Annotated in this window: 56 protein-coding genes and 4 pseudogenes (2 of these 60 running past the window's edge); 33 read left to right on the top strand and 27 right to left on the bottom strand. The window is 66.0% G+C overall.

Annotation, left to right across the window (positions count from 1 at the left end):
• Positions 1–368: the end of an amino acid permease gene (locus tag JWS14_RS02540; protein ID WP_241031234.1), read on the top strand. The gene continues 1,048 nt to the left of window position 1, outside the view; the window shows 368 of its 1,416 coding nt (coding positions 1,049–1,416); its start codon lies beyond the left edge, outside the window; the stop codon is at positions 366–368.
• Between the two features lie 78 nt (positions 369–446).
• Here the strand turns inward: JWS14_RS02540 and JWS14_RS02535 are convergent, their stop codons facing one another.
• A complete protein-coding gene (locus JWS14_RS02535; protein ID WP_206012417.1) occupies positions 447–1,358 on the bottom strand; it encodes a MurR/RpiR family transcriptional regulator in 912 nt (303 codons plus the stop codon).
• Between the two features lie 247 nt (positions 1,359–1,605).
• Between JWS14_RS02535 and JWS14_RS49870 the strand changes: the two genes are divergently transcribed.
• The gene (locus JWS14_RS49870; protein WP_338051131.1) at positions 1,606–2,226 is read left to right on the top strand and encodes an Lsr2 family DNA-binding protein; all 621 of its coding nucleotides are present in this window, start codon (positions 1,606–1,608) and stop codon (positions 2,224–2,226) included.
• On the opposite strand, the pseudogene JWS14_RS02525 reads toward JWS14_RS49870, so the two are convergent.
• The 3 genes and pseudogenes from JWS14_RS02525 to JWS14_RS49865 all read right to left on the bottom strand — a co-directional run.
• Positions 2,223–2,729: pseudogene (locus tag JWS14_RS02525) on the bottom strand (dioxygenase family protein); the annotation flags it as partial. The gene JWS14_RS49870 and the pseudogene JWS14_RS02525 sit on opposite strands and share 4 nt — an antisense overlap.
• Positions 2,723–3,128 (bottom strand): annotated as a pseudogene (locus JWS14_RS02520) (iron-containing alcohol dehydrogenase); the annotation flags it as partial. The pseudogenes JWS14_RS02520 and JWS14_RS02525, both read right to left, overlap by 7 nt.
• Positions 3,118–5,823 carry a bifunctional 3-(3-hydroxy-phenyl)propionate/3-hydroxycinnamic acid hydroxylase gene (locus JWS14_RS49865; RefSeq protein ID WP_241031233.1) on the bottom strand — a complete coding sequence of 902 codons (2,706 nt, stop codon included), beginning with the start codon at positions 5,821–5,823 and terminating at the stop codon, positions 3,118–3,120. The gene JWS14_RS49865 and the pseudogene JWS14_RS02520, both read right to left, overlap by 11 nt.
• 202 nt (positions 5,824–6,025) lie before the next feature.
• On the opposite strand from JWS14_RS49865, the gene JWS14_RS02505 reads away from it, so the two are divergent.
• The 6 genes from JWS14_RS02505 (at position 6,026) to JWS14_RS02480 (ending at position 10,825) form a co-directional block, all read left to right on the top strand.
• Positions 6,026–7,048, top strand: coding sequence for a helix-turn-helix transcriptional regulator (locus tag JWS14_RS02505; protein WP_095864048.1), 1,023 nt, complete (start codon positions 6,026–6,028; stop codon positions 7,046–7,048).
• Positions 7,049–7,587: 539 nt separating this feature from the next.
• A complete protein-coding gene (locus JWS14_RS02500) occupies positions 7,588–7,728 on the top strand; it encodes a hypothetical protein (RefSeq protein WP_167372227.1) in 141 nt (46 codons plus the stop codon).
• Positions 7,729–7,898: 170 nt separating this feature from the next.
• Positions 7,899–8,177 carry a hypothetical protein gene (locus JWS14_RS02495; RefSeq protein WP_206012416.1) on the top strand — a complete coding sequence of 93 codons (279 nt, stop codon included), beginning with the start codon at positions 7,899–7,901 and terminating at the stop codon, positions 8,175–8,177.
• Positions 8,178–8,570: 393 nt separating this feature from the next.
• Entirely contained in the window at positions 8,571–8,912 is a 342-nt protein-coding gene (locus tag JWS14_RS02490; RefSeq protein ID WP_072943269.1) for an ArsR/SmtB family transcription factor, read from the top strand.
• 3 nt (positions 8,913–8,915) lie between these two features.
• Entirely contained in the window at positions 8,916–9,401 is a 486-nt protein-coding gene (locus JWS14_RS02485) for an SRPBCC family protein (RefSeq protein WP_072943271.1), read from the top strand.
• Between the two features lie 122 nt (positions 9,402–9,523).
• Positions 9,524–10,825, top strand: a complete 1,302-nt coding sequence (locus JWS14_RS02480; protein ID WP_206012415.1) for an alpha/beta hydrolase family protein — start codon at positions 9,524–9,526, stop codon at positions 10,823–10,825.
• 22 nt (positions 10,826–10,847) lie between these two features.
• Here the strand turns inward: JWS14_RS02480 and JWS14_RS02475 are convergent.
• The 4 genes and pseudogenes from JWS14_RS02475 to JWS14_RS02460 form a co-directional block, all read right to left on the bottom strand.
• Positions 10,848–11,479: pseudogene (locus JWS14_RS02475) on the bottom strand (TetR/AcrR family transcriptional regulator).
• An 8-nt stretch (positions 11,480–11,487) separates the two neighbouring features.
• Entirely contained in the window at positions 11,488–12,963 is a 1,476-nt protein-coding gene (locus JWS14_RS02470; RefSeq protein ID WP_072943277.1) for an MFS transporter, read from the bottom strand.
• Between the two features lie 169 nt (positions 12,964–13,132).
• Positions 13,133–13,513: a hypothetical protein gene (locus JWS14_RS02465; RefSeq protein ID WP_095863975.1), complete on the bottom strand. Its 381-nt coding sequence runs from the start codon at positions 13,511–13,513 to the stop codon at positions 13,133–13,135.
• A gap of 164 nt (positions 13,514–13,677) precedes the next feature.
• The gene (locus JWS14_RS02460) at positions 13,678–14,931 is read right to left on the bottom strand and encodes an MFS transporter (RefSeq protein WP_338051130.1); all 1,254 of its coding nucleotides are present in this window, start codon (positions 14,929–14,931) and stop codon (positions 13,678–13,680) included.
• 530 nt (positions 14,932–15,461) lie between these two features.
• On the opposite strand from JWS14_RS02460, the gene JWS14_RS02455 reads away from it, so the two are divergent.
• Positions 15,462–15,974: a DoxX family protein gene (locus tag JWS14_RS02455; protein WP_072943280.1), complete on the top strand. Its 513-nt coding sequence runs from the start codon at positions 15,462–15,464 to the stop codon at positions 15,972–15,974.
• A 51-nt stretch (positions 15,975–16,025) separates the two neighbouring features.
• Here the strand turns inward: JWS14_RS02455 and JWS14_RS02450 are convergent, their stop codons facing one another.
• Both JWS14_RS02450 and JWS14_RS02445 read right to left on the bottom strand, forming a co-directional pair.
• Entirely contained in the window at positions 16,026–16,775 is a 750-nt protein-coding gene (locus tag JWS14_RS02450) for a nitroreductase (RefSeq protein ID WP_083395868.1), read from the bottom strand.
• Positions 16,776–16,798: 23 nt separating this feature from the next.
• The gene (locus tag JWS14_RS02445) at positions 16,799–17,311 is read right to left on the bottom strand and encodes a DUF4863 family protein (protein ID WP_072943282.1); all 513 of its coding nucleotides are present in this window, start codon (positions 17,309–17,311) and stop codon (positions 16,799–16,801) included.
• Positions 17,312–17,499: 188 nt separating this feature from the next.
• On the opposite strand from JWS14_RS02445, the gene JWS14_RS02440 reads away from it, so the two are divergent.
• Positions 17,500–18,150, top strand: coding sequence for a TetR/AcrR family transcriptional regulator (locus JWS14_RS02440; protein WP_206012413.1), 651 nt, complete (start codon positions 17,500–17,502; stop codon positions 18,148–18,150).
• A gap of 48 nt (positions 18,151–18,198) precedes the next feature.
• On the opposite strand, the gene JWS14_RS02435 is transcribed toward JWS14_RS02440, so the two are convergent.
• Positions 18,199–19,179 (bottom strand): GlxA family transcriptional regulator, encoded by a 981-nt coding sequence (locus JWS14_RS02435; protein ID WP_241031231.1) that lies wholly within the window; start codon positions 19,177–19,179, stop codon positions 18,199–18,201.
• A 130-nt stretch (positions 19,180–19,309) separates the two neighbouring features.
• Here JWS14_RS02435 and JWS14_RS02430 point away from each other — a divergent pair, with 130 nt between their 5' ends.
• The gene (locus JWS14_RS02430; RefSeq protein ID WP_206012412.1) at positions 19,310–19,948 is read left to right on the top strand and encodes an HD domain-containing protein; all 639 of its coding nucleotides are present in this window, start codon (positions 19,310–19,312) and stop codon (positions 19,946–19,948) included.
• A gap of 32 nt (positions 19,949–19,980) precedes the next feature.
• Positions 19,981–20,418 (top strand): carboxymuconolactone decarboxylase family protein, encoded by a 438-nt coding sequence (locus JWS14_RS02425; protein WP_072943351.1) that lies wholly within the window; start codon positions 19,981–19,983, stop codon positions 20,416–20,418.
• On the opposite strand, the gene JWS14_RS02420 is transcribed toward JWS14_RS02425, so the two are convergent.
• On the bottom strand, positions 20,400–20,561 hold the full coding sequence (locus JWS14_RS02420) for a hypothetical protein (protein WP_170063575.1): 162 nt from the start codon (positions 20,559–20,561) through the stop codon (positions 20,400–20,402). The genes JWS14_RS02425 and JWS14_RS02420 overlap by 19 nt on opposite strands.
• Before the next feature lie 279 nt (positions 20,562–20,840).
• Positions 20,841–21,542 carry an MspA family porin gene (locus JWS14_RS02415; protein WP_072943288.1) on the bottom strand — a complete coding sequence of 234 codons (702 nt, stop codon included), beginning with the start codon at positions 21,540–21,542 and terminating at the stop codon, positions 20,841–20,843.
• A gap of 173 nt (positions 21,543–21,715) precedes the next feature.
• On the opposite strand from JWS14_RS02415, the gene JWS14_RS02410 reads away from it, so the two are divergent.
• A complete protein-coding gene (locus tag JWS14_RS02410) occupies positions 21,716–22,543 on the top strand; it encodes an LLM class flavin-dependent oxidoreductase (RefSeq protein WP_206012411.1) in 828 nt (275 codons plus the stop codon).
• A 68-nt stretch (positions 22,544–22,611) separates the two neighbouring features.
• Here the strand turns inward: JWS14_RS02410 and JWS14_RS02405 are convergent, their stop codons facing one another.
• Positions 22,612–23,511, bottom strand: coding sequence for a helix-turn-helix transcriptional regulator (locus JWS14_RS02405; RefSeq protein ID WP_206012410.1), 900 nt, complete (start codon positions 23,509–23,511; stop codon positions 22,612–22,614).
• A 101-nt stretch (positions 23,512–23,612) separates the two neighbouring features.
• Here JWS14_RS02405 and JWS14_RS02400 point away from each other — a divergent pair, with 101 nt between their 5' ends.
• The 9 genes and pseudogenes from JWS14_RS02400 to JWS14_RS02360 all read left to right on the top strand — a co-directional run bounded on the left by JWS14_RS02400 (position 23,613) and on the right by JWS14_RS02360 (position 30,591).
• A complete protein-coding gene (locus JWS14_RS02400) occupies positions 23,613–24,662 on the top strand; it encodes an alcohol dehydrogenase catalytic domain-containing protein (protein ID WP_206012409.1) in 1,050 nt (349 codons plus the stop codon).
• 15 nt (positions 24,663–24,677) lie between these two features.
• Positions 24,678–25,136, top strand: a pseudogene (locus tag JWS14_RS49860) (MFS transporter); the annotation flags it as partial.
• A 223-nt stretch (positions 25,137–25,359) separates the two neighbouring features.
• Positions 25,360–26,502, top strand: coding sequence for an RNA-guided endonuclease InsQ/TnpB family protein (locus JWS14_RS02390; protein ID WP_206012408.1), 1,143 nt, complete (start codon positions 25,360–25,362; stop codon positions 26,500–26,502).
• Positions 26,503–26,777: 275 nt separating this feature from the next.
• Complete coding sequence (locus JWS14_RS02385) at positions 26,778–27,209, top strand: MFS transporter (RefSeq protein WP_241031230.1); 432 nt, start codon at positions 26,778–26,780, stop codon at positions 27,207–27,209.
• Positions 27,206–28,090 (top strand): aldo/keto reductase, encoded by an 885-nt coding sequence (locus JWS14_RS02380; protein WP_206012407.1) that lies wholly within the window; start codon positions 27,206–27,208, stop codon positions 28,088–28,090. Before JWS14_RS02385 ends, JWS14_RS02380 begins: the two co-directional genes overlap by 4 nt.
• Positions 28,091–28,146: 56 nt before the next feature.
• Positions 28,147–28,905 (top strand): arsenate reductase/protein-tyrosine-phosphatase family protein, encoded by a 759-nt coding sequence (locus tag JWS14_RS02375; protein WP_206012406.1) that lies wholly within the window; start codon positions 28,147–28,149, stop codon positions 28,903–28,905.
• A 13-nt stretch (positions 28,906–28,918) separates the two neighbouring features.
• Positions 28,919–29,302: a VOC family protein gene (locus JWS14_RS02370; RefSeq protein WP_206012405.1), complete on the top strand. Its 384-nt coding sequence runs from the start codon at positions 28,919–28,921 to the stop codon at positions 29,300–29,302.
• Positions 29,303–29,413: 111 nt separating this feature from the next.
• The gene (locus JWS14_RS02365; protein ID WP_206012404.1) at positions 29,414–30,145 is read left to right on the top strand and encodes a thioesterase II family protein; all 732 of its coding nucleotides are present in this window, start codon (positions 29,414–29,416) and stop codon (positions 30,143–30,145) included.
• A gap of 116 nt (positions 30,146–30,261) precedes the next feature.
• On the top strand, positions 30,262–30,591 hold the full coding sequence (locus JWS14_RS02360; RefSeq protein ID WP_072943302.1) for a VOC family protein: 330 nt from the start codon (positions 30,262–30,264) through the stop codon (positions 30,589–30,591).
• A 146-nt stretch (positions 30,592–30,737) separates the two neighbouring features.
• Here JWS14_RS02360 and JWS14_RS02355 read toward each other — a convergent pair whose 3' ends face one another.
• From JWS14_RS02355 to JWS14_RS02345, 3 genes are all read right to left on the bottom strand, one after another.
• Positions 30,738–31,928 carry an acyl-CoA dehydrogenase family protein gene (locus JWS14_RS02355; protein ID WP_206012403.1) on the bottom strand — a complete coding sequence of 397 codons (1,191 nt, stop codon included), beginning with the start codon at positions 31,926–31,928 and terminating at the stop codon, positions 30,738–30,740.
• A gap of 221 nt (positions 31,929–32,149) precedes the next feature.
• Positions 32,150–32,803: a DUF305 domain-containing protein gene (locus tag JWS14_RS02350; protein ID WP_206012402.1), complete on the bottom strand. Its 654-nt coding sequence runs from the start codon at positions 32,801–32,803 to the stop codon at positions 32,150–32,152.
• The gene (locus tag JWS14_RS02345) at positions 32,793–34,352 is read right to left on the bottom strand and encodes an LVIVD repeat-containing protein (protein ID WP_206012401.1); all 1,560 of its coding nucleotides are present in this window, start codon (positions 34,350–34,352) and stop codon (positions 32,793–32,795) included. Before JWS14_RS02345 ends, JWS14_RS02350 begins: the two co-directional genes overlap by 11 nt.
• A gap of 158 nt (positions 34,353–34,510) precedes the next feature.
• On the opposite strand from JWS14_RS02345, the gene JWS14_RS02340 reads away from it, so the two are divergent.
• Positions 34,511–35,425, top strand: a complete 915-nt coding sequence (locus tag JWS14_RS02340) for an exodeoxyribonuclease III (protein WP_206012400.1) — start codon at positions 34,511–34,513, stop codon at positions 35,423–35,425.
• Between the two features lie 38 nt (positions 35,426–35,463).
• Here the strand turns inward: JWS14_RS02340 and JWS14_RS02335 are convergent, their stop codons facing one another.
• Both JWS14_RS02335 and JWS14_RS02330 read right to left on the bottom strand, forming a co-directional pair.
• Positions 35,464–35,781 (bottom strand): hypothetical protein, encoded by a 318-nt coding sequence (locus JWS14_RS02335; RefSeq protein WP_206012399.1) that lies wholly within the window; start codon positions 35,779–35,781, stop codon positions 35,464–35,466.
• A gap of 129 nt (positions 35,782–35,910) precedes the next feature.
• The gene (locus JWS14_RS02330; protein WP_206012398.1) at positions 35,911–36,825 is read right to left on the bottom strand and encodes a hypothetical protein; all 915 of its coding nucleotides are present in this window, start codon (positions 36,823–36,825) and stop codon (positions 35,911–35,913) included.
• 247 nt (positions 36,826–37,072) lie between these two features.
• Here JWS14_RS02330 and JWS14_RS02325 point away from each other — a divergent pair, with 247 nt between their 5' ends.
• The gene (locus tag JWS14_RS02325; RefSeq protein ID WP_206012397.1) at positions 37,073–38,350 is read left to right on the top strand and encodes a sensor histidine kinase; all 1,278 of its coding nucleotides are present in this window, start codon (positions 37,073–37,075) and stop codon (positions 38,348–38,350) included.
• A gap of 4 nt (positions 38,351–38,354) precedes the next feature.
• Here JWS14_RS02325 and JWS14_RS02320 read toward each other — a convergent pair whose 3' ends face one another.
• Both JWS14_RS02320 and JWS14_RS02315 read right to left on the bottom strand, forming a co-directional pair.
• Complete coding sequence (locus tag JWS14_RS02320) at positions 38,355–38,567, bottom strand: TOBE domain-containing protein (protein WP_072943314.1); 213 nt, start codon at positions 38,565–38,567, stop codon at positions 38,355–38,357.
• A 77-nt stretch (positions 38,568–38,644) separates the two neighbouring features.
• Complete coding sequence (locus tag JWS14_RS02315; protein ID WP_072943316.1) at positions 38,645–39,127, bottom strand: hypothetical protein; 483 nt, start codon at positions 39,125–39,127, stop codon at positions 38,645–38,647.
• A gap of 187 nt (positions 39,128–39,314) precedes the next feature.
• On the opposite strand from JWS14_RS02315, the gene JWS14_RS02310 reads away from it, so the two are divergent.
• The 5 genes from JWS14_RS02310 (at position 39,315) to JWS14_RS02290 (ending at position 46,651) form a co-directional block, all read left to right on the top strand.
• Complete coding sequence (locus JWS14_RS02310) at positions 39,315–40,721, top strand: sensor domain-containing diguanylate cyclase (protein ID WP_206012396.1); 1,407 nt, start codon at positions 39,315–39,317, stop codon at positions 40,719–40,721.
• 250 nt (positions 40,722–40,971) lie between these two features.
• Complete coding sequence (locus tag JWS14_RS02305; RefSeq protein WP_206012395.1) at positions 40,972–44,052, top strand: serine/threonine-protein kinase; 3,081 nt, start codon at positions 40,972–40,974, stop codon at positions 44,050–44,052.
• A gap of 134 nt (positions 44,053–44,186) precedes the next feature.
• The gene (locus JWS14_RS02300) at positions 44,187–44,576 is read left to right on the top strand and encodes a hypothetical protein (RefSeq protein WP_072943318.1); all 390 of its coding nucleotides are present in this window, start codon (positions 44,187–44,189) and stop codon (positions 44,574–44,576) included.
• Positions 44,577–44,746: 170 nt separating this feature from the next.
• Positions 44,747–45,241: a hypothetical protein gene (locus JWS14_RS02295; RefSeq protein ID WP_072943320.1), complete on the top strand. Its 495-nt coding sequence runs from the start codon at positions 44,747–44,749 to the stop codon at positions 45,239–45,241.
• A gap of 132 nt (positions 45,242–45,373) precedes the next feature.
• The gene (locus JWS14_RS02290; RefSeq protein ID WP_206012394.1) at positions 45,374–46,651 is read left to right on the top strand and encodes a protein kinase; all 1,278 of its coding nucleotides are present in this window, start codon (positions 45,374–45,376) and stop codon (positions 46,649–46,651) included.
• A gap of 42 nt (positions 46,652–46,693) precedes the next feature.
• On the opposite strand, the gene JWS14_RS02285 is transcribed toward JWS14_RS02290, so the two are convergent.
• The gene (locus JWS14_RS02285; RefSeq protein ID WP_241031228.1) at positions 46,694–47,335 is read right to left on the bottom strand and encodes a poly-gamma-glutamate hydrolase family protein; all 642 of its coding nucleotides are present in this window, start codon (positions 47,333–47,335) and stop codon (positions 46,694–46,696) included.
• Positions 47,336–47,708: 373 nt separating this feature from the next.
• On the opposite strand from JWS14_RS02285, the gene JWS14_RS02280 reads away from it, so the two are divergent.
• On the top strand, positions 47,709–48,074 hold the full coding sequence (locus JWS14_RS02280) for a DsrE family protein (protein ID WP_095863990.1): 366 nt from the start codon (positions 47,709–47,711) through the stop codon (positions 48,072–48,074).
• Between the two features lie 95 nt (positions 48,075–48,169).
• Positions 48,170–49,135 (top strand): nucleoside hydrolase, encoded by a 966-nt coding sequence (locus JWS14_RS02275; RefSeq protein WP_206012392.1) that lies wholly within the window; start codon positions 48,170–48,172, stop codon positions 49,133–49,135.
• Between the two features lie 218 nt (positions 49,136–49,353).
• Here JWS14_RS02275 and JWS14_RS02270 read toward each other — a convergent pair whose 3' ends face one another.
• The 3 genes from JWS14_RS02270 to JWS14_RS02260 all read right to left on the bottom strand — a co-directional run bounded on the left by JWS14_RS02270 (position 49,354) and on the right by JWS14_RS02260 (position 51,871).
• Positions 49,354–50,076, bottom strand: a complete 723-nt coding sequence (locus JWS14_RS02270; protein WP_072943326.1) for a DUF3105 domain-containing protein — start codon at positions 50,074–50,076, stop codon at positions 49,354–49,356.
• Positions 50,077–50,180: 104 nt separating this feature from the next.
• Positions 50,181–50,510 carry an FCD domain-containing protein gene (locus tag JWS14_RS49855; RefSeq protein WP_241031227.1) on the bottom strand — a complete coding sequence of 110 codons (330 nt, stop codon included), beginning with the start codon at positions 50,508–50,510 and terminating at the stop codon, positions 50,181–50,183.
• A 164-nt stretch (positions 50,511–50,674) separates the two neighbouring features.
• Positions 50,675–51,871 carry a hypothetical protein gene (locus JWS14_RS02260; RefSeq protein ID WP_206012391.1) on the bottom strand — a complete coding sequence of 399 codons (1,197 nt, stop codon included), beginning with the start codon at positions 51,869–51,871 and terminating at the stop codon, positions 50,675–50,677.
• A gap of 733 nt (positions 51,872–52,604) precedes the next feature.
• Here JWS14_RS02260 and JWS14_RS02255 point away from each other — a divergent pair.
• Positions 52,605–53,477 carry an alpha/beta hydrolase gene (locus JWS14_RS02255; protein WP_259375752.1) on the top strand — a complete coding sequence of 291 codons (873 nt, stop codon included), beginning with the start codon at positions 52,605–52,607 and terminating at the stop codon, positions 53,475–53,477.
• Positions 53,478–53,607: 130 nt separating this feature from the next.
• Positions 53,608–54,798: an adenine nucleotide alpha hydrolase family protein gene (locus tag JWS14_RS02250; RefSeq protein ID WP_206012390.1), complete on the top strand. Its 1,191-nt coding sequence runs from the start codon at positions 53,608–53,610 to the stop codon at positions 54,796–54,798.
• A gap of 24 nt (positions 54,799–54,822) precedes the next feature.
• Here JWS14_RS02250 and JWS14_RS02245 read toward each other — a convergent pair whose 3' ends face one another.
• Together JWS14_RS02245 and JWS14_RS02240 are read right to left on the bottom strand one after the other, a co-directional pair.
• A complete protein-coding gene (locus tag JWS14_RS02245; protein WP_206012389.1) occupies positions 54,823–55,002 on the bottom strand; it encodes a hypothetical protein in 180 nt (59 codons plus the stop codon).
• A gap of 52 nt (positions 55,003–55,054) precedes the next feature.
• Positions 55,055–55,360, bottom strand: the end of a protein-coding gene (locus tag JWS14_RS02240) for a GntR family transcriptional regulator (RefSeq protein ID WP_095864325.1). Its footprint extends 318 nt past the window's final position; the window shows 306 of its 624 coding nt (coding positions 319–624); its start codon lies beyond the right edge, outside the window; it ends in the stop codon at positions 55,055–55,057.

Below are 55,360 nucleotides of genomic sequence, written 5' to 3'. Positions count from 1 at the left end.
TCGCGAACTACTTCCTGCCCACCGGCGCCGTGTTCACCTTCCTGCTCAGCTCGTCCGGCGCCGTCGCCGTGGTGGTCTATCTGTGCATCTGTGGCACCCAGATCGTCGGTCGCCGCAAGAAGACGGCGGAAGAGAAGGCTGCGCTACCGGTCAAGATGTGGGGCTTCCCGTACCTGTCGTACGTGGTGGGTGTCGTCCTGCTCGCCATCGTCGCCGGTATGGCCTTCACCTCCGCCACCCGGACGCCCTTGGTGCTGACCGCGATCGTCACCGCGCTGGCCGTCGCTGCGGGCCTGATTCATCAGCGACGCACCACCGTTCCCGCCGAAAACAGCAACACCAGACTGGCCGAATCCCGTCAGCAGTAGCCCTCGCGCACAATGAGCGTGGGGTGCACCCGATCGGGTGCACCCCACGCTCCTGTGTGCGGACCGGGCGTGGATCGGCTAGTGGTGCTTGCCTGTCGCGGCATCGGTGACGTACACGCTGAAGCTGCTCAAGAGCTTCTCCTCCTCCAGGAGGGTTTCGCGCACCCGGTGTCCGAGAAGCTGTGCGACGCCGCCGGACATGGCCTGAGCGAGCGAGGTGAATGCTGTCATCGACCGCAACACCGAGGCGCTCGACGCGTCGATGTAGAAGGTGTCGTGCGCCGACGCGGCAAGCGGAGAGCTGGCATTGTCGGTGAACGCGATGACGTGTGCGCCACTGTGCCGCGCCCACTCGGCGGCCCGGACGGTGTCGACGCTGTAGCGGTGGATGGACATCGCCACGAAGCAGTCGCCCTCGCGGACCCGACGCAGGTCGTCGGTCAGCGAACCGACGCTGGCGTTGACCGTCTCCACGTCCTCGCGCAGCATGCGCAGCAGGTATCCGAGCAAGTACGCCGGCGCGTGGCACTTGCGCAACCCCATGACGTGCACACGCGGCGCGCGGGCGAGGTGCTCGACCGCTGAATCCCAGGTGGGATCCTCGATCCGGGCGAATGTGCGGGCAATGTTGGCCTGATCGAGCGCGACGGCCTGTTCCAGCAGTCCGGCTCCCTCCGCAGCCATGTGCTCGAGGTTGTCGAAACGACGCAGCAGCTGCGCCTGCTCCTGGAGGCGTTCGCGGCACAGGCGCGTCAGCCCGGGGTATCCCTTGAGTCCCAGCCCCGTCGCGAACCGTACGACGGTGGCCTCGTTGACGCCGACCGCGGCCGCGAGCTCCGAGATGGTCATGAACGCCACCGCCTCGGGGTCGGACATCACCCGTTCGGCGAGCTTCTTGTGCGACGGCGACAACTTGCCCTCGCGCTGACGAATCTCGGTGAGCAATTCCTCGAAGGTCGCAGGACCCGCCGACTTGAACTTCGTGGCCATGCGCGCCCTCTTCTCCTCGAAAATCTGTGGTCGATCACTGACGAGCTAACGCCATCGTAGTAGTTGGGAACTTGCTTCTAGACGTGCTACTGCAATTGCCGTTGCACTCTTCGGGTGTTCGTTTCGAAGCGGCTCGTATGCGTCTGCCGTGATGCCTGCACGACCGCTCACGGGCGATTGAGTGCAGGCGGTCCAGGGTAGTCGCCTCAGTAGGCCGCACGGTCAAGTCCATCCGTGGGAGTCGACGATGATGATCAGAATGCAGGTCGCGATCGCGGTGATCGTGGGATATTGGCTGGGCCGAGCCCGCCACACGAAGCTTGCCGCGGCGGGTGCCGGACGCCTCGCCGGCAGCCCGCAGGAGATGGTCGACCACGCTGCCACGCTGTTGGAGGCATCGCCCGAGTTCGCCGCCCTCGACGAATCGGTGCGTGGTCAACTCCTCGACGCAGTAAAGGTGGCGGCCGTGACCGCAGGCACCACCCGGAGCGACGTCGACATCGACCGTTTGCTCCCACACAGCGGTGACGAGATCCTCCGGACCGCCCAAGACCTGGCCGTGGGCGCCGTGGACCAGGTCGACGATCTCCCCGCCGATGACGTGGAGACCGACAGAGACGACGACACCGACGACGAGGAACCGGTCGCCGACGCGTCCGTCGCCGACGCGTCCGTCGCCGACGCGTCCGTCGCCGACGCGTCCGTCGCCGACGCTTCTACCGCAGATGAGGGGAGTGCTGCGGCGCCTTCACCGTCCACTGCCGAGGTTCGAGCCTGGGCCCGCGAACACGGCTTCCCCGTCTCCGACCGCGGACGACTACGCGCCGAAGTCTGGGAGGCCTACACCGACGCGCACCCCGAGCGTTAGGCCCGAGTCTCGGGAGCCAGCACGATGTCGAAATTGGTTCTGGCCCAGCTACGGTCATTCAGTTCGCGTCCATCCGGGGTGGGTGTGCCGGCGGGTTGCTACTCGAAGTGGGTGACCAGCGTCCGCTGGTGCGGTGCGGAGACCATGAAGTGCAGGTGCGCTGCCCGCACAGGGGAGCGGCCGGTGGCCTCGAGCATCCGGCCGACCGGACCGTCGTGCGGGACCGGTGTCAGCCCCCAGAATCGGTACCTTCCGTTGTCGTCGGAATACCGGTGGGCCCGGCCGGCGATCCGGTGATCGTCGTACTGGACGTCGTAGTAGCCGTCCTCGTCGCATTCCCACACCTCGATGCGGGCGTGGGGGACGGGACGGCCGTCGGTGTCGGTGACGCTGCCCTCGATCCAGCACGGTTGTCCGGTCGCACCGCCGGCGATGTCACCACCGCAGGATATTTCGGGTGCGTCGTCGACGATGAACGGACCGAACACGGTCGCCTCTTGCGCGATGTCTCGGTCAGCCCCCACACGTTCGTCCTTCCGAGCCGGCGTAGGTGGTCGGGACCGCCACGATCGGCAGCCCCGTGGTCAACGCCACCGCTTTCGCGAGCCCGGTGGCCGACCCGCCACCGACGCAGACCACGACGTCGACGTCGACGTCGACGTAATGGCCGCTGTCCGGGCCCGCTCGGCCACCCCCACCGGCACGTGCATCACCACCTTGTCGTGGCGATGCACGACCGGCAGGTCGGTGACGACCTGTTCGGCGCGCCCGGCCTCGGCCGCCGAGGCGATCACCATAACCCGGGACGCGTCCAGCCGGGGTACCTCGCCGGCGAGCATCGCCCGCGCCTCACCCGTGGCGAAACAGACACGCTGCGGCAAGGTTTCGTGTTCAAAACGCATGGTGCGTGTTCTCTTCGCTCAGTGAGAGCCGGTCGGCGAACCAGTCGGCGACGACGTCGTTACGTTCGTCGGCGTGGTTGTAGAGGGTGTGTTCACCGTCGTGCCACACCCGCAGGACCACGTCGCCGCCTGTCGCTCCGTCGAGGAACGGTTGCTGATCCTCCATGGTCACGAGGGGGTCGGCGCCTCCGTGCAGCACCATCAGCGGGCACCGGATCGACTCCTTGTCCGGGTCGAAGCGTAGGCGGGCGAAGTTCGCGGTGATCGCGGCCTCGTCGGCGGTGCCCAACATGGCGGCGGCCTGCTCGGTGAAGGCGCGGAACGGGAGCAACCGGGGCGCGGCGAACGAACCGTTGACACAGCATGCGCGGACGGCGGGATTGCGGGCGGCAGTCAGTGCCGCGAACAGTCCACCGACACTGTTGCCCCACACCCCGACCGGGCCACCGGACTGCTCGGTCGCGTAGCGAACGAAGTGGCCGTACGCGGCGGCCACGTCGACGTCCAGGTAGATTCGGTGCCGCAGCCGCGTCTCGCCCTGCCCGGGGCCCTCGGCCAGTATGGTCGCCACTCCACGTTCGGCGAGCGCGTCGGCATAGCGCAGGTACGTCGCACCCCACCCGCTCTGGCCGCCGAACACCACCACCGTGCCCACCGGAGTGCCTGTCGGCTTGACATGCCAGCCGACCAACGAGCTACGTGCGTAGGGCAATTCGACCTTCTTCATCGACGACGGAACCACCGCGGCTGCCGCGGCGACTGCGGCGCCGAATCTGTCGTACAGCTCCCGTTTGCGGTCGGTGTCCGAATTGATCGCCATCTGCGCGAATACGAAGGCGGCGGCCGCGGCCCGGAACTGGCGCCGGGCGGTCACCGCGTGTCCGGACCCCAGCGCGCACTCGGCCAACTCCAACCGGTGCTCACCCAGGCGCTCGGCGGCCACATCCCAGCGGTCACCGGCGACGATCGCCTGCTCGAGCAGGATGACGTCGGCGTGGAGCATGCCGCCGTCGAGCAACCGGGTCGCCGGCATCGCGCGACGGTGCGCCGCATTCTCCGCCGAGAGCCCTGTCTCGATGACGGTGTCGGTCACAGTGCGGCTCCCTCGGGTCGGCGGGTCGGCACTCCTACAGTTCCCAACGCGGCACGCAGGCCATCGACGAGTCCAGGAAGCTCGTGCATCGTTCCCGCGCCGTAGAGATGGAAATCGGGGCGCGAGGAACGCCTCGATTCCGTGCGCGGCCAGGTAGTCGGTGTAGGTCCCGTCGACGTCGGTGATCGAATGCGCGCTGCCCGGCTCGGTGGTTGCGAGGACGGCGCCGAGCGAATTCAGGAAGGCCAGGTGGTCGGCATCGAGCACCGCGCGGGGATCGGTTGTCGTGACAACGACGAAGCCCCACCCGAATACATCGTCGAATCGGCCCACTCGGTCTCCGACCGCGATGACGCCTTGCGGTGACAACGTCCCTGCCAACGACTGCGGAGTCCCGTCCTCCCGGGTGGCGATGACCCCGGTCGTGACGATGGGAAACGGTGGCATCGGCGGAATGTCGCCGCGCCGGAACGCGGCATCGCGGGCGGCCGCAGCCTCGGGATCCTTCAGATTCGCGACCCGGCCGAGTTCGACCGCGCACCGCTGGATGACCTCGACGTGGGGACGGCGTTCGGTCTCGTAGGTATCGAGCAGACCGTGGCCCGCACGCCCGGACAAGACCAGATCCAATTTCCATGCCAGCGCGATCCCGTCTCGCATCCCGGAGCACGCGCCCTGGCCCATGTACGGCGGCATCGTGTGCGCGGCATCGCCGGCGAGCAGTACCCGGCCGCTGCGCCACCTGTCGGCGGTGCGGGCAGAGAAGGTGTAGATGATCTGCCGCAAGATCCGGATGTCGTCCGGTCCCAGGCCGTGCCGCTCACGGAACCACGACCACGCGAATTCCGTGGACTCCATCTTCTCGGGATCGTCGCCCGGCAACACCGCGACCTCGAACCGCTGTCGGCTGCGTCCGATCGGCATGAACATGTTCGGGTGCGCCGGATCGCAATACTGCCGAGTGACCTCGAACTCGGGGCCGAGCGGACGGAGACACTCGGTGTCGATGTTCAACCAGCGGTCCTCGACGTGTAAATCCGAGCGTTCGACGCCCAGCGCGTTGCGCACGAAGCTGTTGGCACCGTCCGCGCCCACCACATACCGCGCTGTCACGGTCCGGTCCTCGGATCCGCTGGCCCACTGCTCGTCCCGGTCCCGCTTCCACGGCCGCACCACGAGCGTCACCTGGTCGGGCTCCTGCTCGACGGCGACGACACCGACTCCCTGGTTGACTTCGACATTCGGGTACGACCGGATGCGCTGATCGATCGCCGACTCGATATCCGGCTGGTACATCGAGTAATGGGCCTCGAACCCACTGGACCGCCCGGACCAGTCCACTTCGAGCAACAATTCGCCGTCGCATCCGCGCCATTCGTACACCTGTTTCGGGGAGGCATCACGCAGCGCGAACTCGATATCGCCGGCGGCCTGAACGATCCGCGCGGTCTCGCCGTCGATGTGAGTCAGGCGCGGAAGACCGTACAGATCCGGCCACCGCTCGAACACCACCACTCGGTGGCCCGCGCGACCGAGAAGCGACGAGAGCACAAGACCGGTCGGCCCGTATCCGACCACCGCGACATCGAAATCTGCAGACACCACAACTCCTTGCTACCTGGGGCTTTCTGCCCGATGCGATGAAGCTACGAGGGTGTGATCCAGGTCGCTATCCGCAACGCGCCAGAGGTAGCCGCATCACGCCACGAACTTCCGGCGGCGGTCCCGGTGCCCGCCGGGGATACCATCGGGATGACCGGGCGCTCGATCGGACGAGGTTGACGTGGGCATTCACCAATTCGATATGCACGATCCAGGACACGCCTCCGCGTTGCCGGGCCCACTGGCGCGCCACGACACACTCGCCACCGCCAGCGTCGACGAGTTCCGCCACCAGGCCTCCAGCCTGCTCAGCGAACACCGCATCCGTCGCATCGACGCGGTCGACACGGCGCCGTTCCGGGGCCGGGTGCGCGCGGCGTCGCTCGGCGATCTGCAACTGGTCTATCTGGAACAAGGCATCGGTATCGACGTCGACATCCTCGAACACCTCGACTACTACGACCTGATGCTCGCAGTGGAGGGCACCAACCAGATCACCTGCAACGACGCTCGCACACACGTCGGGCCTGCCCACGCCGCACTGCTGTCGCCGAGGATGCGCGCCCGGATGCAGATGGACGCGTCCTACCGGCAGATGCATCTGCGCATCGAACAACACGCCCTCGACCGTCGACTGGAGTGCCTGATCGGACGGTCCGCTCCCGGGCCGGTGATCTTCGATCTGTCCGTGGATCTGACGACGCCCCAACTGTCCACCTGGATGTCGTCACTGCAGGTAGTGATCCGCGACCTCGACGCGGAGAGTGGACTCACCGCCCACCCCCTCGCGGCTGCGAGCGTGCAGGACATGCTGCTCACCGGTCTACTCCTCGCACAGCCACACACCTACTCGGCAGTCCTCCACGACCACGATCAGCCTCGGCTCGCCCCCCGCGCACTCGCCCGCGCCGTGGAGTACTACGAACAACACCTCACCGAGTCGATGACGATCGGTGACGTCGCCCAGCACGTCGGTGTCAGCGTGCGGTCGCTGCAACGCGCGTTCCAGGAGGATCTGGGCACGTCACCGAGTCGCTATCTCGAGTCGCTTCGACTGGCCCGGGTCCGGGAGGATCTTCTCGCACCGAACGGGCCGGACACGGGGTCGGTGACAGACATCGCCTACCGGTGGGGCTTCGTTCACCTTTCCCGATTTGCGGCCGCATACCGGCGGCGGTACGGCGAAACCCCCTCTGCCACAAGGCTCCGAGCGAATCACCATTGATGCGTGGATCAGTGGATGTAGGCTTCTCGTGATGCCGGGGTGAATTGTGCTGCAATGCAAGGCTGTACGGTCCGCACTGAGGCGACGTGGGAGTTGTGCGGGTTCGTGGTGCAGCCAGGCGCAGCCCCCGCCAACGATGGGAATCAGCTGGCAGGGGCGCTACACGGACAGCCTGCACGTCGTGACGAGCGGCGTATCAGTGATTTTCGTGAGACGCAGCGTGGAAGTCCATAGAGTGTGACCTATGCCATTGCATAGTTTTCCGACTGCCTGAATTACCGACCGGTAGGTGCAATTCCGAAGTCCGTTATCCGGCAACCAAGGCGAAACGCGAACATGTGACATGAAACACACGTAATTCTGCGGAGAAGTCCGACGTTCGGGAGCGAGTTGTGGTGCTGTCTCTTCTCGAGGCCCGACAGGGGTATGGGTGTAGGTATATCGGCCGTTGTGCCGGTGGCGAACTCGGGTGAGTGTATGTGGTGCACCGTCACCGACGTGGCAGTCAGAACCCCTGCATGTGAAAGAAAGAGTTTGTCATGGCACGGATCAGCAAGAAATCGGGGGCCGATCTATTGGATGCGTTGCGTGTCAGTGTCGTTGGCACCGTCGTGTGCGCCGGACTGGTCATGGGCGTGATCGTCGTGGCGATGTGGAATTTCCCGGTGCCGGGCGTGTAGGCCGGCGGTGACTCTTGTCCTTCGCTAGTTCCGGCGGTCCGAGGGTGCAACATCGGGCGGCCGTGTGGCGATATAGCTGACGGGGATTGGTTGTGCCCGTGGGTGCGGGTGGGCGGTGACAGACGTGCGGCACCTGTGGCGGGCGTCGTGTGGTGTGGAAGGAATTGAGAATGTTCGGGACGGGTTTGGGCGCGATGGTGGGCCTGCTGGTGGTTGCGCTGCTGGTGGTTCCCGTGTCGTTCGGTGTGGCGGCACGTGCGGATGCGAAGGCCCGCCGTCTGTCGGGGCCACCTGCGTCCGATGCGAATGAGGGGCGATCGGTCGCGGTCGCGGAAATGACCGGCCGGTGCAATCAGTGGCGGCAACTCGCCACCCAGGCGTGGCTGATCTGCGGCGGCGCCTCGCTGGTCGCGGTGGTGGTCGTGGGTGTGCTGATCTGCGTCGGGTGAGGACGGCGGGCGCCGATCCGTCTGTGAATGCGGTGATCGGTCGGGTGAACCGAAGCGGCCCGGTCGGAGTGGATTTCCGCTCTGACCGGGCCTCGCCGTGACGTATGGAAAGACACCGCTTCGGTCCCCGCCGCGCTCGTGCGGTCGGTGGATCGCAGCGCAACGGACTGCTTCAATCACCCTCGGCCGGTATGGATTTGGCGGGCGAAGAGTGCATCGGCGCGGTGCACTGGGTGTGTACCGTCGCGAGGAAATGGTAGATCCACCGGCGGGCCGCATCGCAGAGGTGTGATCTATGCCACACAGGTATTTCCGTGTCGGGCGATGGGCTCCTTCGGGGATCGGGGGAGTTTCGGTCTTGCACATACAACCGATTGGTTGTATGTTTTGGGTGTGTCAGAGACAGATGAGGACCGGGCCGATGCCCTGTTCCACGCGCTTTCCGACCGAACGCGGCGCGACATCATGCGTCGCGTGCTGGCCGGAGAACATTCCGTCTCGGCACTGGCAGCGAAGTACGATATGAGTTTCGCTGCCGTCCAGAAGCACGTCGCCGTCCTCCAGAAGTCCGGCTTACTCGTCAAACGACGCAGCGGCCGTGAACAACTCGCCACGGGCGATGTGGAAGCAGTGCGCGCGGTGTCGTCCATGCTCGCCGAGTTGGAACAGGTTTGGCGTGGACGGATCGCCCGCATCGACGAACTGATCGCAACGGAACCGCAATGGAAGGAATGAACGATGCCTGTCACCAATGTCAGCCAGGACACCGATGCATTGACCCTGACCATCACCGCCGAGTTCGCCGCACCCCGAGCACGGATCTGGCAGATCTATGCCGATCCCCGCCAGCTCGAGAAGATCTGGGGCCCGCCGACGTACCCGGCGACGGTCGTCGACCACGAGTTCGCCCCCGGCGGTCGGGTCACGTACTACATGACCGGCCCCGAGGGTGACAAGCATGCGGGCTACTGGAACATCGTCTCCGTCGACGAACCGACCGGCTTCACCTTCACCGACGGATTCGCCGATGCGGATTACACTCCGATCGAATCGATGCCGGTGTCCACCAACGAGTTCTCCTTCGAGGACAAAGGCGGCAGCACCGTTGCCACCTACGTCAGTACCTATGCGACCGCCGAAGGTCTCCAGCAGGTGCTCGACATGGGCGTAGTCGAGGGTTCCTCGCAGGCGATCGGCCAGATCGACGATCTCATCAGGGGTTGAGCGTACCGGTTCACTGTCGCCGCCTCGCCGTCCGTGTGCGAGGCGGCGCCTCCAATCCGATGCGGGATGCGGTCACACAGTGATGAGATCGTCATGGGGCAGCACCGACGGGAGGGCGTCCGATGGCCGAGATCAGCGTGAGCGCGAGCGAGGTACGTCTCGCATTGTCCAGGTTCGAACAATTCGCCGGATTGCACGGCGACGTCGCCGTCCCCATGCCGCTGATTCGAGGCGCCGAGGTGATCGCCGACCCGTTCGCGAACATCCGGGGTGTGCGGGCACCGGGTCTGGGAATTCCGCGGCGTCTGTGCATCGGGACCTGGCGCGGCAGGGGAGTGCGCTCCTTCGTCGCGGCGCGGTCGGGTGTCCCGGCGATTCGCGTGCGCACCCTCGGACGGGGCTCGGGAGCGGAGTTCGACGAACTGATCGTGACCGTGCCCGATGCCGTTCGCGTCGCGGCGCAGATCCGCGACGTGCTCGATGTCGAACGAGTGGGAGTATCCGAACGCGAGGTGAGGTTCCGGTCCGGCGACGGCACCGTACTGACCGGCACTGTGACGGTTCCGGCGGGTGCCGAGGGCGGGCCGGCGGCGGTGATCCTCACCGGGTCCGGCCGACTCGATCGCGACGGCGACCACGCAAAGCTCCCGATCGGTGTGAGCCGTGCCCTCGCGGACGCGTTGGCTGAGAAAGGTGTCGCCTCGCTGCGATACGACAAGCGCGGGGTCGCGCACTCGGGCGGCAACTACCTGTCGGCTGGCCTGTCGGACAACATCGCGGACGCCGCTGCCGCCGTCGACTGGTTGGGCACGACAGGGGGATTCGGACGCAATTCGATCGCGGTCATCGGGCACAGCGAGGGCGCCTGCCTCGCAGTGGCGCTGGGAGCAGATCGGGGGGTCGACCCGGCGGCAGTGGTGCTTCTCGCGTGTCCGGCGGTGACGGGGCGGCAGGTGCTGCAATGGCAGTCGGGCAAGGCCGTCGACGGCCTGCCCGCTCCGGTGCGGGCGGTCCTGCGGGCACTGCGCATCGATGTGAAGGAAAGGCAACGCGCGGCGCTCGAGAAGCTGTCCCGGAGCACCACCGACACCGCGCGGATGGGTGGTCGCCGGGTGAATGCGCGCTGGTTCCGAGAGTTTCTCGACTTCGACCCGAAACCGCTGTTGCGGGAGAACCCCGCGCCGGTCCTTGCGATCACCGGAGCCAAGGACGTGCAGGTGGACCCGGCTGATCTCACGGCGATCGCCGAACTCGTGCCCGGCCAGGTCGACACCGTCCGGGTTCCGGACCTGACGCATCTGATCCGACGTGACACGGCCCCGCCGTCGCTGCGCGCCTATCGGCGACTCGTGCGCGACGCCGTGGATCCGGAGGTGCTGTCGCTGGTGGCCGACTGGACCGCCGGCCACCTGCGGCGTGCTTGAAGCAGTAGGGATCCGCCGTACGCTATCGGGCCGACAGGTTGTCGATGATCTGTGCGACGTGCTGGGCGCTCATCGGGCTCTCGTCGAGGGTGTCCGCGCCGGGCCGCAGTCCCGCGATCATGTCGCCATGGTCCGGCGCCACCCTGTGTCGGTGACGCCGCGGGTTGTCGCGACGACGCCGCGCACGGACCAGAAGATGAGATCCAGGTCGGCGTCGGCGGCATCCTCGCGGATGCGCCCGTGTTGCTTGGCTCGCGCCAGGAGTTCGAACAGGATCCGTCGGTACTCGTCCCGCAGAATCGTGGTCTCGTCGTCGTTCCACATACGGGACAAACATCCTCGGTTCGACGCCAGGATGGCACCGGTACCATACAGAACCTGCTCGAGGCCTTCGCCGTCCGGCGCGGACAGGGCTTCGTCGGCAAGGGCCAGGAAGTCGTCGTATACCTGGCGAACGAGCTCACTGACCAATGCATCCTTGGTGGGGAACCGGCGGTAGAGGGTGCCGATTCCGACGCCGGCGACCCGGGCGATCTCGTCGACTCCCACATCCAGGCCGCGCTCGCTGAACACGGTCGCTGCCGCGTCGAGTAGCCGCTGCCGATTCTCCGCGGCGTCGCGGCGCAGCGCCCTTTCGCTTCCCCGAATCCTCATGTCGGACTTCATTCGGATTCGTCGCCCACCAGAGTGCCTCCCGCGACCATCGCGAGTTCCGGGTGCCGCAGTGCGGCCGACTCCTCGAGACGCGTGGTCTTGTCCCGCTTCATCGCCGGGATGAACATGGCCGCAACGGCGCCGAGGCCCACTGCTGTGCCCAGCATGACGAATCCATGGGTGTAACCGGATTCCGGCGGAACTCCCGCGGACGACGCCCCCGCGGTGACAATGCTGGCCATGAGTGCAGCGCCCACAGAGCCGCCGATCGTGCGGATGTTCGCGTTCATACCGCTGGCGACACCGGTCTGTTCGGGTGGTACCGCTGCGACGACGACATTCGACATCGCCGAGAAGGCCAGTCCGAAGCCGATCCCGATCAATGACGTGGCGAGGTAGATGTCGATCTCGGTGTCATGCGCGAACGCCACCACGAAGTAGCCGATCGCACCCACGATCGACCCTGCGATGAGCAGGACTTTCGAACCCAGTCGAGCCGCCAGGCGGCCGGAGGCGAGTCCGAGCAGGAACATTCCCACACTCAGGGGCAGCAGCATCAGACCCGACTCGGTGACCGAAGCGCCGAAGCCGTATCCGGCGGACGTGGGTGTCTGCAGGAACTGCGGCAGGAAGCCGAATGCGGCATACATGCCGACGCCCATCAGCAGAGCCAGCAGGTTGGCCGCCCAGACGCTGCGGACCCGCATCATCCGCATGTCGATCAGCGGGTTGGCGGATCGCGCTTCGGCGACCACCCACGTCACGACGACGACCGCGGCGGCCACCAGAAGCCCGACGACGATCGGTGAGCCCCAACCCCACGTGGGCGCCTGACTCACACCGAGTAGTAGCGCGACCAGCCACCCGGACAGCAGCAGCGCGGTGAGCCAGTTGATCTTGCCGGCAGTGTGCACGGGGGAGTCGGGGATCAGGATGTGCGCGGCCACCCCCGCGAGGACGACCATGATCAGCGGAATCCAGAACAGCCAGTGGTAACTCAGCACCGTCACGATGGGACCGGCGAGGACGATGCCGAGACCTGCACCGACAGCGGTGAGTGCGGCGATGATGCCGACTGCTCCCGCCACCTTCTCCTCGGGGAACTCGTCGCGGATGATGCCGAACGCCAAAGGCAGCACACCGCCACCGATGCCCTGGATCACCCGAGCCGCGATCATCACCGGCAGGGACGTGGCGAGGGCGGCGAGCAGGGACCCCACCGCCAGTGCGGTGAGTGCAACGACGAACACGCGCTTCTTCCCGTGCATGTCGCCGAGGCGTCCCATGACCGGGGTGGAGATCGACGCCGACAACAGGTAGGCGGTCAACACCCACGTGACGTCGGCCTGAGTCGTGCCCAGCGCCGACTCGAGGGTCGGCAGCACCGGAATCACCAGCGACTGCAGAAGGGCAAAGGCGCCGACACCGATAGTGAGAACGGCAAATGTCAATTGATAGTGCGTCCGCGGCGAAGCGGTTTTCATGAATACTCCCAACAAAGCGGAGCGTTCACTCCGCATATCGGGAATCTATCATTCGACGCGATGCGTGTGCGTGATCCCGGTCAGTTGGGACCTTTGCGTCCGACGAGGTGGATTCATGGCCGGCCAGACTTTCCCAGCTGCCCTCGCCCACCACTCCGCGATGTTGGGTTCACATCCAGGGCATGTCGGGATCGAGCGGGTGGGAGATCACGCCGTCGTCGGGCTCGAGGGGGTAGTTCGCCGGGTGGAACTGGGCGCTCGAGGATCCGAAGAGGTCGGTGCCGCCCGGCTGGGTCAGCGTGGTGCCGGGCTCGACCAAGGTGACCTGCGGGGGCCGGTCCTCGTCGGGGGCGTCGCAGGAGACCATGGGCCAGGCGTCGGCGCATCCGATGCGGTCTCGTACCTGGACGGTGTACGGGGAAACCGCGTGTGGAGCGACCCCGTCGGCGGGTGCGGCGCCAGCGGTGGCACCTTGCGCCATCAACACCCCCAGTCCTACGGCGACGCCTGCGGCGGCTGCGACGGCGGTGCGGGTCTTGATCGAGGTCATCGTGTTACTCCTGCCTGGTGGGTGAAGTCCGCGTCTTGCGAACGACACCAACTCTGCTCCGGGAGCGGGCCGGTGGTAACACCGACAGGGTGGTCATCCCGCCACCCTGTACGGGGTCGAAATCCACCCCTCGGGGTGGTTCCTCGGAGGACAGCGGTTCGGTGCTACGGCTGTCGAACAGCCTGCACGCGCCGTTCGAGGGCCAGCACGCAGAAGCCGGCGACGACGAGGACAATCGCCATCGCGAAGAAGACCTCGCGGGGCGCAATGCCGGCGCTCAGCGCGGCACCGACGATCAGAGGGGCGGCGATTCCGCCGAGTCGGCCGATTCCGAGTGCCCACCCCACTCCGGTCGAGCGCATGTCGGTCGGATAGAGGACTGTCGCCAGGGCAATCACGCTCATCTGACCGCCGGTGACGCATGTCCCCGTGAGAAACGCCGCGACCAGAAGGGCCACGGTGCTGCCACCGCCGAGCACCCATCCGAGCAGGGCCACGAATCCGGCGCCGACGAGATAGACCGTTCCGAGTGTGCGAAAAGGACTGGTGCGGTCCATGGCAGGGCCGATGAACATGGCCGCGGCGATGCCACCCACAGTAGTGAGAACAGTGCAAGCGATGACGACGCGTGACGATTCACCCAGAGAGCCGACGATTGTCGGAAGCCAGCTCTGGATGGCATAGAACGCCGCCAGATTCGCGCCGAAGGCAAGCCAGAGCAGAAGGGTGTTCAGCAACCACCGACCTCGTACGAAGTCGAGAATCATCGAGGCTTTCCCTTTTCCCGCGGGGTGGCTGTTGTCTGTTGCGTCTGTCAGGACGATGGCGTTGGAGGGCAAGGCGGGATCGAGCCGGCGCAGGGTGGCATTTGCGCGATCGCCGGCGCCGCGTAGGAGCAGGTATCGGGGGGACTCCGGAAAGTAACGCAGCAAGAACATCAACAGCACCAAAGGTACGGTGCCCCCGACGATGAACATCGCGCGCCATCCCCACAGCGGAATGACGAATCCGGAGACGACCCCGGCTGCGACGAATCCTAAGGCGTACCAGCAATAGATGAACATCACGAAGGACGAGCGTCGCCGTGCCGGTGTGAACTCACTGACAATTCCGACGAGACTGGGAATGGTAGCGCCGAGTCCAGCCCCTGTGAGGAATCGCAGTGCGATCAATTGAAGCGGCGATTCTGCGAATGCGCACAGCAGAGTCAAAATACCGAACATCGCGGTGCAGACGATGACCGCGCGTCGCTGTCCGGATCGATGAGCGAGCGGTGCCAGGCACAGGTAGCCGACCATGAGGCCGACGATGGCCGCGGAAAAGATTGGCCCGAGGGAGGAAACGGGCAGCCCCCACTCGCGTGCGATGGCCGGGGCCGCGAAGCTGATCGACTGGGTGTCGAAGCCGTCGAGAAACATGACTGCGCCTGCGAGAGCGAGGAGGAGGTAGTGGAAGCGGCCCACGGGCCGCCCGTCGATGAGTTCACCGACGCGGACCCCGGTGACGGATGCATGCGAACTGGAGAGTTCAGAGGCCATTGCGACTTCACTTTCGCTCAGGTGCGAGTTGAGTTGATTGTTGGTTCAGAGGCCCTCGTCACGCGTTGTCAGCTGTTCTGGGTGCGGACGGTGGATCGGGGCCGGTGATGAGAACCATAGAGACGTCTTTCGTTACAGTCAATAGCTGTAACGAAACACCAATTACGTTACGCATCTTGACTGTAACGATACGTGAATCTAGGCTTCGACCGCTGGAGATCGGCGTGAACTCGGTGCGGGGCACTCGATGCCGCCGCGGCCGATCTACCCAACATCCCGAAGGAGAAATCATTGAGCACGGAAGATGCGGTCGCAGAGGCGATTCGCGTGGTACATCGTCTGTCGTCGACACGGGTGATCGGAGAAGTCGAAGCCGTCTCTGTGGGGCCGGTCGCTGGGAGGTTGCAGCGATGAACTCGTTCGATCTCGCCATGCTGCTGCTGCGCGTCACACTCGGCCTGACAATGGCTGCTCATGGATGCCACAAGATCTTTCTCGGTGGCCGAATTTCAGGTAACGCCAAGTGGTTCGAAAGCTTGGGTATGCGTCCAGGCATGCTGCATGCTCGGGTGGCTGCCGGGACGGAGATCGTCGCGGGTCTCGGCCTGGCGGCGGGCCTTTTCACCACCGCTGCGGCGGCAGTGGTGGTGGCGCTGATGCTGGTTGCCGCGTGGACGGTGCACCGCACCAAGGGCTTCTATGTCATGGGCTCAGGTTGGGAATACACTTTTGTCATAGCGGTATCGGCGGTGTGTGTTGCGGTGCTCGGTGCAGGACGAGTCAGTCTCGAGCAGTGGGTGTTCGGTGGCAATCCAGTCGATGGATGGGCCGGTCTCGTCATTGCGGCCGGTGCGGGAATTCTCGGCGGAGTAGGACAATTGGCGCTGTTCTATCGGCCCTCGAAGGTCACGGTGGGCGCATAGGAATGTGAAACCGGTTGTGGCCCCCACGCGAAACGCGTGGGGGCCACCGTCCTATGGGGAGTCTTCGTAGAAGGTGGTGAATGAGGCGACGGCTTCTCGGGGAGTGTGGTGCCGGCTGAGCCGGTGTTCGTTGTCTGCGTAACCCAGTGCAAGTCCACAGACGATCAGCTGGTCGTCGGGGATGTCGAGGTGCCGGCGCAAAACCGGGTAGAAGTCGATGAACGATGCCTGAGGGCAAGTGTCGAGCCCGGCGCCGCGGGCAGCGAGCATCAATGCCTGCAGGAAGAGGCCTGCATCTACGAGCGCACCGTCGAGCGGATTCCGACTGACCGTCAGGATGATTCCGACGGGAGCGCCGAAGAAGTCGTAATTGCGGCGATGGTGGGCCAGCCTGGCTGCCGAGTCGGTTGCCGCGATGCCTAAGGCGTTGCCGTACAGGCTCTCACCGAATCGACGTCGACGAGTACGAAACGGCTCCGCCCATTCGTTCGGCTTGGGCTGGTAGTTGTACTCCCGCGTACTTACACGGTCCTCGCAGTCGTGGGCGGCGAGAAGTTCTGATGTCAGGCGCGTCTTCACTGAGCCGGTTACGACATGAACCTGCCACGGCTGGCAGTTCGAATTGCTGGCCGACCGTGCGGCCAACTCGAGTAAGTGTTCGATGTCGTCGCGGGGTACCGGTGTCGGCAGGAAGGCGCGAACACTTCGCCTGCTCAGTAACGCCTGCTCGACTGTCATGTGTTCGATCGCACGGCGTACGGCGCGGGACGTTCGCGGGGCGGTGGTGGTCACATCACTCATGGAGCATGCGCCCCTTTCATTGATCAGACGGTGGCGGCGGGCGTGATGTCGTAGGAGATCCGCCCAGCCGGTAGGTAGAACAGAGCGATCAGGGCACCGCCTCGGACCTCGGGGTAGTGGTGGCTCCCCGGCCCGGGTGCGGTCCAGCCTGCGCCGCACCATCCGCGCGGACCGGCCAACTCGGCGCCGGGATCAAGGGGCACTACCAGGTTGAGTTCGCCATACGGATGCTGGTGGTACTGGCCCCGGTACCGGGAAATGCTGTTCATGTAGACCGCGGTGACGCTGAAATAGTGGAGTTCCTCGCTCGGCGATGCGATTCGGCTGCGGCGATACCTCGGTCCGTCGAGCTCCACATTCGCCGCCCACCCGTCGTCGACGCCTTCGGTGATCATCCGAGCCAGGTCGTCGTACAACTCCGTCCCGGGCCCGTAGTTGGTGTTGAGCCACCCCTCCAACTCTCCGCCCGCGGTCCGGTTCTTGACCTCGTCGAGAAACGGGATGCTGCGATCGATCAGGGCCTGACTGGGATTCATGACGCGCTCCTGGATGAGACTTCCGCCACGTCTGTGGCTACAGCCAGACTATGACGCAGTTAAGTTACAGTCAAGAGGTGTAACGTAACTGCGAACGGCGGCTCGATCGAGATGACAGCGCGATCCCGAAGCGGGGGGCAGGCTCGGTTACGATTATCGACCGTAACGGAACGAGCGAAGGGGTGGTCATGGCGGAAAAGGGAGTCGGCACGGATTCGCAGGAGGGTGCCGACGCAGAGGCCGCCGCCCGCGGGGGCCGGCCCCGCAATCCATCCCTTGACGACGCCATCATCCAGGCGACTCGGCGACGGTTGGTCGTCGACGGGTACTCGAGAATGACGTTGGGCGACATCGCATCCGATGCAGGCGTCACCCGCCCCACTCTCTACCGGCGGTGGCCGGGAAAGTTCGAACTCGTCGTCGACGCCCTCGACTTCGGCTTCCGCGCGCAACGTGCGACCTACCCGAACCTGGAACTCGCGAAATTGCGACCGTTCGAAGCCTTCACCGAGGCCATCCGGCGGGTCGACCCGTGCTACTTCAATCCGGACGCCATGATTCTCATGGGCAACTTCATGGGCGAGGCCTTCCGCACGCCCGAACTGCTCGAGATCGTGCGCGAACACGCAGTGGAACCACGGGTAGATCTGGTCGAACGCGTGCTCGACGATCTCCAAAGTCGCGGCGAAGTACGCGAGGACATCGACACCCACACCCTGGCCACCATCTGCTTCGGCAGCTATTACGCCGCCTTTCTCCGAGGTGACAGCGATCGCGAGGATCTGGCCGAGAAGGTTGCGGCGACCCTGTGGCCGGGAATTGCGGTCGTGCAAACGTAGCCACGACAGTCCCGTGCCCGGCTGCAACCACCTCACGCCTGCGTCGAGTTACTCCGCGTCGGCGCGGTGTGCGGTGCCGAAGCGGCGTTGGTAGACGGTCGGTGACATCGACAGCTCTCGCACGAAGACTCGTCGGAGACTTTCGTAACTGGGGAATCCGGCGAGTGATGCTGCCTGTGTTGCGTTGTGTCCCTGGTCGAGGAGGGCCTTTGCCAGGTCGAAGCGGATCAGTTCGACGTAGCGGGCCGGGGTGGTGGACAGTTCGGTTCGGAACAGGCGTGTGAGGTGTCGGGCACTGACGTTGAGGTGTGTGGCGAGTTCGGTGAGGGAGTGGTTCCCGGCGGGGTCCGCTGTCACCAGGTCCACGATGCGGCGCAGGGCCGGTGTTCGTGGTGGCGGGCCCTGGAGTGGGGCGGAGAATTGTGATTGTCCGCCGGCGCGCTGCAGGTAGACCACCAGGTGTCGGGCTACGTCGCGGGTCAGCTCGGGGCCGTGGTCTTCCTCGACCAGTGCCAGTGCCAGGTCGATGCCGGCGCTGACACCGGCGGAGGTGTAGGTGGTGCCGTCGCGAACGTAGATCGAATCGGGTTCGACGTGCGTCGTGGGGTGCCGGGCCGCGAGTTGGTGTGCGACTTTCCAGTGTGTTGTGGCGCGTTTGCCGTCCAGCAGTCCGGCCGCGGCGAGGACGAACGCCCCGGTGCAGATGGACCCGACCCGGGCGGCTCGCGTGGCGAGAGTGTTCGTGGCGTCGATCAGGTCGCGGGCGATGGCGGTTCGGGGGTAGATGTCGCCGCCGGCGACGAGGAAGGTGCCGGGGGCGGGTTCCGATTCGGCGTCGCCGTCGACGGAGAGGTGGATGCCGATCGACGACGCCACGTCGGCGCCGGTCGGTGACAGCAGCACGATCCGGTAGTCGGCGCCGCAGCGATTCGCTTCAGCGAACACCTCGGCGGGGCCGGCGACGTCGAGCAGTTTCACGCCGTCGTAGACGAGGATCGCGACCCGATGCGGGTGGGGGCTGGTGTCCACGCTTACCGCCTGTCCGGATTCGGGTGCTTCATGGCCGGGTCTGGGCGGCGCCGGCCCGGGATGTTCGGCATCGTAAGGGGACGGGCACACCGTCCGTTCTACAACATCGACATCTGGAAGGGCAGGGCCCATGTCCGAGATCATCGCAGGAGTGGAAATTCCCGAGACGCCGGCGGCGGCGGAGGCGACACGCCTCATCCGGGAGACGACGAACCCGCTGATCTTCCATCACTCGCGGCGGGTGTTCCTCTTCAGCACGCTCCGAGGCCGTGAGCTCGGCCTGCGGCCGGACCCGGAGCTGCTGTACCTGTCTGCGCTGTTTCATGACACGGGTCTGCTGCGTCCGTTCTCGGATGTCGAGCAGCGGTTCGAGCTCGACGGAGCCGATCACGCTCGCCAGTTCCTGCTCGAGCGGGGATTCTCGGGTGCTGCTGCCGAGGTGGTCTGGACGGCGATCGCGTTGCACACCACGCCGGGGATTCCGGGCCGGATGGGGGATGAGGTCGCTGCCACCAACTTCGGTGTCCTCACCGATGTGGTCGGGTTGGGTCTGGACGGTCTGGATCCGGGGCAGGTGGAGGAGATCACCGCTGTTCATCCGCGCGGCGATTTCAAGAACGAGTTTCTGCGTGCCTTCGTCGACGGGCTCAGTTACCGGCCGGACACGACTTACGGCACCGTCAATGCCGACGTGCTCGAACATTTCGTCCCGGGTTTCCGCCGCGTGAGCATGGTGGAGCGGATCATGGACTCGGCCTGGTCTGCATGACCGGCACGCACCGCCTACTCGAAGGGAACATCATGACCGGCGTGAATCTCAGCAAGCAACACCCGTCCGTATACAAGAGTCTGATGAAGCTGGACGCGGATGTGAAGGCTGCCCTGGAAACGGCGGGAGTGGACCCGCTCCTGGTGGAGTTGGTGAAGATTCGCGTCTCCCAACTCAACGGCTGTGCCTTCTGCCTTCGCATGCACACCCGCGACGCCCTGGCCAAGGGAGAGACGACCGATCGACTCGCGGTCGTCGCGGCGTGGTGGGAGGCGCAGTACTTCAGCGACCAGGAGCGTGCCGCGCTCGCTCTCGCCGAACAGGTCACCGCTCTCGCCGTTCCGGAACGGCGCACCTGGGATGACGGCTCGCTCACTGACGAGCAGGTGTCCGCGATCAGCTGGCTCGCGACGGTGATGAACGCCTGGAACCGGGTCGCGGTCAGCAGCCACTACCCGGTTGCGCCGTAGAGTCGCACGATACTGTCCGGCGACGGGTCGGTGTTCGTCGGCTCGGGCAACTCTCGTTGTGGATCTTCACGGGTCTGCTGCTCCTCTTCGTGATCCTGTGCATCCTGGTCGCCGTCGCGGTCATCACCCATGGGGGCGGCCATCACGGCATGATGCACTACCGATACGGTTAGGGGCAGTACGCGCGACGCGCCCCCGCCACCGCTTTTGGGGCAGTGAGCGGGGGCCGACATGCCGCTGGATCGGTTGCATCGAACTTGCAGCACACACTGAATGTTACTCGCATTCAGCGGCCGAACAGCGACGAATTCTGTTCTTTCCGAACATGTCTCAGTAATGCACTGTGCGGACTGTCCGCGCAACGACAGGCCGACGCGACTGGGTCGCGTCGGCCTGCACATCGTCGTTTGTGCCGGTGGACTTTAGTTGAGCTTCTGCGGCACACCGTAAGTCATGACCGTGTCACCGTCCGCGGTGACTGCCATGGCGTACGGACGGATCGTGACCGCACCGAGAGCGCCGGAGATGGAGCCATGAACTCCCTGCATCCTCACCGAGGCCGCCGGTCCGTCGAACTCCTGGCCCTCCAGGATCGGGACGGTGGTGATTCCGCCCGGCTCGAGGTCGATGTCGAGTTCCTGCGACGGAATGATGTCGCCGGCGAGTGTTGCGCTGGTGCCCGCGTTCAGCCCCAGCGTGAGGTCCGGGACGAGCCCGAGATCGATGCCGTTGCTCGAGCCGATAGCAAACCCGAGACCGGGTGTGTTCAGGACGATCGTTGCGCCTGCCAACGCGATCGGGTAACCGATCTGGTAACCGACGGTGAGTTGTGTGCCCTCGAAGGACGCCGCGTCCGGTCCGGTGATGTTGACCCCGGCATAGCCGTTGTGGAAGAACTCCACGCTGGTGGGCACGCCGTCGAGTGGCGGTACCACCTGGTACGAGGTGTCGCCCTGCAAGACCTCGATCCGGTTACCGGCGGCGTCGACGACCGAGCTGGAATTGTCCACGCCGGCCGACGCCGTGCCATTGCCCATGACCATAGCGAGCGCTGCGATGCCCGCGACCGCGACAGCGCGAGTGAAGCTCTTGTACCCAACGCGAGATGTGCTGATGTCCGTCATGCCGACCCCATTCAGAGTGCTTCAAATCAGAAGTGAAGAAATATGCGAAGCGTAGCCACGGGGGCGCACAGAATCTCGGTATTGATCAGAAGTTCACGACGAAGTTCCTGCGTCCGAGGGCTGCACGCTCGGCGGCCCGTGCGATTGGAGCATCGTCTCGGTAGGTTGACTTCATGCGTTATGGAGTGACGCTGCCACCGTTCATGGAGTGGTCAGACCCGTTGACGGTTGTCGAGATGGCCGCCGAGGCCGATGAGGCGGGCTGGGATGGCTTCTTCCTGTGGGATCACGTGACGTGGAACCCTGCCTGGGGTGGCACGCCGCCCATCGCTGACGCGTGGACGTGCCTGGCCGCCGCGGCGACCGCGACCTCGCACGTGTTGCTGGGGACGGTGGTGACGCCGCTCGCGCGTCGTCGGCCGCAGATCGTGGCTCGTCAGGTCCTCACCGTCGACCACCTCTCGGGTGGACGCGCGCTCCTGGGTGTTGGTTTGGGCGCCGACTACGACTTCGAGGTCTTCGGGGAGCGGCTGACTGCTCGCGGTGAGGTCCTCGACGAGTCGTTGGCCGTCCTGACGGCATTGTTCACTCGTGGGCCGGTCGACTTCGACGGCACGTATTACCACGTGCATTGTCCGCCGATGCTCCCGACGCCAGTGAACGGCGCGATCCCGATCTGGGTCGGAGGTCACTGGCCGAACCGGGCGCCGTTCGATCGGGCGGCTCGCTTCGACGGCGTCGTTCCCCGCAAGGCCGACGACGAAACGGGGCTGGTCACCACCGATGACCTCCGTGCGATCCGGGTCGCGATCGGGCGGGCGGACGATTTCGCATACGTGGCCAGTGGCTCGACATCCGGTCCCGATGATGTTGCCGCGGTATCGGAGTGGGTGGGGGCAGGTGCGACGTGGTGGCTGGAGAGTATGTACCCGTTCGGTGGGCGCGCCGGGCAGATGCGGGACCGTCTGCGGGCCGGCCCACCTCGCGTCCCGGGTCGGTAGAGACCTTGGGCAGGGGGTCTTCGATGCGCGTGTGTCGATGTCGGCGATCGTCACCCGGTGTTTCGGGGTCACCGGGGACGGTGTGAAGTGTCTTGCTCGGTGTCGAGTACTTCCTGGCTGGCGGCCCAGGACGCGAGGAGCTTGAGGGCGTCGGCGGTGGGTGTGCCGGCGGCGGCGGTGTAGATGTTGAGTTGGAGGCCCGGTTCGGAGGGCAGATCGAGTGCTTCGAAATCGAGGTCGAGTTGACCGACGGCAGGGTGGCGCAGTCGTTTTCGACCGCTGCGGTGGAAGCGCACGTCTTGTGATGCCCAGCGTTGCCGGAACAGTTCGCTCTGGGTGGACAGTTCCCCGACCAGAGCGATGAGCGCTTTGTCGTGGGGGTTGCGACCCGCTTCGAGTCGGAGCATGGCGGCGGCGTCCTTGGCGATCGTGTCGTAGTCGACGAAGAACACTTCGGCTTGCCGGGGATGGAGGTAGACGAATCGGGTGGTGTTGGCCGGACGGCGAGGGTCTGCGAGCACGGGGGAGTACAGGGCCCGGGCGAGGTCGTTCATCGCGAGGATGTCGTGGCGGCCGTTGCGGATCCACGCAGGTGCGTCGGTGGTGGCGTCGAGTATTTGCTGGATCGCCGGGCGAACCGTCATCGACTGGGTGCGGGGGCGACGGGTGCTGCTTACTCGCGATTGGCGGGCGAGGGCGAGGAGGTGGTCGCGTTCGGCGTCGTCGAGTTGCAGGGCGCCGGCGAGGGAATCCAGAACGCTGTCGGAAGCACCGGATAGGTTGCCGCGTTCCATGCGGACGTAGTAGTCGACCGAGACACCGGCGAGCATGGCTACCTCTTCGCGGCGCAGGCCTTTGACTCGGCGGTTACCTCCGTAGACGGGGAGTCCGCTCTGCTCGGGGGTGATGCGTGCGCGCCGCGTGCTGAGGAATTCGCGGATTTCGGTGCGCAGGTCGATCGAGCTCATGAGTCCACGGTAGGTAGTAACCGCTGGGTGTGGGAGGTACTGGCAGTACCCGGAACGTCCGTGACTCCCCGGACGACCCGAATAGAGGTCGACTGGAAGGCATGAAAGCGACGTACATGTTCGGAGCGGGCGATGTCCGCGTCATCGATGTCCCTGATCACACCATCCAATCGTCCACCGACGCTCTCGTACGGATCGTGCGGGCCTGCGTCTGTGGCAGTGACCTGCATCCCTACCACTCCATGGGTGTCGACCCTGCGGGCACGTCGATGGGGCACGAGTTCATCGGTGTCGTCGAAGCGGTCGGTTCGGACGTGCGGACGGTGCGGGTCGGTGACTTCGTCATCGCGCCGTTCGCGGTGTCGTGTGGCACCTGTGTGTTCTGTGCCCAGGGTCTGCAGACCTCATGCGTGCGCGGCGGGTTCTGGAACGACGCCGCGCTGGGTACGGCGGGTGGTCAGGCCGAAGCAGTCCGCGTGCCGCTGGCCGACGGAACGCTGGTCACGGCGCCGGTCTGCGAGGACGACGACGATGCGCTGCTCGACTCCTTGTTGACGTTGTCGGATGTGTACGGCACCGGCTGGCATGCTGCGGTCCGCGGAGGCGTCGGCGAGGGCAGTGTCGTGACCGTGATCGGTGACGGGGCGGTGGGATTGCTGGCGGTGCTGTCGGCTCGCCAACTCGGCGCCGAGCAGATCGTGTTGATGGGTCGGCACCAGGTGCGGACCGATCTCGGTCGCGAGTTCGGTGCAACCGATGTGGTCGCCGAGCGCGGCGAGGAGGGCATCGCGAGGGTTCGCGAGCTGACCGGCGGACTGGGCAGCGCGATCGTCCTCGAGGCGGTCGGTCACCGGCCCGCCTACGACCAGGCGGTGGGCGTCGTCCGCGCGGGCGGAGTGATCAGTCGGGTGGGGGTGCCTCAGTACGAGGACGCACCGGTCGGGTTCGGGAGCCTGTTCGGACCGAACGTCACGCTGACCGGTGGTCCGGCGCCGGTGCGCGCGTATATCGAGCGCCTACTTCCGGCGGTCCTGGAGGGCACCGTGCAGCCGGGGAGGGTGTTCGACCGGACCGTCGGCCTGGATCAGACGCCGCTGGGTTACGCCGCGATGGATTCCAGGGAAGCGCTCAAGGTCGCGGTCCGGCCGTGACGACCGGGGTTTCCGGTCGGGCTCCCGCTTTTCGGTGCCGCTCCCTTGCTCGTCGGGCTGGCGCCGACGGGATGGTGGATGATCGCCTCCCGTGCGGTGCAGGGAATCGGTGCGGCGATCGTCGCACCGACCTCGTTGGCGTTGATCACGACCTATTTCGACGGCGAGGCCCGCAATCGGGCGATCGCCTGGTACGCCGCAACCGCCGGTATCGGTGCCAGCCTCGGTCTCCTCGTCGGGGGTGCGCTCACCGAGTGGGTCTCCTGGCGAGCGGCGTTCCTGGTCAACGTCCCGATCGCGGTCGCGTTGATAGCGTGGTCCGGCACGGTGCTCGTGGAAACGCCACGTCGAACGGGGCAGTTCGATGTGATCGGTGCGCTCGCTGCCACACTGGGCATGGGCGCCGTCATCTTCGGGATCATCGAATCCGCCGACGCTGGATGGGGATCGGCCCGGGTGCAGGCTGCTCTGGTCGTCGGGGTGGTCCTGCTGGTTGCGCTGATCGTCCACGAGGGCCGGGTGCGGCAGCCGATCCTGCCCCTGCGGTTGTTCTACAGTCGCGAACGCAGCGGCGCCTACACCGCTCGGCTGCTCTACCTCGGGGCGATGATCCTTGAGTCTATCGGCGCAAACCCGGTCCTTCAGGTCATGGATAGCCGATCTGGATCTGTCGGACTGTGGGGCTGGTGTCTAGGTCATGGCGGGGAGGGTGGTGAAGCGGGCGTTCAAGTACCGTTTCTATCCGACTGCGGTGCAGGCGGAACAGCTTGCCCGAACGTTCGGGTGCACCCGGTATGTCTACAACCGGGCGTTGGCCGAGCGGACGCGGGCCTGGTCGCAGGAGCAGCGACGGGTCACCTATGCGGACACCTCGAAGATGCTCACCGGATGGAAGCGGGACACCGAGACGGAGTGGTTGTCGGAGCCGTCGAAGGGGCCGCTGCAGGAATCGCTGCGGCAGTTGCAGGGCGCGTTCGACAGGTTCTGGCGCACGCAGACCGGATACCCGCAATTCAAGAAGAAGGGCCAGTCGAAGGATTCGGCGACCTACTTCTCGAACTGCTTCACCTACCGCGGCGGGCAGATCCGGTTGGCCAAGCAGTCCGAACCGCTGGATATTCGGTGGTCGAGGCCGTTGCCGGAGGGGGCCGTGCCGTCGCAGGTGACGGTGTCGCGTAATGCTCGTGGTCAGTACCATATTTCGATTCTCGTCGAGGACACGATTCCCGAACTCGAGCCGGTCGATCGGGTGGTCGGGCTCGATGCCGGGATCACCAGCCTGTACACGCTCTCGACGGGGGAGAAGATCACCAACCCGCGCCATGAGCGTAGGGACCGTGAGCGGCTGGCGAAGGCGCAGCGGATGCTGGCCAAGAAGGAGAAAGGATCGCGTAACCGGGCGAAGGCCCGATTGAAGGTCGCGAAGATTCATGGTCGGATCGCCGATCGGCGTCGCGATTATCTGCACACACTTTCCACTCGTTTGGTGCGCGAAAATCAAGTGACCGCCATCGAGGATCTGAGTGTGCGGAATATGGTGAAGAATCGGTCGTTGTCTCGGGTGATCTCGGATGCGGGGTGGTTCGAGTTCCGGTCGATGCTCGAGTACAAGGCCGACTGGTACGGGCGGCGGGTGGTGGCGGTCGATCGGTTCTGTCCGTTGTCGAAGACCTGCTCGGTGTGCGGGGAGGTCGCCTCGGCGATGCCGCTGACTGTGCGGGAGTGGACGTGCCGGTGCGGCGTCGTCCATGATCGGGATGTGAATGCGGCGAGGAATATTTTGGCCGTCGGACTGACGGTGGCAGCCTGCGGAGAGGGTGTGAGACCCCCTCGCACCTAAGGTGCGGGGCGGCGACGTCGGTGAAACAGGAACCTCGAGGCGCGAGTCTGGAGGGGAATCTCGGTCGTTCACGGCCGAGAGGAAGTCAGCGGGTTCTTCTACTTCACCACCCAATTGCTCCAGGACGGGTTCGGTTTCTCCCCACTGCAAGCCGGCCTCGGGTTTCTGCCGATGACCCTCGTCAACTTCGCCGTCGCACTCGCGGTGCCCCGGCTGAGCGCCCGGCTGTCGAACGGGATTCTGCTCGCCACCGGACCGCGCTGACCCTGGCCGGCATGGCATGGCTGAGCCGCATCGGCGCACTCGATGCATATCTCGCAGACGTTGCACTGCCGATGATCCTGGTGGGCGCTGGGCAGGGCCTGGCGTTCGGGCCGCTGACGAACGCAGGAGTCGCCGGTGTGGACTCGGCGGACGCCGGCGCGGCCTCCGGACTGGTCAACACGGCCCACCAACTCGGGATGGCACTCGGTCTGGGCATCCTCGTCGCACTCTCGGCGAACGCAGGCGGCGCCCTCGACCGGCCGGCAGCGGTGACCGACCACGTCGGCGCCGCCCTCACCGGCAGCGCCATTCTGCTCGTGCTCGCGTTGGCCGTCGTGCTCACGGTGATCGTGCCCGCCGCACGACACCGCACTGCGGGTCCGGGCACCTCGTCCGACAAACACACTCAGCACCCTGTGACCGACCCCAAGGTTGAAGCATGACCATCCCACTACTGACACTGAACAATGAAACAACCATGCCGGCACTGGGTTTCGGTGTGTTCCAGACGCCGCCCGATGCCACGATTACCGCGGTCGAGGCGGCGCTGCAAACCGGATACCAGCACATCGACACCGCTGCTGCCTATCAGAACGAACGCGAGGTCGGCGAAGCCATACGCCGCTCGGGCGTCGATCGCGCGGACGTCTTCATCGAGACCAAGATCTGGATTACCGATTACGGCTACGACGCGACCCTGCACGCCTTCGGCAAGAGCGCCCGCAAACTCGGAGTCGGCCAAATCGACCTGCTGATACTGCACCAGGCGCTACCCGGCGAATTCACCCTCACCATCGAGGCCTACAAGGCACTCGAGACGCTGCTCGCGGACGTCCGCGTCCGCGCCATCGGTGTCAGCAACTTCATGCCCGACCACCTCACGCGACTGCGTGACGAAACATCCGTGGTGCCGGCGATCAACCAAATCGAGGTGCACCCGTACTTCCGGCAATCCGACGTGCTCACCGCCAACGCCGAACACGGAATCGTGTCCCAGGCATGGTCGCCGATCGGTGGTATCACCTTCTACCGCGACGGTTCCCACGGCTCCACTCTCGACGACCCCACCATCAAGAGCATCGCAGCGGCGCACGGCAAGTCGCCGGCCCAGGCGATGCTGCGGTGGCACCTGCAGCAGGGCCGCCAGGTGATCCCGAAGTCGGTCACCCCGTCGCGTATCACCGAGAACTTCGACGTCTTCGACTTCGATCTCACCGAGGACCAACTTGCCGCGATCGACGCTCTCGACACCGGTGTGCGCGGCGGTCCGGAGCCCGACCACATCACCCGCGAGACATTCGGTCTCGAAATTTCCGAAGCCTGAGGAATCTCATCGGATACATCAAACTCATTTGATGTATCTGGTGGTAGTCTGGTGTTGTGGTGTTGGTGCGTCAACCAGTCCCGTCGTTCGTGCAGCTGGCTGCTCATCCGTTGCGGTGGCAGCTGATGGCAGCGCTGTCCGGCGGCGATTACCGGGTCCGGGAGATGGTGACTCTGCTGGGTGAGTCGCAGAACCTCATCTCCTACCACCTGCGCCTGCTGCGGGACGGCGGGCTGGTGAGGGCTACCCGCAGCAGCTTCGACGGCCGCGACAGCTACTACCACCTGGATCTGGACTGCTGTGCCGAGATGCTGACCGGTGCGGGCGCCGCGCTGCACCCGGCGCTCGGGTTGATTCCTACTGCCCCGCAGTTCGATTCGCAGGCACCTGCGTCGGTGCTGTTCGTGTGTACCGGTAACAGTGCCCGTTCCGTGATCGCGGAAGCTCTGCTGCGGCAGCGCACCAACAGCCGGGTCGAAGCACGCAGTGCCGGCACCCGCCCTAAACCGATAATGCACCCGAATGCGGTGCGGGTGCTGCGAGAAGAGTTCGGGATCGACATCTCCGGCCAGAATCCCCGGCGCCTGGACGCACTCGCAGACCACCGGTTCGACACGGTAATCACCCTGTGCGACAAGGCTCGTGAAGTCTGTCCGGAGTTCGGTGAGGGCACGCGCTGGATCCACTGGAGCATCCCCGACCCGTCGGAGGCAGGCGGCACCGACGAGGACACCTACCCGGCCTTCCACGCGACCGCCGCCGACATCGACACCCGCATCCGGTACCTGGTGCCGAACCTCACCACCGAAACGTGAAAAGGAGCTTGTGATGACGACCCCACGCGACGACTACGTCAGCGTCCGCTACCTGGTCGACGATGTGCCCGCAGCCATCGACTTCTACACCCGCCACCTCGGCTTCACCCTGCACACAAATCCTGCCCCGGCCTTCGCCGACGTGATCCGCGGCTCGCTGAGGCTCCTGCTGTCGGGGCCGGCCAGTTCGGGGGCTCGCGCAACCCCGGCCGACAATGCCGGTGCGGGGAGGAACCGCATTCACCTCATCGTCGGCGACCTCGACGCCGAAGTCACCCGCCTGCGTGATGCCGGTGTCGCGTTTCGCAGCGATGTGGTCGCCGGTCCGGGCGGGCGTCAGATCCTGATCGCCGACCCGGCAGGCAACCTGATCGAACTGTTCCAGCCCGTCGCCTGAGGAGCCGGCGACATCGGCTGCCCGGCTACGTCTCGCCGATCGCGCACGAGGCGACGCGCTACCGTGAACGCCGTCCACCGTGATCTCGACAACGGGGAGTGGTGAGCGAAGATGTGGATCAGGTGTTTCCAAGAATCCCCGAACGCATCCGGGGTGCTGCTGTGCTTTCCGCATGGTGGTGGTACGGCGAGCGCCTATCGACAGTTGGCCGAGGCACTGTTCCCGCGGATCGAGTTGCTGGCGGTGCAGTATCCGGGTCGGCAGGATCGCCTCAGCGACGAGATGATGTCCGACGTCGGCGCTATCGCGGAGCAGGTTGTGCGCGAGTCGACTCCGCCCGCGGGTAGGCACCTCGGAGTGTTCGGTCACAGCATGGGTGCAACGATTGCGTTCGAGGCGGCGCGGCGTTTCGAGCAGCGAGGTCAGGCGCTCGCAGCATTGTTCGTCTCTGGTCGAACAGCACCGAGTGTCGTCCAGCCGACGGCGTTGCACTTGGCAAGCAATCAGGCCTTGCTCGACGACATGCGCCGGCTCGGGGGTGCGGACTCCAATGTGGTGCAGATACTGGTCGAGAACCCCGACCTTGCAGAGCTGGTGCTACCGAGCGTGCGTAACGACTACAAGGCCGTGGAGACCTACAGGTACAAATCCGGGCCGGACGTGTCATGTCCGATCATTGCCCTTCGCGGCGACGCCGACCCATCGGTGACCGACGCCGACATCCGGCTCTGGAGCGAATTCACGACCGGGACCTTCGACACCTGCGAATTCTCCGGCGGCCATTTCTATATCGATGACCACGCGAACGAGATCGCTTCCCTGGTCGGCTCGCGGTTCAACTGAGCCGGACGAACAGGCAGCAGACCGATCAGGAATAAAGAAGCGCCGGTCCCAGGACTGCCCTTAGCGTGGACACCGAGCGGTCGCCGACGCGGCCGCCGGACCCTGAGGAGACGAGTATGAGTGCCACGATCCGCAGCCTGGTGATTCCGGTGTCCGACCTGGACGCCGCGAAGGCGGTCTACACCGCGCTGCTCGGCGAACCGCACACCGACCAGCCCTATTATGTCGGATACAACGTCGACGGCTTCGAGGTCGCTCTGAATCCAGGCGAGGAAGGCGGGGGACCGGTGGCCTTCGCCGACGTCGAGGATCTCGATGCGAGCCGCGCGACCCTGCTCGCGGCAGGTGCGACCGAGCGGAGCGCCCCGCGCCAGATCGCCCCGGAGGCGCGAGTGTGCGTGCTTGCCGACGCTGACGGAAACCCGATCGGTCTGCGCGGCAAGTAGCAGTCGCCGTGGCCGGGACCGCCACCGTATTCGGCGGTCCCGGCCGTTATCGCTGGATCATGGGTGACGCCCGAATCGGCTGGTGGACACGGCGTTCGCTCAGTCGACGCCGATACATCGAGAGGGCACCAGATCCAGCACCACGATTACCTTGCGGCGCCCAGCAGTTCGTCGGAGATGATCCGCATCTGGATCTCGCTGGTGCCCTCGAAGATCTTCGTCAACCGGGCATCGCGCCAGTGCCGTTCCACCTGGAAGTCGGTGGTGTACCCGGCACCGCCGTGAATCTGCACGGCCTCACTGGTCACCCGCTCGGCCATCTCCGTCGCCACCAGCTTGCACATCGACGCCTCCAACGAGCACCGACGGCCGGTGTCGATATCGGTGGCCACCGCATACATCAACTGCCGGGCGGCCTCGATGTCGGCGGCCATCGTCGCGATCTTGAACCGCAGATGCTGGAAGTCGGCCAACTCGTGCCCGAACTGACGGCGGGTGTGCAGGTACGCGATCGAATCCTCCAACGCACCCCGAGCCAGACCGATCGCCCGGGCCGCGGTGTGCGCCCGCCCGACCTCGAGACCGGAGACCGCCAGGTAGAAACCCCTGCCCTCCTCGCCGAGCATCGCGGACGCGGGCACCCGGAAGCCGTCGAACGACAACTCCCACGTGCTCCACCCGAAATACCCGATCTTGCGGATCTTCGTCCCGCTGATCCCTTCGGGGAAGCCTCCGCGCTGCTTGTCGATCAGGAACGCGCTGATCCCGCGGTGCGGTTTCGCCGGATCCTTGGTCGGGTCGGTGCGCGCGAACAACACCAGGTAGTCGGCCTCGTCGGCGTAGGTGCACCACATCTTCGTGCCACTGATCACCCAGTCGTCGCCGTCGCGGGTCGCGCGGCAGGAGATGTTCGCGACGTCCGAGCCGGCCTCGGCCTCGGACAGGGCGTACGCGCCGAGGTACTCACCGCGGGCCACCTTCGGCAGCAACGCCGCCTCCTGCTCCGCGGTGAAGCCGCCGCCCATCCCGTTGCCGCGGGCCAGCAGCCCGGACACACTCATCCACGCCCGCGACAACTCCTCCGCGACCAGGCAGTACTCGAACACACCGAGGCCGAGACCGCCGTGCTCCTCGGGGATCATGATCCCGAAGAACCCGACCTCGGCCATCGCCTTCTTCAACGTGTCCGGGATCGTGCCCTGCACCGGATCCAACTCGTTCGCGACCGGCAGCACCTGCGTCATCGCGAACTCGCGAGCCAGGTCCCGGATCGCCAGGCGGTCCTCGGTGAGATACCGCGGTGAATCTGTCCGCGGCTGCGACGGCCGATGCGTCATGAAGGCTCCTTCGGTTTTGCACAAGGCTACATCTATTTGTGCGGCCAAATCTAGACCCCATCGGCGATACTGTCATTCCCTCTACTGCAAGCAAGGTCGCGCATCTGAGAAGGCTGCGATTGACATGAACGCTACTCGTGAGGGAATGTGGCCGTACAAAACCTTCGACAGGCCCTCCGCCGACCTGCCGCCACGATCGAGTGGATCGGCCTAGGGGCGGCCTAGGGGTGGGGGAGTGGATTCGCGTCCCTGGCGCCGAGTAGTGCTGTCATCACAGCGATCTCGTTGCTCTGATCGCGGATCATCCCGCGTGCGACGCGGCGGATCGGTTCCGAGGCGACCGCGTGGATGGCTGCCTCAGCCATCTCGACGCCTCCCTGGTGGTGCCGGATCATGAGTTGCAGGAAGAGTGACTCCGCGTCTGCTCCGTGCAGGCCGGCAAGGCGGGTGATCTCGCTGGTGCTTGCAGTTCCCGGCATTGGTGCGCCGCCCTGTTCGCTCATGACGTGATCGGAACCGTGCATCCACTGCATCGGCCGCGCTGTGGTGAAGGGTTCGTCGAAGAGATTGAGCCAGCCGCGCATCGTCGCGATCTCGGAAGTCTGCGCGGCGACGATCTGGTCGGCGATGACCCGGATCTGCGGGTCGACGTCCCGCGGCAGTGTCTGGGCGATCAGCACCGCTTGCTCGTGGTGCACCGACATGTCCTGTGCGAAACCGACGTCGACCGGGGACAGCTGAACCCCGACGACGCCGGTGTCGCGCGCCGACTGCAGCCACATTCCGGCTGCAATCCCGCCGGCACCGAGCAGCACGGCGCACAGCAATAGAATGATGGGACGGCGGAATGGCGACCGCCGCATGTCACTGCCCATAGGTCGGAGCCTGATTCGCCGGTGCTTGATAGACGGAGTTGTCCAACTGCAGCGCCATGAAACCGTTGTCGCTGCACGAGGTCCAGATCTGGTTGCCGTGGAATTCCGGTGGCGAGAAGCACCAATCCGCGGACAGGTCGCCGAACGCCACCATTCCTGCGCGTGGGCCGAACGCGATCCGCGGATCCGTCTTGCCCTCGAAGACGGCGTGGGCGAGCGGAACGAAATCGAAGAGGGACACACCGATCAGCGACGACAGAGCGTGTGGTGAATTGGTCAGCTGGAGATTCTTGCCGGTCTGCGCCGGCGGGTTGTAGTAGGCGACCTCCCGGATGTGGCCGAGGTCGCGGATGTCGAACACACGGATCCCGGACGACTCCCAGGAACACGCGAGTGCGGTCGGGTCCGCGGGGCGGTCGACCACGCAGTAGTGCGGATCGTAGGAGAAGACCGAGCCGCCTTGCGAGGACCGAAGGTTCGCGGCGGTGTTGGCGGGAAGCTGGATCTCGAGCTTGATCTTCTGCACGATGTCGGCGTGCGCCGGGTCGGCGACGTCGAAGACCTTGATTCCACCGCCGCCCGTTTCGTCGACGGTGAAGATGTAGGGCTTTCCGTCGTACGTGACCGGAATGCTGTGCTGGTTGAAGAACCCGTCGGTCCACAGGTACGTGGCGAGTTGCGGGACGGTGGGATACGGTTCGCCGCGTTGGACAGCGCTGATGTCGAGGACGGTGATCCCACCGAGGTTGGACAGGTACATCCGGTTCCCGTCGGGGGTGATGCCGAAACCGTGCCCGCCGAGTCCGTGCAATCCCTGCCAGATGATCCGTGGCTCGGCCGGGTTTCGGATGTCGATGGCGCTGAGGAACCCCGGGGCGGGTCCGGACACCCAGTAGGTGTTGCCGTCGGGGGAGAAGCCGCCTTCATGCGAGATGAACGGCAGCGGCATGGTGACATCGGTCCCGGCACCTCGGTTCAGCAACCGGGGGTGGGCGCAGTCGGAAATGTCGTAGACGGAGAAGTAGCCGGTGCCTGCGGCGGCCGGGACCGCGGTGGCTGCGAGCAACTTGCGTGCCTTGTTGACCTTCAAACTCTCCCAGGTGCCACCCAGCATCGCGGGTTCGTTCAGGGTCGTGGACAGCACCGGCTGCGCGGGGTTCGACACGTCGAGTACCTGCACGCCGGGTGTGTCGGGGTCGAGCAGGTTCCCGGGGAAGAACGTGCTGGTGTAGGAGCAGTGGTCGTAGGTCACCGACAGCAGGCCACCACCGCGATCCTGCAGGCCCCCGAGCAGCGACATGTTGCATCGATAACCCTGGGTGCTTCGTCCGCTGTTGCGGTCTTCGGCCGGAACGTCGCCCTGCATACCCGTCTCCGGCAGCGAACCGGGACCGCAGTCGGCCCGCGGGACGGCCGTCGACCCGACGTCGTTGAAGAAGAACGTCTCGGCCGACGCGACGGCGGGTGCGGGGCTCGTCGCGACCCCGAGGACGACCGACACGGCAAGGGCTGAGGTAGCCACACCTCGCCGCATTCTGGCGATCCGCATCACCAACTCCCCCCGACGGTGGGCTCGACTACGCGAACGCTAGCAATCAGTACTCCAGTTCACACACAAATCGGCCAACTCCGCGAAACCCGTGTGCGGGCGGGCGACTGTCCCGCCGGAGTGGGGGCGGAGTGGGACGGATCCCTACACTGTGTCCCGTGCGAATCGCGACCTTCAACATCAACGGGATCCGCGCGGCGCAGCGGCGCGGCTTCGAGGACTGGCTCGGCGAGCGTGAACCCGACGTCGTCGCGCTGCAGGAGGTCCGCGCTCGTGCCGCCGCCATCCCGCCGGGGGTGTTCGGCCGGTATCACCTCGCATACGACGAGGGCGAGTTCGCCGGCCGCAACGGTGTCGCGATCCTCACTCGATGCGCACCCGTCGCGGTTCGAACGTGGAGCGGCACGGCGTTGGTGCAGGCACCGGGTGAAACGCACATCGAGAGAGTCGAACTGGAGCCGGAGCCGTTGGCTCGGGGTCTGGGGGAGTTCGCGAACCATGGTCGGTACATCGAGGTCGACCTCGCCGAGTCGCCGATCACCGTCGTCTCGATGTATCTGCCGAAGGGCGGCCTGCCTGCCCATCTCCAGAAGCCCGGGCGGATGCGGGAGGCCCCCGACGGGGGCGTCCGCTACGACCGCAAGATGCGCTTTCTCTCCGCGTTCGCGCGCCAGCTGACCCGCTCGCGCCGCACGGCTCGCGCGCGGGGCAGAGAACTGCTGTTGATGGGTGACCTCAACATTGCGCACACCCGGTACGACGTACGGAACTGGCGGCGCAGCAATCAGGCCGAGGGCTATCTGCCGGAGGAGCGCGAGTGGTTCGACTCCATCGTGTCGCCGCGCACCCTCGTCGACGTCGTCCGGCGACACCATCCGGACGTCGACGGTCCGTACTCGTGGTGGTCGTGGCTGGGAAAGTCGTTCGTGAACGATGTCGGGTGGCGCATCGACTACCACCTCGCGACGCCGCAACTGGCGCGGACGGCGGTCACGGCCGGCACCGACCGGGACCCGGCGGCGGATCGCCGGATGAGCGATCACGCGCCGGTCGTCGTCGACTACGAATTCTGAGCTGCGCCGGTCACCTCGTTCGCCGTGAGGCTGGAGGGTCAGGTGGTCAGCTTCATGGACAGGAAGGCCAGGGTTGCCCCGAACTCCCGGATCTGGCTGGGCTGGTCCGGCCGGCATGCCCAGGTGATCAGGTCTCGATCGGCTACCAGGTCGGCGGCGCGCCGACGTGACTCTTCGGGGTCGGGCGGTGTCGCCCGAAGCGCATCACCCAGCCGGCTCAGGGGTTCGACGAGCGGGATGAGTTCGGAAGGCGGGCGGTTCTCCGGTGTGAAAACCTGCTGAGCGCTCTTGATCACCGTCATCGCCGCGAGCCACGAACCTTCCCAGGTACCGGCCTGGTCATTCGGAGGATGCATGGCGCCAGCGTAGACATCGGGGTACGAGTCTCGCTGGGACTTCATCGGCCTGCCCCCCGACCGCACCGAATGTTGCGTCCGCAACCGCACGGACGATCGACTCATCGGCGATGGGCGCGCACGGGCCTTCTACGGCTGTGCGACGACGGTGTTTCCGTTGTCGTCGGTGCAGTTGATCGTGTAGCCGATCTCCGCCGATTCCGGGTCTCCCGCGAGGCGGCATTCCCACCCGTCGAAGCTGTACACCGGTTCACTCTTGTCGCGTCCCGTGAAGTACTTCGTGAGCATCGTGTGCGCCTCGTCGCACCGGAGTGTCCCCTTCACGATGACCACGGTCGCGGGCTTTCCCGTCTCCGGGTAGGTAACGGGGCCACACTGATTCGATCCGCGGGCCTGCTGGGGAAGCGGTGCGGCGGTGGGCGCGATCGGTGGTGGGGTCGCGCCGGGAATGCTCACCGGCAGCGGCGTGAATTCAAATTTGTACCCGTCCGTGGCGACGGTAAAGCCCTTGCCCGTCGCATCCTCCCGGCACGAGACTCCCGAGAACTGCACATTGCAACTGAATCCGTCGACCGCGAGGGTGGTGTCATAGGGGAGGACATTGGCGTTGCCGGGAAAGAGTGCCTCGTTCCAGTTCTGGAAGTTCGGCTCCTTCCCCGCCTCGACCGCGATGAGGTCGGCCTCGGCGGGCGGGCCGCCGTCCGGCGACGCGATCTGCGGGGTTCCCGGGACTCCCAAAGGCCCCGCGGTGGGATGCGAAGCGCATCCGGCGAGCTTCTTGTCGGGAATGATCGCACACAACCATTTTCCCGACGGCGTGACGAAGCCGAACGCGTCGCTCTCCGGGTCGCTCGACGCGTACTGCTTCGCGTCGACGCCGTTGACGGCCGGTTCGGCTGACGGTGGCTCACTCGAGGCGCTCGGTGCGACGGACTCGGTGCCGTCGGTCGACGACGCATCCTGGGTGCAGGCGGCGAGAAGAAGAGACGAGGCACCGGCGATCGAGGCCAGAGCCACCGCGGACCGCCGTCGAATCCTGGTCATGCGTCACACCCCTTTCGGTTCGGTCCGCGGGACCGATCGCCTGAGATGTTCCCACGAATACCGGGGTGTCGCGTCGCATCGACGGATCGGCCCCGAACACTCCTGGTGGTGGGCGAGCGGGCGTGGGCCGTCGATCCCGCGGTTCGAAAACGTGACGATGCTAGAATTCTGGGGCGTTGTCGCAGGTCCAGCAGTTGATGTACCCCGGATCTTCCTGTCGGAGTCGCCCGGCCGAGGAGGCCGTTCCATGGCTGAGTCATCGGTATTACCCGCGGATCTCGGCGGCAGCCCGGATCTCGAACGCATCGTCCTCGAACACGCGTATCGCGGCGCGCACCTGCAAGTCGCACTGCGTGGTGTGCTTGCGCTCTTCATCGCGTTGACACTGCTGTTCGTCCCGCCCATGAACGATGCGAATGTGTGCCTGGCGATCCTGACCGGCTACGCATTCTGGACCGTCGGGCTCGCGCTGTGGACCCGCCGAGGAGGTCCGGGTCCGGTGAACGCGATGTGGCTCGCCCTGTTCGTGGACCTTGCGGTCATCGGTAGCCTCACGCTGTTGACCGGTATTGCGGCGCAACAGAGTTGGACCGCCGACATCTTGACCAACGGACTGTTCGTGATCCCGTTACTGGCCTGCACTCAGCTACGCCCGGGTGTCTGCGCTTCCGTGGTCGTGCCCACGGTGCTGGTGTTCCTCGCCGCCAGTTGGGCCACGATGGCGTCGAACGAGGAACCGTGGTCGTCCATCCTGCTCAGCACGATGGCACTCGCCATCCTCTCGGCGGGCGCAGTCGTGCTCAGTAGAATTCAACGATCCAGAGTGCTCACCATCGGTCACCTCGTCCACGACCGCACCGCCCTGCTCGCGGAGTTGATGGGCCTCGAACAGCGCGAACGACGTGCGTTGTCCGAGCAACTCCACGACGGGGCGCTGCAATTCGTGCTTGCCGCGAAGATGGATCTCGACGACCTCACCGGCAGCGCCGATCCGGAGGCCGTCGATCGCATCACCCACGCACTCACCGAATCCGCGTCTCTGTTGAGGGCCACCGTCTCGGAACTCCATCCCACGGTGCTCGATCGCGTCGGACTTGCCCGTGCTCTCGGCGACATCGTCCGGTCCGCCCAGGCGCGCGGCGGTTTCGACGTGGATCTCCAGACCGTGGAATGGGACGACGACTTACGCACGTCGGCCGACGACGTGCTGTTCAGCGCCGCACGCGAATTGCTCAGCAACGTGGTCAAGCACGCGAGAGCCCGGACCGTCCGGGTCGAACTGACTCGGACGGGTGAGCATGCGGTCCTCGACGTCACCGACGACGGATGCGGCATCTCCCGTGAAGCGATCGACCGCAGTCTCAGCCGAGGGCACATCGGACTCACGTCGCACGAACTCCGCGTCGTCGCGGCCGGCGGCAGCTTCTCCGTCCGCCCGGGACCACGTGCGGGGACGGTTGCCCACATCGAGATGCCGTTCGAGGTCGTGACAGCGTCCGATTCCCTCACGATCTCGGCGCACTAGTCCATCACTCGACGCCGAGCATCACCTCGGTGGACTTCACGAGCACCGTCGCAGCCACGCCGGCCTGCAGACCGAGTTCCTCGACCGCCTCCTTCGTGATGGACGCGGTGACGATCTGCTCGCCTCCGTCGAGACGCACCTTCACTGTCGCCATCACACTGCCGAGGGTGACCTCGGTGATCGTTCCGGTGAGCTGGTTCCGGGTGGACAAACGCATCGTGAACCTCCGTCTCGCGGCCTGTGGTTCCGACGCTAGCCGCAACCACTCCGGAATAGGTGAGGTTGGACCTCGAGTCAGTCGGAGGTGACGGTCGACGGACTCGGTTCCAGGAGCGCAGTCAGACAGGTGGGCCCCAGGCCGATCTCCGGCCACCCCGCCGAGATCATGATGTCGTGTGGGCGCGTACACGTGCCGAGCCAGTAGTTCGGCTCCGTGCGGTAGGCGGGTACTCCACCCCACTTCCGGGGTGAGCCGGACCGTGGCAGATAGGGGTCGGCAACGCCGACGACAGACCCCAACTGCAGCAGCACCGACAGATACGACCATTGGGTGTCGGGATCCGCCGGATCGGACAGCACCCGTGTCTCGTGGTGTGCGCGCTCGGCGGTCCGCCCCGTGGCGGTCAACGCGAGACGGACGTGGATTCCCGACGAGAACGCGACAATTCCGAGGAGGTCGAGGGTGTGGTGAGTTCCGGACGCGAGAATGGTGGGACCGTGCACTGCGGTCCCACTGGCTGTCGGCGGCGCGAATGCCGGCCAACGCGCTCTGCGCATGCCCACGATGGTGCCCCTACATCGAGGCGGAATCAACGTCCCACGCCCGCGGGCGTGGGACGGGACTCGAGACGGCAGGCGCGGCAGAATGGCGTGAGGACGCGCGAGGCGTCACTTCCGGAACGCTTATCGTGGATGGAGGTCGAGGCGGGTGGAGGACGGAAGGTTCGCAGCGGAGGGAGTGTCCATGGAGTCGCTGCCGGATTCGCGGATGCTGCTCGCGGTCCTCGAATACAGTCCGGCGTTGGTGTTCGTGTCCGAATTCGTGTCCGGTCGGATCGTGTACGTCAATCCCGCGGGTGTCGGCGTCCTCGGATTCGGTGATGCCGTGCATGCGTACTCGAGGACGACGGCGGAACTGTTCACCGACGTCGGCCTCGTGCAGGCGCGTGACGTGGAGTCGGCTCTGGCCGACCGGGGAGAGTGGACCGGGTTGACCGAGTTTCGCCATTTCGTCACGGGCGAGCCGATCCCGATGCTGATTTCGACGTTCGTGCTCGAATACACGGAGACCGGGCCGGCGGTGATCGGGTCGATTGCCCAGGATCGCCGCGGCGCCGAACACGACGAGCAACGCCTGCAGCGCGCATTGGGGGAGTCCGCGTACCGGGCCCGGGAGCAGCAGGCGATCGCCGACCTGAGCCAACTCGCCGTCGGCGGAGACCTCGATGAACTCCTCACGGCGGCGGCTGGGGCGGCGGCCGCGCTGATGGGTGTGCACTGTTCGTCGATCGCACGGGTGGCCGACGACGGCGAACTCACGGTGCTCGCCTACCGCGGTCCCGAGCCCGGTCCGAAGACGTTCTCGCCGGGGCCGGGATCGCAGCCCGGGTACGCCGCTGCAAATGGGTCGGTGATCGTGTGCACCGATCGGGTCCACGAATCCCGGTTCTCCACGGCGGGGATGAGCGGGCGCGGGCTGCAGAGCGGGGTGTGCGTTCCGTTCGGCTCCGAAGAGGTGTGGGGTGTGTTGACGGCGCACAGTCGTCGTCCCCGTGACTACACCGAGCGTGACCTGACCTTTTTGCGTTCGGTGACAGCCGTGCTCTCCGCGGCGATCCGCCGTATCGAGGCCGAGGCCGCGCTGGTGCACCAGAGCTTGCACGACCCGCTGACGGGATTGCCGAACCGCACATTGGCTCGCCGCCGGCTCGACGAGGCCCTGGACGCGGCGCCGCACGGTGGCCCGCGCGTGGCGCTGCTGCTGGTGGATCTCGACGACTTCAAGACCGTCAACGACAGCCTCGGTCACGCGGTTGGCGACGACGCGCTGATCGTGCTCGCCAGGCATCTGCGGTCGGCGGTGCGCCCGGGCGATACCGTTGCCCGCCTCGGCGGCGACGAATTCGTGGTCGTCTGTGAGCACGTCGCGGGCGCGGCGGAGGCGGTCGCGATTGCCGCCCGGATCGCCGGTAGCTTCGCCGACCTGAACCGGGCGCGGTCACTCGAGTGGCCGATCAGTGCCAGTATCGGTGTTGCACTGTCCGATCCCGAGTGCACCCGTGAAGAGCTCGTTCGGCGGGCGGACTCGGCGATGTATCGTGCAAAGGCAGCGGGAGCGGGCGGTTACGCGCTCTACGACGGCACCTTCTAGCGCAGCGGCAGGCCCCCGATCGGTGCGGTGTTGCCGACGCGACACGAAATCGTGGCCACCGCTAGGCACCCTGGGGTGGGGAAATTGTCATCTTGACGCGCTTCGCGACGCGTCGAATACTTGCTGGACACGGCGGTTCCCGTCGGCATTCGACGAGAGAATTCCGCGTTTCGCCCTTGAGAGAGAAAGATATTCGCGTCTTCGACGCTGAACGCGCCGACGTGGATGTCGGATGGAACTGAGGCGCTCGATGGCAGTTTTCGACCCAGACGCGACCCAGGCGGCGTCGATCCGCGCAGTCGGCCACGGGATCGTGGCGGAGTTGGACGCTGCCGGTTTCGCGGGTGCCGAGGAGGTCGGCCGGGGCGGGTTCGGTGTCGTGTACCGCTGTCTGCAGCGTTCGCTCGGTCGAATCGTCGCAATCAAGGTCCTGACGTCGGACCTGGACTCCGAGAACCGCGAGCGGTTCCTGCGGGAGGGCTACGCGATGGGCGGGCTCTCCGGCCACCCGAACATCGTCAACATTCTGCAGGTCGGCGTGACCGAGACCGGTCGCCCGTACATTGTCATGCATTACCACCCCCGCGACTCGCTGGCGGTGCAGATACGCCGAGAAGGTCCGCTGCCCTGGCCGGAGGCGATCAGCATCGGAGTGAAGCTGGCGGGCGCACTGGAGACCGCGCATCGGACCGGCACCCTCCACCGCGACATCAAACCCGCGAACATCCTGCTCACCGACTACGGCGAGCCGCAGTTGACCGATTTCGGCATTGCGCACATCGCCGGCGGCTACGAAACCGCCACCGGCGGGTTCACCGGATCACTGGCGTTCACCGCACCGGAAGTCCTCAACGGCGAATCGCCGACCGCACGTTCGGACGTCTACGGTCTGGGCGCGACGATCTTTTCGCTGATCGCGGGGCGGGCGGCGTTCGAGCGGAAGACCGGCGAGGAACTCGTCGCGCAGTTCGTGAGGATCAGCACCCTGACGGTGCCGGACCTGCGCGCTCAAGGCATCCCGGACGGTGTGTGCGCCGTCATCGAGAGGGCGATGGCGTCGAATCCGTTCGCTCGGCCGGCGTCCGCCGAAGAGTTCGGACACGAACTCCAAGCCGCGCAGCGACACATCGGGTTGCGTTCGGACGCGATGGCGCTGGCACCCCTGGAACCCGCCCAGCCGGCCGAGTCGCATCCGTCGGCGGCGGATGCCGGTGGCTACCGTCAGATCCGGTTCGAGGATTCGGACGGTCAGCGCCCAGTCTTCGCACCGACCGAGCAGATCCAGCCGGAGTCGCACCCCTCGGGCCCGTTCTGGCCACCGACGGGTCCGTCGCCCTGGCCGCCGACGGGTCCGTCGCCCTGGCCACCGACGGGTCCGTCGCCCTGGCCGCCACCGGGAGTGCCGGGGAGCAGTCGGCAGGCCCGCACCCGGCGGCGCCGCATCCTGACCGTGCTCGCGCTGGTGGTGGCGCTGGTGCTGACCGGTGGTGGTTACCTCGTGTTCAGGGAGGCAACCGGACCCGGCGCCGCGGGACCGACCGCCCAGCAAGCGGGTGAGCCCCCGGCCGTCGACCCGACCGCGGCGTGGCGACCGGTCGCCGACGCCCGGGTCGCCCGTCAGCAGACGGCGACGACGGTCGCGGACGGCACCATGTGGGTCTTCGGAGGGTTGGACGACAACGGTGTGTCCGCCCGGCAGGAAGGCTACGACCCGGCCATCGACACCTGGAAGGCCGGCCCCGATCTCCCCGTCCCGCTCAATCATGCGATGGCCGTCACCTACAACGACGAGCCCGTACTCATCGGCGGATGGCAAGCGAAAGGCCAGAACCTGACAGCCGTCGCCTCCGCTCGGGTGATGGCCATGCGCGACGGGCGATGGGTCGATCTGCCCCCGCTGAACGTGCCGCGGGCGGCCGGTGCCGCGGCCGTGGTGGGCGACGAGATCGTGGTCGCCGGGGGACAGGCGGACGGTGGCCTGGTGGCTACGACAGAAGTGTTCGACGGAACGAAGTGGACGACGGTCCCGAACATCCCGACGCCACGGGAGCATCTGGCAGGCGTCTCGGACGGGAAGTACTTCTACGCGATCGGCGGGCGCGATCTGGCGTCGGATCAGAACACGGCCGCGGTCGAACGTTTCGATCCGGCTGCGGGAACGTGGGCGACGCTGCCCGGCATGCCCACCCCCCGCGGCGGGCTCGGAGCGGCGTTCATCGACGGCCGCATCGTCGCAGTCGGCGGTGAAGAACCCACCCGGGTGCTCTCCACGGTCGAGGCCTACGACGTGATCGCAGGGACGTGGTCGCAATTGCCTGCTCTGCGCACGCCGCGGCACGGGATGGCGGTCGGCGCGGTCGGCAACACGGTGTACGCGGTCGGCGGCGGCATCAAGCCCACGCACGCCGAATCGACAGCTGTTTCCGAGGCGCTGCAGATCGCGCCACGCAAGACGCAATGGGCACCGGCGTGGCGTCCGCTGAGGGACGCGCCGATCGCCCGCCAGCAGACCGCGACTGCCGTCGCGGACGGGACGATCTGGGTGGTCGGCGGACTCGACAATGTGGGGTCGACCCCGAAGGTCGAGGGCAACGACCCGGCCATCGACACCTGGAAGGCCGGTCCCGACCTTCCGGTCCCGCTCAATCATGCGATGGCCGTCGAATACGGCGGCGAGTTGGTGGTCCTCGGAGGCTGGGTGCCGGAAGGGCCGAACCTTACCGGTACGACGTCGGACCGGGTGCTCGCGCTGCGGGACGGCAACTGGGTGGACCTGCCCCCGCTGAACCTGCCGCGGGCGGCCGGTGCCGCGGCCGTGGTGGGCAATGAGATCGTCGTCGCCGGGGGTCAGGCGGAGGGCGAACTGGTGGCGTCGACAGAGGTGTTCGACGGAACGAAGTGGACGACCGTCGAGGACATTCCGACGTCACGGGAGCATCTGGCCGGGGTGTCGGACGGGAAGTACTTCTACGCGATCGGTGGCCGCGATCTGGCGTCGGATCAGAACACGGCCGCGGTCGAACGCTTCGATCCGGTTGCGGGGACGTGGGCGACGCTGCCCGGCATGCCCACCCCTCGTGGCGGGCTCGGGGCGGCGTACATCGACGGCCGCATCGTCGCAGTCGGCGGTGAACAGCCGACCCGGGTGCTGTCGACGGTCGAGGCCTACGACGTCGCTTCGGCGACCTGGTCGGCGTTGCCGCCCATGCCCACCGGAGCTCACGGGATGTCCGTCGCGACGGTCGGGCACACCGTCTACGCGATCGGCGGTGCACTCCGGCCCACGCATGCCGAGTCCACCGCGACTGCGCAGGCACTCGATTTCTGGTGACAGCGACGGGTTGTCGTCCGGCAATTGCGCACTCTGAATGTCTTCTGTCCGTGTCGTTGTGCGCAGTATAGGGGGGCTAGACTTGTGGTCGGGAGGACGAATTTTTACACGAGATACGGGCCGGGAGGTTCGTGATGAAGGTGACGGCGACGGCCACCCGTCGCGGCGGATCGTGGGTGGTGGAGGTTCCGGGAGTCGAAGGCGTGCTCACCCAGGCTCGGCGGCTCGATCAGGTGTCCGCCATCGTGGCGGAGGCCGTCCATCTGGTCCGGGGTGTTCGGGCCGAGGACGTCGAGGTGGAACTCGACTACGAAATCGGAGATTCCGCGGCGCTCATGGAGGCCCGCGCCGCCCACTGGCAGGTCGAGTCTGCCGCCCACGCGCAGGAATGCGCAGCGCGGGCTTCGCGGGCCGCGGTGGCGCATCTGCGCCGATCGGGTCTCTCGGTGCGTGACATCGGTGTCATCCTCGACCTGAGCCCGCAACGAGTCTCTCAACTCGACCGTGCCGGCATTCATGCCTGATGGCGGTACGTGCGAAAACTGCACCGATCAATCGCGGATGCCGCAGCAGAGTCGGTGATCCGGCAACTTCCGATCCGGCAACTTCCGATCCGGCGACACTCGTGCGGCCCCTAGGATGCAGGGGGGAGCCCTTCGCGCTGAACGGCTCGGGGCAAGGAGGGGGAATTCAGATGCGTGGAGCAGGAAAGCTTCTCGCCGGAGTCGGCATTGCAACGGTGATCGCAGCGGCCGGGCAGGGCATTGCTGTCGCAGCGCCCGAGGATACGACGGAACGTGTGACGACCCTGCAGGTCCCACCGATCGGGATGAGCCCGGTTCTCGCCGCCTACTTCACCGTCGACGCAGTCACGGGTCGGGTACCCGGAGTCGTGCGGTTTCGCACCGTGAGCGAGTGTTACGTCCTGAATCCCATCAGTGCGGACACGTGCATACCCGGACCGGGTAACGCCATGCGGGCGAATGCTGTGCGGGTGCACTGGCTGAACGTGAACACCGGGGCGACCGGCGCGGCCACGATCCCCATCGGAACCGCCGGGTCGACCGATTCGCCTCGCCCCGAGATCGACGTGGCCACCGGCAGCGGGCGAATCGTCGTCGGCACGATGGCCCCGGCCGAGTATCCACAGGCGTTGCTTCCGGGCTTCGGCACCTTCGACGTGCCCTGATCGTCTCCACCGCGAACCGCCGGGCGCCACCGCCTAGAATCTCGGTGGAGGCGGGCGCGCCTCTCCGATGTGTCGCCCGTCCCCGGTGCACAGTCCCGCAGACGCGGCAATTTCGATCGGCGGAGAGTGGCAATGCAAAGTGGAGCGTTATTCGGCAGATACCGGCTGGACCGGTCGCTGTCGGTGGACGAGAACGGCGAGGTGTGGGCGGCATTCGACACCGTCACCGCTCGGCACGTCGCGGTGCGGGCGTTGCCTCGGGACGCGAGCGAGGACGACGAATATTGTGATCGGTTCGTCCGTGAAGCAGGCATCGCGGCGCACATCCGGAACCCGCACGTGGTTGCGATCCACGACTTCGGGCAGATCGGAAACCGGCTCTACCTCGCGACTCCGCTCATCGGCGGAACGAACCTGCGGACAATCCTTCAGTCGGGCGGACCGATGGAGGCATCTCGCGCGGTCGGAGTCGTCCAGCAATTGGCCGCGGCGCTGGAGGCCGTGCACGCCGCGGGGCTGGTCGAGCGGGGAGTGGCGTCGGCGAACGTCGTCGTGCTGGACGGGGGACTGGTTCAGCTCACGGACGTCGGGCTCCCCACGGCTCCCGGCGCCGTGGCGGGAGTCCCCGGTCTGAGCACCGTCTTGTACGAGTGCCTGACCGGCGGGCAGTTCGCGTCGAACGGCCGGGAGTTGCCGTCGTCGAAGTTCTCGACGCTTCCCGTCGGCATGCAGGCTGTGATCGCACGCGGAACGGCAGCCGATCCCGCGCGGCGCTATCGGTCGCCGAGCGACCTGGCCGCGGCCGCCGCTCGCGCCGCGGCGACAGGTCCGCAGCCTGCCGCCGATCCCACTCCCGCGATCCCTCCGAACGACCGCAACCGCCGCCTCCTGCTCGCAGGGCTTGCGCTCGCCGCGATCATTGCCGTCGCGATCGTCGGGGGTGTGATCATCGGGTCGCGATCGGCATCACCCGACGTCGTGGTGCCCGTGCCGGCGTCCAGCGCGGCCGGGCCGACACCCGCCCCATCACCGACCGCCAGGGCGAACCCGACGGCGGCCGAGCAGGTGCCACCGGCCGCGGAGGCTCCGGTTCAGGACGAGGTCCCGCCGGCAGCAATTCCGGCGCCGCAATCACCGCAGGTGCTGCCGGCGCCCGTGCCCGCACCGGCACCCGCGCCTGCACCCGCGCCCGCACCTCAGGTGCTGCCCTGCTACCCGGGCTACGAGCACACGCCGCCTCCGGACGGACCGTGTCTCCCGCCGGGCTCGCCACCGGTACCGGCACCCGTGCCCGCACCAGCACCCGCGCCTGCACCCGCACCCGCACCCGCACCTCAGGTGCTGCCCTGCTACCCGGGCTACGAGCACACGCCGCCACCGGACGGACCGTGCTGGGCGCCCGGTGGGTGAGTCGCACCGGCGACGGTTGGTATCGGTGTCCAGATGAGGTGATCACCGACCGGCGTCCGCGGCGATCCAGGATTCGCAGACCCCGGTGACAGCGGCAGCGATGGCTTCTCCGTACAGCGTCCGCGCGGGTCGGGACTGTTCGATCTGAATTCCGCCCGCAGCGTCGACGGTGAGGCGGTTGACCAGGTTGGCCGCGGAACTGCCGCTGTAGCGTTCGCCGGGATCGGCTACGCGAACACGGACTCCGGTTCCGTCGAGTGCATTCGCGACTGCGTTGAGGACATCCGATTTGAGGCGTGCGGGTGCACGGCCCCCGATGAGGACGTCGTGTCCTCGGTAGCCGTGGAACGACACCGCCCACTGGAATCGTCGTGCACCCAGGGAGCGTAGAAGCGGGAAGCTGCGCACACTGAGATCGCCCGAGGAAATGTGCCATGCCCGGTATGCGTTGCCTGCCGGTCGCCACCCTTTGCACGTCCACAGCGTCGAATCGCGCGATCCGAGCGACGCGTAAACCTGCTCGGCCTGCCGATCCGTGCCGCTTTCGATGGCGCCGCCGTGCGGTGCGAGGACCACGAGGCGGTGGTGGTGCCCGTCGTCGTCGAGTCGCTCGACGAATTCACCCTCGACTTCGGCCTCTGCCTCGGAGATGGTGGGATCGATACACCGGAGGTCGAGGACCACCGCGTGTCCGGGCTCGGCGCCGATCCGACGGCATCCACCATCAGTTACCTGAACGGTGTCGATCCCGTGTGCATCTGCCTCCGGTATCAGTGTGAACAGTGCGGTCGTTCCCTGGTGACTCACCCGTGTCTGCTGACGGGGCTCGGCTCCGATCCGGGCCAGTAGGCGCGGGTGAATCCCGACATGCTCGGCGACGTTTGCGCTGGTGGAGCGACTCCGGCGGACTTCGAGGCGAACGGTGACCTTACTGTCGCCATTCCGCCGCATCGAAATCTGCTGTAACGGACGCTCTTCGAACACCTCCTCAGGTTAGACGCGATACTGTCCCCTCGGGCCCTTGTCGGCAGTTGTCGCGCGGCGAAGACTCGGATCCATGACTAATAAAGCAGTGGTCAGTCTCACCACCGGTCTCGAGGACGCCGAGAAGGTGACGGTTGCGTTTCTGGTCGCGGTCGGCGCGGCAGAACAACAGCGCCAGACGCTGATGTTTCTCACGAAGGAAGCGGTCCGACTCGCGCTCGACGGCACGATCCAGGGCGTCGCCTGCGAGGGTTGCCCGCCGCTTCCCGATCTGGCTGCACGATTCGAGAGCGCGGGCGGCACCTACATGGTGTGTCCGATCTGCTTCGAGGCCAAGCACCTCGACAAGGACGCACTGGTATCCAATGCCGAACTCGCCGGGACGGTTCCGATGTGGAAGTGGATCGGTGACGAAGGGGCGGTCACGTTCAGTTACTGAAACGGCACGGGTGCGAGCGCTGCTGACTCGGTTAGACTGCGCGCGAGTGCATTCGAGTCCGATCCGATGGCGGATCGTGGGGACAGGACGGGGCCGTGGTCGATCGCTACGTACTCGTCGACACCGACACCGGCGTCGACGATGCCCTTGCCCTGCTTACCATTGCGCACGACCCCTGCGCCGAGATCATCGGTGTCGGAAGCGTGTTCGGCAACTGCACCGAAACACAGGCCGCATCGAATGCCCTCACCGTCCTGTCCGTTGTCGGTCTTCGCGACGTTCCGGTGTGTATCGGACTGCCGCGTCCCGGGCCACCGCCCGCAACTCCGTCCGCACACGGTGTCGACGGACTCGGCGACCGCGGCCATCGGCCACCGCCGGGCATCGGTCCGGCGTCCGGTTCCGCCGTCGAGCAACTTTTCCGCGCCGCGGAAGACCGGCCCGGATCGGTGGACCTGCTCTGCCTGGGACCGCTTGCGAACATCGCCGCCGCCGTCACACGCGACCCACAGATCCTGACGCGGTTCCGGTCCGTCACCATCATGGGCGGAATGGGATCCGCCTCGCGGAGAAGTGCCGAGGCCGCATTGCAACCACAGTTCCTCGGCAAAGGCGACACGAACACCAACCACGATCCGGCCGCGACCGCGACCGTCGCGGCGGCGCCGGGGCCGATCACGTGGGTGGGAACGAATGTCACCGGCCGACTTCGACTGACCTGGGCCGACCTGGTCGCTCGCTCCGCATCGGGGAAGGTCGCGGCCTTCGTCCGCGACATCACCGAGGACTACCACCGGTACTGCACCAGCACCTACCGCGCAGAGCACCCGATCTACACCTCACACGATTCCGTCGCAGCCGCCGTGATGCTCGACCCGACGGTCGTGCTGTCCGCCACCGACGCCCAACCCCGGGTGCACCGGGTGGATGGGCGGTCGAGTGTCTGGGGCGTCACTCCGGCGCGGGGGCCGGTGCACCGTTTCGTGACCGACGTCGATTACCGCTTGATCAGAGACCGGATCGCCGCCACGCTCGACGCAGACATTTCCCGAAGCGACTGACGGTGCGCGCGCCGTGGCGGACACCGCCGCTCATACGGTGGCATCGAGCAGATGCAGTTCATCCGCAACGATCAGATCGACCTCGTCACTGGTCAGACCGGACAACAGATGTGCCGACAACATCGCTCTCACCTCCTCATTGTGCTTCTACCAATGAGTCGAATGAGCAAGCGCGATATCGACACCGTCGCCGAAATTCTCGGCAGGAATTTCCGGCGCTAGTTGCCGTCCACCGGAACTGCATCCGTGCCCGGTGCGGAGGGATCGAACGGCGGCGGATCGGCGGGGTCGAATCCGCCGCGCACCGTCGAGCAGGTCGCTCCGGGCTCCGGGTACGTGTTCGGGTTCTGTCGCAGAGCTGTGAGGAAGTCGGCGATCCGCTGGTCGTGGACGTCGTCGAGTCGGAGTTGGTGACCCCACGACTGCAGCGACACTGCCGAACCGAGACCCGGGTACGGCGACATCAGGGTGTACGGTTCGCCCTCGACGTACGCCGCCAGTGCGGTGATGTCGTCGGCGCTCAGACGATCCGGGTCGTAGGTCACCCACACGGCCCCGTGCTCGAGGGAATGCACGGCGTTCTCGGTGCGGATCGCATCGGGATAGACAATTCCGGTGCAGCTAGCCCAGTACTGATCGTGTGCACCACCGAACGGCGGACTCTGGTCGTAGGCCACCCGTTGCGGTGCCTGCACATGATCGGCGGGCCCATAGTCGACCGTGACGATCCCCTTGATTGCCAGTGACGGGTCGGGATTGTCCGCGCTGGGTGCGAAGTCGTGGGCTTCGCCGGCGTCGTCGGATCCGGCGGTCAGCACGTACGCACCGACGGCGACAACCCCCACCACCGCCACCGTGGCGGCCACCAGCCAGGGCAGTCGCCGCCGCGGGCCGCCCGGCTTCGGGTGGGATTGCGGGCTCTCGCTGCGGTCGTTCGTCATTGCCGATCCTTCGTCTCACCGGGCGCCCAGACCGCGCGTCCCATCTGCGAAGGATGGTAGTGGACGGGTGCGGTGGGTCCGGGTCGCACGGCGGTGCGGGTGATCTACCGCCGCGCCATTGCTACGATGCGGAGATCGCGGGTGCGCGCCTGGTGCGCGATCATCAGGATTCGCGCCTTCTCGGCATCGCCGGCCTGCACCGCGGTCAGGATCTCGCGGTGTTCCGATTCGATCTGCTGCAGATTGGACGAGGCCTCTGATTGTGTGCCGCGCTCCGAAGCGCGCGCGAATTCGTAGTCGAAGATGCGCAGCATGTCCCGGCCGTTCTGGGCCAGGAACCGGATGCCCTCGCTGGTGGCGAACGTGTAGACGATCACCAGCGGGACCACGGCGAGGTGCGGAAGGGCACGCAGCATCTGCAGGGTGTGGTCCACCAATCCCTACGACCGGACCCGTTCTCGCTATCCTGCTGTACGCCACGAAAGGCCGGAGCGGGGTATCGGCGGAACTCGGCACAGCCCCGCCCACCACGGGCTCGGGATGCCGCTCTTCTTGCTCGGGTATTCACGACAGCGCTGTCATGCTTCTTCGCGCACGGTCAATGCTGCGCAGAGTGCGAGGATCGATCAGCGCGAATTGTCCGGAGACGCTGAACCAGGAGGCCGATCAAGACGCGCGGCACGCGCGGCGCAACTTCCAAGAGCAACCACCGGTACTCGAGAATTCGCTGCTCGCGGGGAGTGCGGTCGAGAATGCGTTGCAGAGCGGCTTCCAGCTCGGCGTCGCGGATTCCCCGGGCGCGCATCGCGTCGAGGTTCTCCTTCGCGAAGGGGAAAGCCCCCGACGTGACGTGCATGCGGTTCATTCTCTCGATCGGGATCGTATGGGGAAGCGTCTCACACCGTTCCAGCCCTCCGGCGATGTACAGGTTGATCATTGTGCGGATGCACTTTTCGCACTTCCCGCAGTTGTAGTCGCCGTCCCAGTTCAAATTGCACACGCGCAGGTGGCGCATCGCCAGATCGCTGTCCTTGATGGCCTCGGCCTTGTCGATCCGGTGGGCCTCCGTACCGTCCTGAACGATCTCGAGGTTTCCGCTCGACCACAGCGGATCGAGATCCGGATGACTCCCGTGCGGGGTCATGTTGCCCGTGTCGTAGGACCCGGACGCAGCCACAATCACCTTGCGTAGGTGGGGTGAGAGAAGGATCGCCACATGTGCGAGCGCAGCGCCATGTGCGGTGCTACCCCAGTTGTTTCCGTGTCTCGTGTGGAGAAACTGGAGGTCGGTACGAATCTCGATCAGCTCTACTCCCATCTCGGCAGCAACTTCGCGCGCACCTGCCGATATTCGCTCGTATGGTTTCGGGCGACGAGGATCGATGTCGAATCCGTGCACCAGGATGAGATGCGTGATCTCGGCTCGATTCTCCAGAACGGAGTAGAACGCGTCGAGACCGCCACTGAAGAAGCATCCGACGCCGCCGCCCTCACGATCGCTTGTTGAAATGACGGGCGCGACGACGCTCGGGGTGTGGAGTTGCGGGTACCACGAGTGCAGTAGGTCACGTGCCTGTTCGGCACCGGACAGCGCGGCAGGATCGACGGGGGCGTCGAGCTCCAAGTCCTGCTCGGTCGTCATCGCCACCACGACTCCCGGGGGCAGCCAGGGCGTTCCGCTCCGGTCCAGGGAAACGTTGGCCGATGTCTGCACGGTGAAGTGCTTGCCATCGATGGAGAACACCGATTTGATGACGTTCACCCCGACGAGGTCGATGGATGCTTGGACTGCCATGCCTTGATCCCTCTCTTCACGGTGATGATGCCAGGCACGCGCGTCCCCGGTCATCACACCACCGAATCCCGATTCCACCATCTTCCGTCGAAGTGTGCCGTACTGGCACGATCTTCCCGAACGTGACCCACAAAGTAACGCCCACAGATGTGTTCAGGCAGATCAAGATCCGGCGCGGATCTGACGGTCGCCGCATACGGTACGGCCTATGTCGGCCACTGGGTCAACGGGTTGGCAATTACAGCAATGGTTTTGAGTGGCGATGTCGCTGCGGACATAGTGACCTCGATACACCCAGGTGACAGCCAGATCGGCGCCGGTGGGGGCCTCGAACACCGAGGGTGTCGGGGACCTGGGCGACGGTGCGTTCGCAAACCAACCCCGCGCTCGCGCAGTTGCGCGTCGAGGGTGGTCAGGTGGGCGCAGCGCATCGACCTGACGGTCTGAGTCCAATTCCAAAGGGGTAGTTCGACAGTCCAGTTCGTGAGGCCGCCCTGTAACCGACCTCAGGTATTGGAGATTCATGGATTCCCGTACCCGACCCGTCCGTCTGTCATCACTGCCGATGGGGATGGCGAGTCGATTTTCGGTGCTGGGTATGGTGAATCAGTTCGAATCAGTAACTGTGCCAACTTCCGAGAGACCACCGAGCAGGAAAATAGGCGCGTAGCGGTGTATTTCGAGGCGTGACACGTCGCCGCCGCACAGCGCCCGACCGAAGGGCCGCTCCACCATGCCTGTTGAAAGTAAGTCCAGCTTTGTTCTCATCGCCGATCGTCGGTTGCATTACTGCACTGCCGGAGATGGGTCGGTGTCGGTGTTCTTCGAGGCTGGGATGGGAAAGAGTCGATCGACCTGGTCGCTTGTTCAACCATTGGTTGCCGAGTTTGCGCACACCATCGTGTACGACCGCGCGGGGCACGGACTCAGCGACCCCGACGAGACCGGACGCGATTTCGATCGGATACTCGACGACCATCTGGCCGTCCTCGACGCCACCGTCGACCGCCCCTGCGTCGTTGTGGGACACAGCTACGGCGGCCCGGTGGTACGCGTGGCGGCGAACCGTCGACCGGACACGATCAAGGCCGTCGCGCTGGTCGACGAAGTGTCGGAGATCTGCAAACCCGAGCGGATGATGGCAGCCATGCGGGGTGCTTCGGTGCTGTACGGTTCGCAGGTGATTCTGGCGCGGTTGAAACTTCTTCGCCCGCTGCTGGGGAAGTCCTACTACCGCTTCTTGCAGGGTGCGGCGCTGAAGGAAGCGGTCGACGAGGGATCGACGATGAACTCCGTTCGCGCTGCGCGGGCCGAGTGGCGAGCCTTCCGCGAAAGTTTCACTGCGCTTCACGACAGTGGCCCCCATATACCCGACGTCTCGCTCACCACGATCTCGTCGAACAGGATCCCACCCGAGAAGGATCGCGATCGCGATTTCCTCGGCGCCGCGCACCGCCGCACCGCGGAACTCTCCCCGTCCGGACGGCACGTCTATTCGGTGAACCGTCATCACTACATTCCGCTGGTCGAACCCCATCTCGTCGCGCAGGAGATTCGGGACTTGGTCAGGCAGGTAGGCGCCGCTGCGGGGCCCGGTGCTCAGTGACGCAGGCTTCCTTCGTCCCCGGTCCCACTCCGATGGTTGCTCGGCCGACGACGACACGGTGCGGTAACTTGCGAGAGTCACACAGAGCTGAACGAGGAACTCGAATGAATACCTATATTGAGGTGCGGCAATGGAACTGAAGGCTTCGGTGTCGGTTGACGACACGTACCGCTCGACTGCGCATCTGGTGATCGATGGCGAATCGTTTACCGTGTGGACCGAGTCCGACGTGGCTGTCGATGTCACCGGTACCCCGTGGCTGCCCACGCTTCGTGTGACAGCGATGCGAAAAGGGTTGCAGCTCGCAATCACCCCGGCCGTCGACAATACCGCGTTGGAGGGCAGCCTGGCCGCCCAGGACGTGCTGCTCGACTGGTTCCCCGAGATGCTTCAGCGCACCTCCACGCAGGCCGAGACCGCGGCACCCAGCCCGCTGGAGCAGGACCGTCGAGGGGTCGGGTGCTTCTTCTCCGGTGGCGTGGACTCGTTCTACACCGCACTGAAGCATCTCGATGAGATCACGCACTTGATCATCATCCACGGACTGGATATCAGTCTCGACAACCACGTGCTGTGGGAGGAGGCGGTCGATCGGGCCCGGACGATGGCGACCGAACTCGGAAAGGAGCTGATCGAGGTCCGATCCAATGTTCGCCTGCTCCACGCCAAGCACGGACCGCACTGGCAGAGCCAGGCACACGGCGCCTTCCTCGCCCACGTTTCGCTACTATTGTCCCCTCACCTGCGCAAGGTCTACATTCCGGCGTCCGACGACGAATCGCGGCTTGCCCCGCTCGGGACGCATCCCGACCTCGACCCGCTGTGGTCGAGCAGTGATGTCGAGATCGTGCACGACGGCATCGAAGCGGACCGTGTTGCCAAACTGGCCCGCATCAAGGAGTCCGCGGTCGCCATGAATCACCTGCGGGTGTGCTGGTGGAATCTGGCGAGCAAATACAACTGCGGCCGATGCGAGAAGTGCCTGCGGACGATGATCGGACTCCACATCGTGGGTGCATCCGGACAGTGCACGAGCCTGCCCCGGGAGATCCCGTCGAGGGCGGTCCGCCGCATGTACTTGAACGCTGCCGGGGAGGGCGGTGAGCTGTTCGCTCGCGAGAACCTCGAGCGGCTGGCGGAGCTCGGCGAGGCCGATACCGAACTCGTCCGTTCCCTGAGCTATGCGGTCAACCGCAACAAGTTTCAGGAATTCCTCGTGACCGCCCGTTTCTATGTCATCGACGTGGGCTTCGGGCTGGTGCGATACCAGGCACGAAAACTCTTCGGCAGCAACCGGCCGGCAAAGACGACGGCTTTATGAGTCCGACGAACGCGGGCTGAGCCGTCATGTGGCGGTGCTGTGATGGCGGCATTTCGTAGCCGGGAGCATCATCTCGGTGACGTGCTCGTCGATGACGACCGTGTCGAACGGATCGGCCACGGGGCCACACGGCCCAGCTGGCCCGAGCGGCGTCCCCAGCACCGCCACGGCGGCCACCAGCCAGGGCAGACGCCGCCGCGGCACGCCCGGCTTCGGTCGCGATTGCGGGGTCCGGTCGCACGGCGGTGCGGGTGATCTACCGCCGCGCCATCGCTGCGATGCGGAGATCGCGGGTGCGCGCCTGGTGCGCGATCATCAGGATTCGCGCCTTCTCGGCATCGCCGGCCTGCACCGCGGTCAGGATCTCGCGGTGTTCCGATTCGATCTGCTGCAGATTGGACGAGGCCTGCGCTTCCTCGGCGTCGTAGACCCGCAACTGGGCGTCCAGCCGGTCCATCAGTTGCGTGATGGTCTGATTGTGTGCCGCGCTCCGAAGCGCGCCGTGCCATTCGTTGTGAAGCGCCAGGCTCGTCGAGGGGTCGGGTGATTCGATCGCCTGCTC

The organism is Rhodococcus koreensis, from assembly GCF_017068375.1.
Lineage (GTDB): Bacteria > Actinomycetota > Actinomycetes > Mycobacteriales > Mycobacteriaceae > Rhodococcus_F > Rhodococcus_F koreensis.
The sequence above is the reverse complement of the archived record's forward strand: the minus strand, read 5'-3'. Positions and strand labels throughout refer to the sequence as shown.

Coding starts and splice junctions, on each gene's coding strand:
- JWS14_RS02290 (WP_206012394.1), top strand. CDS start 45,374: ATGCAAAGTGGAGCGTTATTCGGCAGATACCGGCTGGACCGGTCGCTG.
- JWS14_RS02480 (WP_206012415.1), top strand. CDS start 9,524: ATGGCCGAGATCAGCGTGAGCGCGAGCGAGGTACGTCTCGCATTGTCC.
- JWS14_RS02355 (WP_206012403.1), bottom strand. CDS start 31,928: ATGACGCATCGGCCGTCGCAGCCGCGGACAGATTCACCGCGGTATCTC.
- JWS14_RS02405 (WP_206012410.1), bottom strand. CDS start 23,511: ATGAGCTCGATCGACCTGCGCACCGAAATCCGCGAATTCCTCAGCACG.
- JWS14_RS02270 (WP_072943326.1), bottom strand. CDS start 50,076: ATGACGAACGACCGCAGCGAGAGCCCGCAATCCCACCCGAAGCCGGGC.
- JWS14_RS02360 (WP_072943302.1), top strand. CDS start 30,262: ATGAGTGCCACGATCCGCAGCCTGGTGATTCCGGTGTCCGACCTGGAC.
- JWS14_RS02460 (WP_338051130.1), bottom strand. CDS start 14,931: ATGTTTCTCGACGGCTTCGACACCCAGTCGATCAGCTTCGCGGCCCCG.
- JWS14_RS02425 (WP_072943351.1), top strand. CDS start 19,981: ATGACCGGCGTGAATCTCAGCAAGCAACACCCGTCCGTATACAAGAGT.
- JWS14_RS02320 (WP_072943314.1), bottom strand. CDS start 38,567: ATGCGTTTGTCCACCCGGAACCAGCTCACCGGAACGATCACCGAGGTC.
- JWS14_RS02410 (WP_206012411.1), top strand. CDS start 21,716: ATGCGTTATGGAGTGACGCTGCCACCGTTCATGGAGTGGTCAGACCCG.
- JWS14_RS02495 (WP_206012416.1), top strand. CDS start 7,899: ATGTTCGGGACGGGTTTGGGCGCGATGGTGGGCCTGCTGGTGGTTGCG.
- JWS14_RS02345 (WP_206012401.1), bottom strand. CDS start 34,352: ATGCGGATCGCCAGAATGCGGCGAGGTGTGGCTACCTCAGCCCTTGCC.
- JWS14_RS02370 (WP_206012405.1), top strand. CDS start 28,919: ATGACGACCCCACGCGACGACTACGTCAGCGTCCGCTACCTGGTCGAC.
- JWS14_RS02310 (WP_206012396.1), top strand. CDS start 39,315: ATGGAGTCGCTGCCGGATTCGCGGATGCTGCTCGCGGTCCTCGAATAC.
- JWS14_RS02445 (WP_072943282.1), bottom strand. CDS start 17,311: ATGAATCCCAGTCAGGCCCTGATCGATCGCAGCATCCCGTTTCTCGAC.
- JWS14_RS02350 (WP_206012402.1), bottom strand. CDS start 32,803: ATGGGCAGTGACATGCGGCGGTCGCCATTCCGCCGTCCCATCATTCTA.
- JWS14_RS02295 (WP_072943320.1), top strand. CDS start 44,747: ATGCGTGGAGCAGGAAAGCTTCTCGCCGGAGTCGGCATTGCAACGGTG.
- JWS14_RS02420 (WP_170063575.1), bottom strand. CDS start 20,561: ATGGCCGCCCCCATGGGTGATGACCGCGACGGCGACCAGGATGCACAG.
- JWS14_RS02380 (WP_206012407.1), top strand. CDS start 27,206: ATGACCATCCCACTACTGACACTGAACAATGAAACAACCATGCCGGCA.
- JWS14_RS02390 (WP_206012408.1), top strand. CDS start 25,360: ATGGCGGGGAGGGTGGTGAAGCGGGCGTTCAAGTACCGTTTCTATCCG.
- JWS14_RS02535 (WP_206012417.1), bottom strand. CDS start 1,358: ATGGCCACGAAGTTCAAGTCGGCGGGTCCTGCGACCTTCGAGGAATTG.
- JWS14_RS02505 (WP_095864048.1), top strand. CDS start 6,026: ATGCACGATCCAGGACACGCCTCCGCGTTGCCGGGCCCACTGGCGCGC.
- JWS14_RS02325 (WP_206012397.1), top strand. CDS start 37,073: ATGGCTGAGTCATCGGTATTACCCGCGGATCTCGGCGGCAGCCCGGAT.
- JWS14_RS02260 (WP_206012391.1), bottom strand. CDS start 51,871: ATGGCAGTCCAAGCATCCATCGACCTCGTCGGGGTGAACGTCATCAAA.
- JWS14_RS02485 (WP_072943271.1), top strand. CDS start 8,916: ATGCCTGTCACCAATGTCAGCCAGGACACCGATGCATTGACCCTGACC.
- JWS14_RS02365 (WP_206012404.1), top strand. CDS start 29,414: ATGTGGATCAGGTGTTTCCAAGAATCCCCGAACGCATCCGGGGTGCTG.
- JWS14_RS02430 (WP_206012412.1), top strand. CDS start 19,310: ATGTCCGAGATCATCGCAGGAGTGGAAATTCCCGAGACGCCGGCGGCG.
- JWS14_RS02400 (WP_206012409.1), top strand. CDS start 23,613: ATGAAAGCGACGTACATGTTCGGAGCGGGCGATGTCCGCGTCATCGAT.
- JWS14_RS02255 (WP_259375752.1), top strand. CDS start 52,605: ATGCCTGTTGAAAGTAAGTCCAGCTTTGTTCTCATCGCCGATCGTCGG.
- JWS14_RS02280 (WP_095863990.1), top strand. CDS start 47,709: ATGACTAATAAAGCAGTGGTCAGTCTCACCACCGGTCTCGAGGACGCC.
- JWS14_RS02455 (WP_072943280.1), top strand. CDS start 15,462: ATGAACTCGTTCGATCTCGCCATGCTGCTGCTGCGCGTCACACTCGGC.
- JWS14_RS02415 (WP_072943288.1), bottom strand. CDS start 21,542: ATGACGGACATCAGCACATCTCGCGTTGGGTACAAGAGCTTCACTCGC.
- JWS14_RS02385 (WP_241031230.1), top strand. CDS start 26,778: ATGGCATGGCTGAGCCGCATCGGCGCACTCGATGCATATCTCGCAGAC.
- JWS14_RS02250 (WP_206012390.1), top strand. CDS start 53,608: ATGGAACTGAAGGCTTCGGTGTCGGTTGACGACACGTACCGCTCGACT.
- JWS14_RS02315 (WP_072943316.1), bottom strand. CDS start 39,127: ATGCGCAGAGCGCGTTGGCCGGCATTCGCGCCGCCGACAGCCAGTGGG.
- JWS14_RS02440 (WP_206012413.1), top strand. CDS start 17,500: ATGGCGGAAAAGGGAGTCGGCACGGATTCGCAGGAGGGTGCCGACGCA.
- JWS14_RS02465 (WP_095863975.1), bottom strand. CDS start 13,513: ATGACCTCGATCAAGACCCGCACCGCCGTCGCAGCCGCCGCAGGCGTC.
- JWS14_RS02335 (WP_206012399.1), bottom strand. CDS start 35,781: ATGCATCCTCCGAATGACCAGGCCGGTACCTGGGAAGGTTCGTGGCTC.
- JWS14_RS49870 (WP_338051131.1), top strand. CDS start 1,606: ATGATGATCAGAATGCAGGTCGCGATCGCGGTGATCGTGGGATATTGG.
- JWS14_RS02450 (WP_083395868.1), bottom strand. CDS start 16,775: ATGAGTGATGTGACCACCACCGCCCCGCGAACGTCCCGCGCCGTACGC.
- JWS14_RS02300 (WP_072943318.1), top strand. CDS start 44,187: ATGAAGGTGACGGCGACGGCCACCCGTCGCGGCGGATCGTGGGTGGTG.
- JWS14_RS02500 (WP_167372227.1), top strand. CDS start 7,588: ATGGCACGGATCAGCAAGAAATCGGGGGCCGATCTATTGGATGCGTTG.
- JWS14_RS02470 (WP_072943277.1), bottom strand. CDS start 12,963: ATGAAAACCGCTTCGCCGCGGACGCACTATCAATTGACATTTGCCGTT.
- JWS14_RS02330 (WP_206012398.1), bottom strand. CDS start 36,825: ATGACCAGGATTCGACGGCGGTCCGCGGTGGCTCTGGCCTCGATCGCC.
- JWS14_RS02305 (WP_206012395.1), top strand. CDS start 40,972: ATGGCAGTTTTCGACCCAGACGCGACCCAGGCGGCGTCGATCCGCGCA.